The organism is Lentzea sp. NPDC003310 (assembly GCF_040610935.1).
Classification (GTDB): domain Bacteria; phylum Actinomycetota; class Actinomycetes; order Mycobacteriales; family Pseudonocardiaceae; genus Lentzea.
In genome coordinates, this window is record NZ_JBEXNC010000006.1 from 110293 (window position 1) to 166196 (window position 55904).

Genomic DNA, 55904 nt, shown 5'->3' on the forward strand with positions numbered 1-55904 from the left:
TGGAGCGCGCGCTACACGTGGCCGCGCGTCGTCTGTTCGTTGCCGCGTGACTACTACGTGCGTGGCTCTCTGCCCGTGCCGCGTGCACCGCTGGACGACTCTCCTGCCGCCGTGTTCGCTTCGCACGCCGCACGGTTGACCGGCGCGGCCTTTCCGGGCGCAGCTCTGTCCCGTGCCGCTCTCGCACATCCGCGGGAGGCGTTCGACCTGCGGTCGGACGTCGTGTCACGGTCGCTCGCGGCCTTGACGTCCACTGTGGATTCGTCGGTGGTGGTGTGGAACCCGACGGCCGCGGTGTGCACCGATGTCGTGTCCGTGCATCTGCCCGTGGCGCGCAATGTGCACGTGGAGTTCGACGGCGCCGTGCTGCCGACGTTGGTCGACGGCGTGACCGTGACGTTCTTGGCGCGCGACGTGCCCGCCCGCGGATGGCGCACCTACGAGTTGGTCGAGGACGACGTCGACCACGGCTGGAAGCGCGGCTACGGCAAGGAGATCGCGTCCACTCACTACGTCCTCTCGTATGACCCGATCGCTTCCCTCGTGGCCGTGGACGGTCCGGCGTTGGAGGCGCCTCGGATGGTCGGCCCGGTGAGCGTCTGGCACAGCGAGGTCGGCGAGAAGATGGTCGGCTCCACGACCGTCGCGCTGTGGAACGAGGTACCGCACCTGGGCCCGTCCACGTTGTTCGCCGTGGTGGGCGCGCGGTCTCCGGTCAGCGGCTCGTTGCCGTCCGTGGCGCCGCGTCTGGCCGTGGCCGGCCCACCGCTGGGACCTGTCACACCGGCCGTGACGCCCGTGTTCGCGCGGTACTGGCTGCACGAGCCCGCGCCGTTGGGAGGCCTGCCCGCGAGCGTCCACCTGGAGGTGCTCGGCCCGACGCGGCTGCGGGTGGTGGCGGTGTCCGACGGCGGCGAGTTCTCCGGCGTCGTGCGGCTGACGCTGCCGGACGGCTGGTCGGCGTCGTGGACGTCGATGCCGGTGTCGCTGCCGGCGGGCGGTCACGTCTCGGCCGAGGTGCGGTTGGAGGCTCCGCGCACGCCGGGTTGCCACCCGGTGCGCGCGACGCTCGAGGGCCTGCCGTTCTTCGACGTCTACGACGTGGCGCTGCTGACCGTGCCGGAGTGGGACGCCGACGACCCGGTCGAGGTGCTGTGGGTGGCGTCGTCGCCGCCGGTCGTGTCGGTGCGGCCGGGCTCTCAAGCGGTCATACGGGTCGTGGTGGCGTCGAGCGCACACGGCGACCTGCCGGTGCAGGCGCGGTTGTTGTCGCCCCGTCCGTCGTGGGAGTTCGCCGGCCCGTTCTGCGTGGGCGGCCTGCTGCCCGCACGAGGTCGGCTGCCGCTGGACTTCACGCTGGACGCGCCGCCCTGGGCCACTCCGGACACGTGGTCGGCCGTGGTGCGCGTGGCCGCGGGCGACCTGGTCCGCACCACTGCGCCCATCCGCCTCGAAGTGGCTGGTTAAGCTGGCCCACCGTGACTGATCTGGTGCTGGCACTGGACTTCGGCGGCACCAAGATCGCCGCCGCCCTGGTGGACAGGTTCGGCGGTGTGGTGCGCTCCCACCGCGTGCCGACGCCCACTTCGGACCCTTGGGACGCGGTCGCCTCGGTGATCTCGTCGGTCGTCGAGGACGCGCCTGTCATCGGCGTGGGCATCGCGTCGGCGGGCCCGGTCGACACCACGGCGGGCACCGTCTCGCCGATCAACGTCCCGTCGTGGGACGCCTTCCCGCTGCGCGCGTCGGTGGCGTCGCTGTTCCCGGACGTGCCGGTGGAACTGGCGGGCGACGGCGTGTGCATGGCGCTGGGCGAGCACTGGCGAGGCGCCGGCCGGGGCAGCAGGTTCATGGTCGGCCTGGTCGTGTCGACGGGCGTCGGCGGCGGCCTGGTGCTGGACGGCCGCCCGTTCGGCGGGCGCACGGGCAACGCCGGGCACATCGGTCACGTGGTCGTGGATCCCGACGGTGTCCCCTGCACGTGCGGCGGCCGCGGGTGCGTGGAGACCATCGCCGGCGGGCCGCGGATGGTGGACTGGGCGCGACGGGCCGGGTGGCAGGCGCCGGACCACGCGGACGCCGCCCTGCTGGCCGCCGCCGCGCTGGCCGGGGAGGAGATCCCGCTGGTGGCGTTCGAGCGGGCCGGTCAGGCGGTGGGGATGGCGATCGCCGGGGCCGCCGCGGTGTGCGACCTGGAGCTCGCGGTCATCGGGGGCGGGGTGGCGCAGGCCGGGGAGCTGCTGTTCGAGCCGGTGCGGCGGACGTTGAAGGCGCACGCCGGGTTGTCGTACCTCGAGGGGTTGGAGGTGCGGGCGGCGGAGCTCGGTGGGGAGGCCGGGCTGGTGGGGGCGGCGGCGTTGGTGCGGCAGGCGGGGTGAGGGTCGCGGCTGAGGGGCGCGGCGGAGGGGTGGCGCGGCGGGGGTGGCTCGGGGCTGGGGTGGCTCGGGGCTGGTGAGGCGCGGCGGGCTGAGCTAACGAGCAGGCTGGGTGGCGCGGCGGGCTGAGAGGTCGGCCTGGCGGGTGACGGCCCGGAGGGTCGGGCAGGGCGGACCGGCCCAGTGGGTGGCGAGACCGGGCTGAACTCGGCTGCGGTGAAGGCCTGGGCAGGCCAGGAACCCACCGCAAGAGTTGAGCCACCAGGGTGAGTGGCGTGGCGGCGTCGGGCGCCGGCGCGTCAGACCGCCTGGCGGGTGTGGCGCAGCGGCGACTCCACTCGGGCCACCACCACGCCTGCCGACTCCAGGGCCGTGCGGACCGCGCGGGCGATCTCGACGGCGTTCGGGGTGTCGCCGTGCACGCAGATCGAGTCCGCCTGGATGCGGACCGGGCGGCCCGAGACGCTGCGGATCCAGCCCTCGGTGGCCAGTTGGACGCAGCGGGCCGCTATCTCCGCCGGGTCGCGGAGGACGGCTCCCGGTTCCGAGCGCGGTACGAGGGTGCCGGCGGCGGTGTAGGCGCGGTCGGCGAAGGCCTCGTGCCAGATCCGCAGGCCCGCCACCGAGGCTCGTTTCAGCCACACCGCGCCTGGTGGGCCCAGCACGGCGAGGGTCGGGTCGAACAGGCGGACGGCGTCCACCACGGCGTCTGCCTGGGCCTCGTGGCGGACCAGGGTGTTGTAGAGGGCGCCGTGCGGTTTCACGTACGCGATTCGGGTGCCTGCTGTGCGGGCGAAGGCCGACAAGGCGCCCAGTTGGGCGAGGACCTCGTTGGTCAACGTGTCTGGCGCTACGTCGATGAAGCGGCGGCCGAAGCCCGGTAGGTCGCGGTAGCCGACGTGGGCACCCACGGCCACGCCTGCGGCGACGGCTTGGGCACAGGTCTCGCGCATGGTGTCGGCGTCGCCCGCGTGGTAGCCGCAGGCGATGTTCGCGCTGGTCACGACTGCCAGCAGCGCCTTGTCGTCGCCCAGGGTCCAGTGGCCGAAGCCCTCGCCCAGGTCCGCGTTGATGTCCATGGCCGTCCTCCCCTGACGCGCTCACCGACGATTGTGGGATTGTTGAACGATTCTACGATAGTGCAATCGAACGATCCTGCAAATAGACTTGGCAGGTGACCGAGACGTGGGTGTCGACGCTGGCCCAGAACAAGGCTGATCTGGAGCGCGCGAGCACCGCGCAGAAGGTCGCCGACATGCTGCGCGAGCGAGTCCTCGACGGCGAGCTCGCACCCGGTCTGAGGCTCAGCGAAGAGGCCATCGGCGGCGCCCTGGGGGTCAGCCGCAACACGCTGCGAGAAGCGTTCCGCCTGCTCACGCGCGACCGCCTGCTGGTCCACGAGCACAGCCGCGGCGTCTTCGTGCGCAGGCCGAGCGGCGCCGACGTGCGGGACCTCTACGCCGCCCGACGCGTGATCGAGTGCGGCTCGCTGCGCCTGTGGAACGACGTCACCGAAGCCCAGCGCGAGGCCGTGCGGGCACCCGTCCGCCAGGCCGTCGCCAGGGCCGAGAAGAACGACTGGACGAGGGCCGGGCAGGCGAACATCCAGTTCCACCGCGGCATCGTGGGCCTCGCGAGCAGCTCCCGGCTGAGCGACGAGTCCGACCGCCTGTTCGCCGAGCTCATGCTGGCCTTCCGGGTGGCCGCGGAGATCAACGACTTCTACCAGACCTATGTGCCGTGGAACCGCAGGATCGTCGAACTGCTGAACAACGGCGAGGTCGCGCAGGCGGTGGACCAGCTCTCGGAGTACTTCGACGCGGCCGAACAGGACCTCGTCGCCCGCCTTGAGGCCTATTAGTCCAAAGGGACTGTTAAGTCCTGGGCAACGATTCCGATCACGAGGCTGACGGCAACCTTCATCAGGCCTAACATCCGCGCAACACCGCGTAACGGAGGCCACCATGCCGTCGGATCACAAGACCGGCTTGCGCTGGAGCAACTGGAACCTGCTGCTGATACTTCCGCTGTTCATGCTCATCACGCCGTGGTTCAACATGGACGAGCCCAGGATCCTCGGGTTGCCGTTCTTCTACTGGTACCAGTTCCTGTTCGTCCCGCTCGGCGTCGCGTGCGTCGGGATCGTCTACGTCAAGACCAAGGACGAGCCCGTGGTCACCGGCAAGCCCGACAAGCTCGGCGTTGACGACCTGGACGAGGGAGCGAACTGATGCAGTGGACCGAGCTGATCGTCTTCAGCGCTCTCTTCCTGCTCGTCACGGTCATGGGCTTCGTGGCGGCGCGGTGGCAGAAGGGCGAGACCCTCGACCACCTCGACGAGTGGGGCCTCGGCGGCCGCAAGTTCGGCAGCTGGATCACGTGGTTCCTGGTCGGCGGTGACCTCTACACCGCGTACACGTTCGTCGCGGTGCCGGCGCTGATGTTCGGCGCGGGCGCGACCGGGTTCTTCGCGCTGCCGTACACGGTGATCCTCTACCCGCTGGTGTTCCTGCCTCTCGTGCGGATGTGGTCGGTCAGCCGCGTACACGGCTACGTGACGCCCGCGGACTTCGTGAAGGGCAGGTACGGCTCGCACTGGCTCGCGTTGCTGATCGCCATCACCGGCATCGTCGCGACCATGCCGTACATCGCGCTGCAGCTCGTGGGCCTCGAAGCCGTGCTGCGGTCGATGGGCCTCAACGGCTCCGGCATCCTCGGCCACCTGCCGCTGTTCATCGCGTTCCTGATCCTCGCGCTCTACACCTACCAGTCGGGTCTGCGGGCGCCGGCGCTGATCGCGTTCGTCAAGGACATCCTGATCTACCTGGTGATCCTGGTGGCGATCATCTACCTGCCCGCGAAGTTCGGCGGCTGGGGCGAGATCTTCAACGACGCGCAGGCCAAGTTCGACGCGACGCCCAGCAAGACCGACGGCATCCTGCTGACCGGCACGAACCAGCTGCAGTACGCCACGCTGGCTCTCGGATCGGCACTCGCGCTGTTCCTCTACCCGCACTCGCTGACCGGCATCCTCGCGAGCCGCGGCCGCAACGTCATCAAGCGCAACATGGTGGCGCTGCCCGCGTACTCGCTGCTGCTGGGTCTGCTGGCACTGCTGGGCTTCGTCGCGATCAGCGCGGGCACCAAGCCGATCGTCAACCAGGCGACCGGCCGTCCCGACACCAACACGATCGTGCCCGAGCTCTTCGGCGCGAACTTCCCGTCGTGGTTCGCGGGCATCGCGTTCGCGGCCATCGGCATCGGCGCGCTGGTGCCGGCGGCGATCATGTCCATCGCGGCGGCGAACCTGTGGACGCGCAACGTCTACAAGGAGTACATGAAGAAGAACGCGACTCCGGCGGAGGAGGCCAAGCAGGCCAAGCTCGCGTCGCTGGTCGTGAAGTTCGGCGCCGTCGCGTTCATCGTGTTCGTCGACCCGCAGTTCTCGATCGACCTGCAGCTCATCGGCGGCGTCATGATCCTGCAGACGCTCCCGGCGGTCGCGATCGCGCTCTACACGCGCTGGTTCCACGTGTACGGCCTGGTCGCCGGCTGGATCGCGGGCATGGGCTACGGCATGTGGCTGCTCTACAACATCGGCAACCCCGCCGTCGGCAAGGCGCACTTCGCCGGTTCGGCACTGCCGCTGGGCAACATCTCGCTCTTCGGGTGGCACCCGTTCGGCGGTTCGACGACGCAGATCTACGTCGGCATCGTCTCGCTGTTCGTCAACCTGCTGATCGCGGTGGTCGTCACGCTCATCGCCAAGAAGGCCAAGTGGTTCAACGGGACGGACCAGACCGACCCGTCGGACTACCACGTCGACGAGGACAGCCCGAGGGTCAAGCCCGTCGCTGCCCACTGAGACGCAGTCGTCAACACTAGGGGCCACCCGTCGGTTACGGCGGGTGGCCCTCTGCGTTGAGGATCGAGTACGTGAAAACCATCGCCGGACTGGTCGGACTGACCGCACTCGCCATGGCCCTGAGTCCTGCCGTCGCCCAAGCGCAGGACGCGAACTGCTACGACACCACCGTCCCGCTCACCGTCGAGGAGCAGCGGCTCGACGACACGCTCGTCGCGGGCGGCCCCGCCGTCGGCCCCGCGCTCGTGCAGCTCGCCGGGTTCGACGGCCGCGTCACGGACTTCACCACGAGACTGTGCCGGCAGGTCGTGCCGAAGCAGGCGCAGCAGTTCGTCGAACGCGAGGGCAACGCGCTGTGGAAGGCCGCCGTCGCCCGCGCGCAGAGCACAACACCTCAGGCACACGACGCCTACGACGACCGCCCGCTCTACTGGGCGCGGCTGCAGCTCAGCTCCGCGCTGCGCCAGTGGAAGCCGCGCTTCGCCTTCTCACCCGCCGATCGCGCCGCGCTCATCCAGAAGTTCGACTGGGCCTCGCGCGGACTGAGCGACGCCGCGTTCCCGTCCAAGCCCGGCGTGCGCAAGATCGCGGTCACCGGCTTCGACCCGTTCCAGCTCAGCGGCGCGAACGTGCGCCGCGCCAACCCGGCCGGCGCGGCGGCGTTGCAGCTCGACGGCCGCGAGATCGACACCCCGAACGGCAAGGTCGTGCTGCAGGCCGCGGTGCTGCCGGTGCTGTGGGGCGGCTTCGACGAGGGGATCGTCGAGCAGTTCTACGGCAAGGCGTTGCAGCAGAAGCCCGACGCGTTCGTGACGATCAGCCAGGGCAGGCCCGGCCGGTTCGACGTCGAGCGGTGGGCGGCGCGCTGGCGCGGCGGCTTCGCGGACAACAACAACGTCGGGTCGTACGGCAGCGTCCCGAACGCGCCCGGCTGGCCGCAGCCGACGAACGAGTTCATCGAGACCACGCTGCCGTTCCAGAAGATGATCGACGCGGGCACCGGCCCGTTCGCGGTGAACTACAACCTGAACTTCTGCGAGTGGGTCGTCGTGGGTTCGCAGCAGTCGTGCCGCGCCGACACCCCGACCCCGGGCCGGGTGGCGGCCTCCGGCGGTGGCGGTGACTACCTGTCCAACGAGAGCATGTACCGGGCCAACCGGCTGCGCATCGGTTGGGGCGCAACCAACGTCCTGGGCGGACACCTGCACACGCCGGTGCTCGGCCAGCCCGCCGATCCGGCCGCGCTGACGGATCCGGCGTTCGAAAAGCAGCGTCGGGACATCGCCGATCAGGTCAAGGCCCTAGTCTCTGTGGTGTGACTCGTGTGCGGCTGGCGGTGGCAATTGTCCTGAGCGCGTTGACGCTGTCCGCGTGCGCGATTCAGGTGGGCGGTCAGGCGGTCCCCGGACCGCTGCCGTCGACCGCCTCCGCCTCCGCGCCCACGCTGCCCAAGTCGGGGCAGTGCATGAACGCGTACGAGCTGAAGGTGCTGCAGTGCACCGAATCGCACGAGGCCGAGGTGATGAGCGTCGGTGAGCTCACCGGCCTCCCCTCGACCTACCCGGACACGCAGGCGCTGCGCAAGGCCGCGCTGCCGCCGTGCCGCCAGACGCTGACGGAGTACCTGGGCAGCGGCGACGCGGACTCGACGCGCCTGCGCGTGTGGGCGTTCTGGCCGAACGAGCAGGGCTGGAAGGACGGCCAGCGCTGGCGGCTGTGCACCGTCGTGGAGATCAGCCCCGACGAGAAGCCGCTGGCGCGCAAGGGTTCCGTGAAGGACGCGCTGAAGAACAACGGCTTCAGCACCTTCCAGACCTGCACCCAGGGTTCGCCGTCGAAGGACCAGGAGGTCAAGGTCGTCGCGTGCACCTCCACCGCGCACATGGCCGAGGCCGTGCCCGGTGGCGTCGTGTCGCTCGGCAAGTCGACCGACCCCGCTCCGTCCAAGGAGCAGATGAACTCGATCGCGAACGAGAAGTGCACGAAGGCCGTGCACGACTACCTGGGCTCGACCAAGCGCTCCGACGTGTTCCCCGCGTGGCGGAACCCCGGTTCCCAGGCGTGGTCAGAGGGTTGGACCAACGCCGTCTGCTACGCGGAGGCCACCAAGACCTTCAACGGGACGCTCCTCGGCATCCGGGACAACCCGCTCCCGAACTGAGCCCGCGACCACGACCATCAACACGGCGGCCAGGGACAGCACCAGCATCGCGATTCCTGCGATTCCCACGGCACACCTCCCTTTCCGCCTCAGGTGGTTGACGATCTTTGTGACCGCCATCACGTACCTAAGACGTTCCCGGAAGGTGCCGGGTTCATTCCTGGGGCAAGACCATTTCAGGCGGTTGCGGAGAAGTCCCCAGGCTTGTCCACAGCTATCCACAACATGTGCACAACGCCGTCCACACCTGTGGACAACTTCGTCTCATGTGGACGATGAGCTGCACTGACTCAGAGAAAATTGCTGCACAGGACCACTCCGGCAGCCCCGCCGATCACCAACCCGATCATGAACACGAGCACGTAACGCCACCACGGCGTGCGGACCGGCTCAGCGGACGGCGGCACCGGGTAGTAGCGCACGATGCCCGTCGTCGGGCCGACCTCCACATCGCGCTTCGAACCGTCGAAGTTCAGGCCGCCGGGGAGTTCGTTCGTCACGCCGTCAGTAGTACCTCAAAAAGATGACCCAGCGGTCGCCGTTGACCGCTGGGTCATCAAAACACCTCGGGCGAGTTAGCCCAGGCGCTGCTTCAGGGCCGCCAGCTCGTCGCGGAGCGTGGTCGGGACCTTCTCACCGATCTTCTCGAACCACTCCTCGACCAGCGGGATCTCGGCACGCCACTCGTCGGCGTCGAACGCGAGCGAGGCCTCGATGTCCTCACGCGACGCGTCCAGGCCCTCGAGGTCGAGGTCGTCGGCGGTCGGCACGTAGCCGATCGGCGTCTCCTGCGCGGCGGCCTTGCCCTCGAGGCGCTCGATGGCCCACTTCAGCACGCGCGAGTTCTCGCCGAATCCCGGCCACAGGAAGCGCTTGTCCTCGCCGCGGCGGAACCAGTTGACGTAGAAGATCTTCGGCAGCTTGTCGGCGTCGGCGCGCTTGCCGAGGTCGACCCAGTGCTGGAAGTAGTCGCCGGCGTTGTAGCCGATGAACGGCAGCATCGCCATCGGGTCGCGGCGGACGACGCCGGTCTTGCCGACCGCGGCGGCCGTGGTCTCCGACGACAGCGTGGCGCCCATGTAGGTGCCGTGCTGCCAGTCGCGCGACTCGGTGACCAGCGGGATCGTCGTGGCGCGGCGGCCACCGAAGAAGATCGCGCTGATCGGCACGCCCTTGGGGTCGTCCCACTCGGGCGCCTTGATGTCGCACTGCTCGATCGGCGTGCAGTACCGGGAGTTCGGGTGCGAGCTGAGCTCCTCGCTGTCCGGCGTCCAGTCCTGGTGCTTCCACGAGGTGAGGTGGGCCGGGGGCTCGCCCATGCCCTCCCACCAGATGTCGCCGTCGTCGGTCAGCGCGACGTTCGTGAAGAGCGAGTTGCCCTTGGCGATGGTGCGCATCGCGTTCGGGTTGGTGTGGTAGTCGGTGCCGGGCGCGACGCCGAAGAAGCCGTTCTCCGGGTTCACCGCGTACAGGCGGCCGTCCTCACCGAAGCGCATCCAGGCGATGTCGTCGCCGAGCGTCTCGACCTTCCAGCCGGGGATGGTCGGCTCCAGCATGGCGAGGTTCGTCTTGCCGCAGGCCGACGGGAACGCGGCGGCGATGTAGTACGCCTTGTTCTCCGGCGAGGTGAGCTTGAGGATCAGCATGTGCTCGGCGAGCCAGCCCTCGTCGCGCGCCATCGCGCTCGCGATGCGCAGCGAGAAGCACTTCTTGCCCAGCAGCGCGTTGCCGCCGTAGCCGGAGCCGAAGCTCCAGATCTCGCGGGTCTCCGGGAAGTGGGAGATGTACTTGGTCGTGTTGCACGGCCACTGCACGTCTTCCTGACCCGGCTCCAGCGGGGCGCCGAGCGAGTGCAGCGCGGGCACGTACGGCGCGTCCTCACCGAAGAGGTTCAGCGCCTTGGTGCCCATGCGGGTCATGATGTGCATGGAGACGACGACGTACTCCGAGTCGGTGATCTCGACACCGAGCATCGGCTTCTCCGCGTCCAGCGGGCCCATGCAGAACGGGATGACGTACATCGTGCGGCCACGCATGCAGCCCCGGTAGAGCTCGGTCATGATGGCCTTCATCTCGGAAGGGTCCATCCAGTTGTTCGTCGCGCCCGAGTCCTCCTCGCGCACGGAACAGATGTAGGTCCGCTCCTCGACGCGCGCGACGTCGCTGGGGTCCGAGGCGGCCCAGAAGGAGTTGGGCTTCTTCTTGAGCGGCACGAAGGTGCCGGCGTCGACGAGCTTCTTCGTGAGACGGTCCCATTCGCCCTGAGACCCGTCAGCCCAAACAACCTCGTCGGGGCAGGTCAGCTCAGCGACTTCCTGAACCCATGCGAGCAGCTGCGCGTGGTTGGTAGGTGCCTGTTCGAGACCGGGAATGGTCACTGCCGTCATCTCGTCTCGTCTCCTGACTGAACGCCTCGGCAACCCGAGCACGTGGTGGTCCGGTGCAGGACTTCGTCGTCCTCGGGAATAGCTCACGACGCCCGGTGGGGCCGGGCGTACGTGGAAGGGGATGGACCGAGGTTAGCCGGATGAATGGCAGGTAAAGCACCCCCAGCCTGTCGCTTGCCTCACAAAACCGATTCTGGAATCGATTCAGCACTCGGACGGCGTTAAGGCCGGCTTGAGGTGGGAAAAACACAAGAGGCCCCAGTGCGGTTCTCACCACACCGGGGCCTGTGACCTGCGCTTCAGTTGACGGGTCAGTTCGGACTGATCCACTGCCCCGTTGTGGAATCGATTCGGACGACGCCGTCGAACCGTTCTTCCTCGAGCCACTCGTCCGAGTCGTCCAGAATGCCGCTCTTCGAGTCCGTCACGTACCGGCCGTCGGCCTCGATGTGCCCGTGCTCGACCTCGACCCAGTCGTCACCGCGGTGTTCCGACATCGTGACCTCGCCAGACCGTGTGATCTCGGTCGCCACGTCGGCCTTGCCGTCGCCGTTCGAGTCGGTGAACAACCACGTGTCACCGTCGTCGTCCCGAACGATCGCGGTGTCCGCCTTGCCGTCCCCGTCGGTGTCCTCGGTCGCCTGCCCGACGTTTCGTTCACCGTCGTCGGTCTCCACGACAATCGCCTGCTTGGGCGAAGAATTCGTTTTTTCCTGCCGCGGGTCGTTCGGGTCGACGGCAACCCACTCACCGGAATTCTCCTCGAACCGGGCCTGACTCAGGAGATTGCCGTCCTTGTCGAACGTGCTCATCAAGTCCGCGTCGCCGTCACCGTTCGTGTCGGTGAACGCGAGATGGCCACCATCGTCGGTCTCGACGACCGCGGAGTCGTTCGTGCCGTCGTTGTCGAGGTCGAAGGTGACGTCGGCGGTGTACTCCTCGTCCTCGACGGTCACCTTCAGCTCGGCGTCGGCCGCACCGTTCTCGTCGATGTACACCGGGACACACCTCCTACTTGCTCATGTACCGGTATGACCCACGTTATGCCGGTTTGGTTCCCCGGCCAACCTCACGGGGCGCGCCGATCCTCGTCACTCTGGTCGATCGCCGCGGTGAGGGCGTCGCGGAACTCGCGGATCTCCCGATCGGTGAGGGTGAAGGCGGGACCTTCGGGGCCGGCGATCTCCACGGCTCCGGCGCTGACGCTGACCTCGCACACGGCGCGGGTCGCGTAGCTGTCGCTGCAGCTGAGGAGCCACTCACGCTTGACGCCCATGGTCAACCTCATCTTCGCCCCAGGCCGCCGGTATTAGGCTTAACTTTAGAGCTTATTGAGACTAAAGTCGCTCGCCTAAGCGAATGACGGGAGGCAACCAAGTGGGCCAAGCCCGCCAGACCGTGGAGCGCCTCCAACTCGGATTGACCTTGCAACGCCTGAGGACCGACGCGAACAAGACACAAGAAGAGGCAGCGGAGGTCATCGGTCGCAGCGCCGCCCGACTCAGCCAGATCGAGAACGGCAGAGGTGCACTCGGCAACCAGGAACTCTCCTGGCTGCTCGACTTCTACGGCGTGTCGGAAGCCGAGCGCGCAACCCTGCTCGCCCTCGGCAAGGCCAGCAGGCGCAGGCAGCCGCGTCACGGTTACATGGACACGCTGCCGGACGCCTACATCCGCTTCATGGACCTGCTGGCGGCCGCGAGCCGCATCTCCTGGTACGAGTGCGGTGTGATCCCCGGTTTGGCGCAATCGCCGAGCTACGTCAACGGGATCATCCAGGCCGGCAGTTCCATCCGGCCGGACGAGGAGACGGCAGACCGCATCGCCTTCCGCCAAAGCCTCCAGAAGCGGGTGCTCACGTCTGGCAAGGCAGACCAGATCGACATCATCTTCACCGAAGACGCGCTGCTGCACGTGGTCGGCGACGAGTCGGTGATGACCGAACAAGTCCTCCACCTGCTACAACTCGCAGAGCTGCCAGGGGTGAGGATCCGGGTCCTGGGCCTCGACACGCGCAACAATCCGGGTCTTGGTGGCGGCATGGTCTCGCTGACCTATGATTCCGCGAATCCGATCATGTTCACACCTGCGATCTACGGACCGGCAACCTACTACGACCATCCGGCCCACACAGAACGAATGCAGCAGCTCTTCGAGCGCATTGCGGGTCTTGCGTGGAGTCCTGAGGAGAGCAGGGCGGCGTTGATCGCTTTCCTTGCGAGGAGCGCCTAGGTTGGCCGCGTGGATCAAGAGCACTCACAGCTCGAGCGAAAGTGACGCGTGCGTCGAGGTGCTGCACACCGCGGCTCTGGTGTCGGTACGTGACTCGAAGAACCCCGATGGTCCTCGGTTCAGCTTCTCGCCAAGCGCCTGGACCGCGTTCCTAGGCTCGGTCCCGCACCGACCGGATTCGGCCCAGTAGCTCCTCGGCCTTCGCCTGCCCCTGCTCCACCTCGGCCACCTGCCGAGTCACCGCCTGCAGCTCACGCCCCCGCTCACCGGCCTCCATCCGCAACGCCCGGTCGACCTCGCGCAGCTCCGCCTCGATCGCCTCGATGCGCTTCGCGAGGGCCTCGTCCAACGCGAGCGACAGGGCCTGTTCGGCTTCGATGAGCTGCTCCGCGGCCAGTTGGTCCACTGTGGAGCGGGCGTCGGCGATGGCGTCGGACAGCCATTGCTTGACGTGCTGCTTCTCGGCGGTGTGGGTTCTGGTTCTGGCCATCCACCAGCCTGCGCCGAGGCCCAGGGCGATGGTGACCGGGAGGACGATCGGGTTCAGGGCCGCTATGCCCAGGCCGGCCAGGGGCATCACGGCCAGTTTGCCTGCGCCCAGGCCGCCGGAGACGCCCATGAAGACGAGGAGTTTGTCCTCGGCTGTCGGGGGGCGCTTTTCCTTCGGGCGCAGGACGACCGGTGGTTGCTCGCCTCGGGCGAACTGGCCTCGGATCAGGACCAGTTCTTCTGGGGAGAAGAGAGTGGCGAGCACTGCGTCGGTGACCTGCGACAGCCTCACCGACAGGGCTGTGGAGATCCGGGCGGAGACCACCTGCAGGGCTGTGTCCACCTGTTGAGGCAATGCAGCCAGGGCGGTGCGGTCTGCTGCGTCTATGGCCTGGCGGTACCAGGTTTGGAGGTCTCGCATCTGGCGGGAGATCTCGTGCGAGTTCTCGATGCGGGCCCGTTGGACCTCGCCTCGCAGGCGTACCTGCCAGCCACGGGTCGACGAGCGGCGTTCGGTTTGGAGCTCTTCTCTGCGGGCTCGGAGGACGGCTGCCTCGTCCTCGCCCACGGAGAGCGCTCGTTTTTCGTGGTCGAGGCGGACCACCAGTTCGGCTAGGACCGTGGAGAGGGCTCGGAGGGCGTTGGCCTCGGCGAGCATGCCTGCTCGACCCGTCACCAGTTCCTGGAGGGCGGTTTGCAGCGCGGAGATGCCCGAGCGTTCGCGGAGCATGGCGGCCGCGTCCGGGTTGGGGGCCTGGTCGGCCAGGGCGAACATGCGGGACGAGACCGGGTACCAGGTCGCGTCGGCGAATCTCGGGGCGTGCTGGGCCAGGAGGGCCTGGTTGGCTTCCTGGACCTGGCGCCAGCCTCGGTACTGGTCGGTTTTGGTCAGGGCGAAGACCACGGTTTCCACCCGGTCGCCCACTCGCTTGAGGAAGTCGAGCTCGCCGCGGGTGAAGGGGGAGGAGGCGTCCACCACGAAGACCAGGGCGGTGGCCGAGGTGACTGCTTCCAGGGCCAGTTCGCCGTGCACGGACTCAAGGCCGCCGACGCCCGGAGTGTCGACGACGGACATGCGTTCCAGCAGTGGGATCGGGGCGTCGACCTCGACGTAGCGCGGCGGTAGTTCGCCCTCGGGGAGGTCGTGGGCTGCGGAGACCCAGTTGATCAGGGCCGGCAGCGGGAAGCTCACCGGGGCCAGCAGGCCTGGGTAGCAGGCTCGGGCCGCCCAGGACGGGCCGTGCTGGAAGACCAGGTACGTCGAGGTGGCCACGTCGGCGTCCACCGGAGAGAGGCCCGGGGTGGCCAGCAGGGCGTTGACCAGGGACGACTTGCCTCGGTTCGTTTCGCCGACGATCACCACGGACGACACCTCTGGTGCGGCGCGGCGGGTCACCCAGTCGGCCATCGACGGGTCCAGCTCGCGTACGAGAGAGGTGAGGCGTTCGCGGGTTTGGCGGACCGTCTGCGAGAGGTTGCTCATCGGGCCGTGTAGACCGTCACGATCGGTGCGCGCAGCACGCGGCCACGGTCGCAGAAGCCCGGTACCTCGGTCTCGGCGACGAGGCCCTGCAACGACAGGTCGTCCGTCGGGACGGCGCCGCCTGCCTCGTGCACGGACGGGTCGAAGCGCTCGCCGTCGACGCGCAGCGCCGTGACGCCTATGGCCAGAAGGCCTTCCTCGATACGTTCGACCACGCCCGCACTGGCGCGGTCCAGCGCGTACAGGCACAGCTGGACCAGTGCGCGGCGTTCGGCCAGCGCCTGGTCGAGCAGCTCGTCGGCAATGGTCTCCACACCGTTTTCCGACGTCAGATCCGCGGGTTCGGTTCCGTTCACGCTCATCGGTGCCCCCCAGCACGTAGTTGCTGCCAGATGAGGAAATACGCCCGGTGCACGACGTGCGCCACCCGAGCCTGCGCCGGAGTCGCGCCGAAGGAGGCGAACGAACGCCACCAGCCGGCCCTCTCCAGCGCGAACGCCACCAGTTCCGAGCCCGGCCTGCCGACCATGCCCAGCTGCGCGGCGAGATCCGGGGTGCCGCCGACGCGCAGCACCTCCTCCGTCAGGTCCGGAGCCAGGGCGACCGCGCCGGACGAGACCAGCGTCAACGCCTCCAGCAGCCGCAGCTGGTGCGCTTCCGGCCGGGCCAGCAGGACCTCGATGGCGTCGTGCACGCGCTGCCGTTCGCCGGCGTCGCCCGCGGCGAGCGACGTGACCGAGGCCAGCGCGGCGGCCGCCTTGATGCCGTCGGCGCGCGAGCGGAAGACCGCGTCCAGCCGACCGCGCACCGCGGCGAACCCGGAGGCGTCGAACAGCACCCGCCGCAACGCACCGGCGGGCAGCGCGGGCTCGGCGTCCAGCGCCTCCAGCGCGCGGCCGATGCCGTACAGGTCGAGCTTCTCCAGCAACCGGGAGCGCACACCGGCCGCGACGTCGCACTCCCACGACGTGAAGAGGTCGCCGGACATCAGCATCATCGTGCGGGTGTCCGCGTCGAGAGCAGCCAACGCGCGCAAGGCCTCGGCATCGGCCGACGTGAACTCACCCGTCTCCGCGGACTCCGCGAGCAGGCTGATCACCGGCAGCACGTCCGCGACCCGCGGCTTGAGCAGGTCGGCCTGCTTCGCCGCGAGGATCTGCGCGGCCCGCCACACGTCGCCGTCCGCGCCCTCGACCGTCTCCGGCGCCACGGCGTCGACCTTGTTCAACGCGGCGATGGCGTTGACCGGCCCTGCTTCACGGGACGCGGTCGCGGCCGTGAACGCGGCCAGCGTCGAGTGGTCGTCCGCGCGCACTCCCTGCGTCACGACGTAGAGAACGGCCTCGGCGCCCGCGACCGCGTTGCGCGACACGGGATCAAGCAGTTCCTCGGTGCGTGCGACGGAATCCGCGTCCAACGAACCGAGCCCAGGTGTGTCGATGACGGTCATGTCGCGCAGCACCGCGTTGGTCAGATACGCCTCGATGTGTGAAACACCTTGCACGCCAAGAGAAGCGGGGATCATGCCGTTCGCGTCGAACGGCAGCACCTGCCGCCTGCCGTCGCGCAGCACGACTTCGATGCGATCGACCGTGCCGTACTGATAGCGCGTCACGAGCCGTGTGCACTCGCCGATGTCCGTAGGTGCAACACGACGGCCGATCAACGCGTTCACCAACGTCGACTTGCCGGACTTGATCCGACCGGCGACCGCGACCTGCAACGGCGCGTGCAGCCGGCGCAGGACCTCCTGGAAACCCTGGGCTGTCTGCTGGGACACCTGCGGTTGCAGCGCAACGCAGAGATTGGCCACTGCCGCGCACAGCGGACCGGCCAGCTGTTGTCCCTGCAACACCGTCACGAGCACTGATCGTGCCACGGTTTGTGCGCGTGCGTGCGCGGGTAGCCACAGCGCATGGGTGACAGCTACGTGACGTTCCTAGTGCTGGGGATCGTCCTGGTCGTCGTGGACGGCCAGCTGATCTACCACAGCGGCAAGGGATACCTGAGGCGCGCGGCGTACGACGACGAGCAGGCCAGCGGCATGATGAAGCTGACGGCCGTGCTGTTCCACCTCGTCGTGCTCGGCCTGCTCGCGTTGGTGTCGATCATCGAGGTCGACACCGGTGACGCGGTGAAGAACGTGGTCGTGAAGCTCGGCGTGGTGCTGTTGCTGCTGGCACTGGCTCACGGCGCGACCATGGCGATCCTCGCGAGGATCAGGGATCGCCAGATGCAGCAGCAGCTCGCGGACCAGATGGCAGAGGAACACCGGATCTACGAGGAGCGCCAGGAAGAACGCCAGGCGCACATCGGCGAACCGCGACCCGCGCCCAAGATCGAGTCGCCTTACTCACCCAAGTAGTGGGCTCGCACGGCGTTCAGTGCCTCCCCCTCACTGGCGCCGAGTGACCGAGCTACGGCGACGAACTCCGCCGCGGCGGCGGAGAGCGGGTCCGGTGCATGCGAAGGCAGGGCAGCCACCACGGTGCCCTGCCTTCGTCCTGTCGTGAGCACGCCCGTGGTCTCCAGCTCCCGGTACGCCCGCGCGACCGTGCCGGCGGCGAGGCCGAGGTCCGCGGCGAGCTGCCGGATCGTCGGCAATCGCGACCCGACCGGCAGCACGCCACCGGTGATCAGGCGGGCGAGCTGGTCGCGGACCTGGCGCCACGGCGCGACGCCGTTCTCGACGTCGACGACGATTCTCGGAGCTGTCACGGTGCGATCTTCGTCGGCACCGGTTTCGTGTTCGCCATCGCGATCCACGCCAGGATGCCGACGAAACCCCAGAGGCCCAGGACGAGCACACCGGCCATGCCGGCGCCCAGACCGGCGGAGACGTGCACGCTCCTGGTGCGCAACGCCAGGTCGACCGTCTCGTCGCCGGTCGCGGGACGCACCACCGCCGCCCACACGATCACCGCCACCACCAGCACGGACAACGCGAGCCAGCCGACCCGGACCCATTCGCCGTTGACCGCGAGGAACACGGCCATGGCGAGGACGACCACCGGGTAGGAGATCAGCACGCCCTTGGCGGCGATGTCGAACAGGCCGCGCGGGGCGAGGGACGCCACCCGCCGCGACTGCCGGGGAACCCGCAACGCCAGGAGTTCGGCGAGCAGGGTGCCCGCGAGCACGACGACCAGGAGCTGCTTGGTGGAGTCGTCGCCCAGCGGGACGAACCCGACCGCCACGTAGAGCCACGGGTACAGCAGCCGGCGCCGCTTGAGGTAGCGGACGGCGTCCTCGACCTGGGCGTCGGACGGGTCCGGCACCTGCCACTTGCGCAGCAGGCGTGTGCCCGTCGACGCCGTCGGCCACAGCATGATCAGCAGGAAGAGGCCCACACCGGCCAGCACGACCAGCTGGATCCAGAAGTCCCTGTCGAGCACGGCCACCCCCGAGTTTGTATCAACCCCTCGACACAATAACTCACACTGAAGTCGTACGCAGCGTCAACCCGTGGCGCGACGCGCGAAAGTTCGGTCCGCACCTAACCTTGTCCGGTGCGGCGGTTCAGCCTGTGGATGAAGTCACATCCGGCCTTCGGGGACTCCCTGATCGCCGGAATCCTGCTGATCTTCGACATGGGTTTCGCGATCACAGCGGTCGACAAGGGGGTCTCGTTCTCGGCCTACCTCGCGGTGACGGCGCTGATGCTCGGCCCGCTGCCGTTCCGCCGCTACCACCCGCTCGGCACCAGCTACCTGATCCTCGGCGGCGCGTTCCTCCAGCTCTTCACGCACGGCGGCATCAACGGCCTGCCGGTGCGCATGTCCGACTTCGCCCTGGCCATAGCGCTCTACACGCTCGTCGCGTACACGAACCGCAAGACGGCGTTGGTCTACTCGGGCTGGCTGCTCGCGGGCACGCTGCTGTGGGGGATCTTCCAGGTCGGCGAGATCCAGGCCGTGTTCCTCGTGTTCCTGGTCTTCGTGATCTTCGGGTTCAGCTGGGCGATGGGCGAGTTCATCGGCGCCCGCCGCGCCTACCAGCGGGAGATGGAACAACGCCTGGTACTGCTCGAGACCGAGCGCGACCAGCAGGCCAGGATCGCGGTGGGCGAGGAGCGGTCCCGCATCGCCCGCGAGCTGCACGACGTGGTCGCGCACGCGGTGAGCGTGATGATCGTGCACGCCGACGGCGCCGCCTACACGATCAGGACCCAGCCCGAGGTCGCCGAGAACGCGGTCCGCACGATCGCCGACACCGGCCGTCTCGCGCTGACCGAGATGCGCCGCCTGCTCGGTGTGCTGCGCAGCGAGGACGCGGAGACGCAGTGGGCACCGCAGCCGGACGCGCGCGGGGTGGTCGAGCTGGCCGAGAACGCCAGGGCCGCCGGCGTCCCGGTGCGGCTGGAGATCACCGGTGACGTGGACGACCTGCCCGTCGGCGTCGGCCTGAGCATCTACCGGATCGTGCAGGAGGCGCTGACGAACACCATCAAGCACGCCGGCTCGGGGACCACCGCCTTGGTCCGGCTGGCGCGCTCACCGGAGGAACTGCGGCTCGAGGTGACCGACAACGGCTTCGGCACGCCGCACGACGTCGTCAAGGTCTCCGGCGGCAACGGACTGATCGGCATGAGGGAAAGGGCTGCGGTGCTGGGCGGGGAGTTCGAGGCGGGCCCCAACCCCGGCGGGGGCTGGCGCGTGCGCGCGACATTCCCGCTCGCCGCATAGGGTGATCGAGTGATTCGGGTGCTGCTGGTCGACGACCAGGAACTCATGCGCATGGGCTTTCGCATGGTCCTGGGCGCGCAGGAAGACATCGACGTGATCGGCGAGGCGGCCGACGGCCTCGACGCCGTGCAGATGGCCGACAAGCTGCGGCCCGACGTGGTGTTGATGGACGTCCGCATGCCCGTGATGGACGGCGTGGAGGCCACCAAGCGCATCGCCGAGGCGGACTCGGCGAAGGTGCTGGTCATGACGACCTTCGACATGGACGAGTACGCGCTCTCGGCGCTGCGCAACGGCGCCAGCGGCTTCCTGCTGAAGGACACCCCGCCGTCCGACCTGGTGTCGGCACTGCGCGCGGTGGCGTCCGGCGACGCGGTGGTCTCGCCGTCGGTGACGAAGCGGCTGCTCGGCCGGTTCCTCGGCGACGGCGGCGGTGAGCTGCGGGACGCCTCGATGCTCGACGTGCTGACCGAACGCGAGCGCGAGGTGCTCGTGCTGATCGCGAAGGGCCTGTCGAACACCGAGATCGCCCGCAAGCTGTTCCTGTCCGAGGCGACGGTGAAGACGCACGTCGGCCGGATCCTCGCGAAGCTGGAGCTGCGAGACCGGGTGCAGGCCGTGGTGCTCGCCTACGAGACCGGTCTCGTCCGCCCCGGTGACGCCTAGCGGTACTTCTCGGGATCGGCGTCCACCGTCTGCCCGGCCATCCGCGGCTTCACGACGTCGTCCCACCAGTGGCCCCAGTCGGGCTGCGAGCCGTCGAGGTCGGTGAACCCGTACTCGCGCTTGAGCTTCCACGACGACAGGCACTGCCCGGAGAACCTCGCGCGGTCCTTGTCCGCGGCCAGGTGCGCGAGGCCGCGGCCGAGGTAGTGCGGTGTCTCGGACAACGCGTAGTCCGGCACCTTCTCGATCGCGTCACGCCAGTTCGCCTCGGTGACGCCGAAGCCCTCCAGCATCTGCTCGGACCGCAGGAACCCCGGCGTGGCCGCGACCGCCGTCACGTTCGGGTGGTCCTTCAGGTCCTTCGCGAGCACCTCGCCGAACCGCCGCACGGTGTTCTTCACCGCGTCGTACGGGAGGTTCACGAAGTACGCCTCGCCGTCCTCGCCGTCGGTCACCTCGACCACGAGGCCGTCGTCGGACTTCAGCAGGATCGGCATCAGCTTGTGGATGGCGATCAGGTGCGTCTCCACACCGTTGCGCCACATGTGCAACTGCTTGTCGAGGTCGTGCTCCCAGAACTTGCCCCACTCGACGAGGTTCTCGCCGCCCCAGGCGTTGTCGACGAAGATGTCGAGCTTCTCGATGCGCGCCGCGAGAGCGTCCACATCGGACGGATTCGTCAGGTCGCAGCGGACCGCGATCCCCTTGCCACCGGCGGCGTCCACGAGCTCGGCGGTCTCCTCGATCGTCTCCGACCGGCCGATCTCCGACCGCTGCTGCCGCGTGGTCCGGCCGGCGACGAACACCGTCGCTCCCGCCGCCCCCAGTTCGACCGCGATCGCCCGGCCCGCTCCGCGCGTGGCGCCGGTGACGACCGCGACCTTCCCGCTCAGATCCGGATCACTTCTTCTCGACACGTCGAGTTCCCCTTCCCTCGTGCCAGGACAGGACGATCATCCCGTCGCCCTCCACCGTGAGCTGCACGACCTCCGTGACGTCGAACCGGAACAGGTCGATCTCCTCCGGCGCCGGACCCCACCCCGTGCGGTCGAACAGGTCCTTCAGGTAGACGTCCTTGTCCGTCCACACCTCCGCAGTACCGCTGATCTTCGCGTCGCCCGCCTCGGTCATGGACGCCGTCGTCGTCATGCAGTGCAACGCGAACCTCGGATCGCGTTGCAGGTCCTTCGACTTCAGCGAGCCGGGCATCATGCCCGCCCACACGTCGCCGTGCGCGAAGTCCGGTTCCACACCGCTGATGCGCGGCGAGCCGTCCTTGCGCAACGTCGCGAGCAACGCGTGCCGGTCCGCCGCGAACCGGGCCTGCACGAACGCCGCCATGTCGGGCTGTTCCGCCGAGAACTCCGCCCAGCTAGCCATTTCAGCGCATCCCTTCCAGCACCAGATCGATGTCCTCGCTCATGCGCGCCAGCAGGTCACCGCGCGGCCGGACCGACCAGTCCATGGAGATCCCGTAGACCAGCGCGGCGAGGACGCGGGCCGCGTTCGGCGGCAGTTCCTCGGCCGCGCACAGGTTCTCCAGCTCGTCTTCCAGCGCCGCGTAGTGCTTCGCCAGCAACGCGCGCAGGTCCGGGTCGATCAGGTCGACCCCGAGCTGCGCCAGGTTGTTCGTCGCGACCACGGGATCCGCGAGCCGGTCGAACCACATCATCAGCGCGGCCCGGACGCTGCCCGCCTCGCGCATCCGTCGCACGACCTCGTCGGTGCCCGCTTTCGTGAGCGCCTGCAGCAGCCCGCTCTTCGACCCGAACCGCTTCGCCACCGCGCCCACCGAGACCCCAGCCTCCGCCGCCACGTCCGCGACGGTGAACTCCGGTCCGCGCCGGTCGATGACGGCCGCGACGGCGTTCAGGATCCGTTCGTCGGTGATGGTGCGAGGTCGTGCCACCCGGTTAGTGAACCACAATTCACTAACCTTCGCCTAGGGTGGTGTCACGTGACCTGGAGACCTCGGCTCGTAGCGCTGGACATCGACGGAACCCTGACCGGAGTCGGCTCGAACGACGTCCCACCTGCCGTGAAAGCGGCCATCACGCGTGCCGCCGAACACGGCGCCCACGTGGTGCTGTGCACCGGCCGCAGCCTGATCGGCATCACGGAGATCGCGCCGCAGCTGCCCGTGTCGCTGGCGCTCTGCTCCAACGGTGCCGTGTGGTGGGACCCGGCTCTCGGCGAGGTGACCAAGCGAGTGACGTTCGACCCCGGCCCGACGATCAAGGCGCTGCAGGCGTTGCTGCCGGGCGCGGTGTTCGCCACCGAGCGGACCGGCGTGGGCAACCTGTCGCTCGGTGAGTTCCTGCCCGGCGACCTGTGGGGCGAGACGAGGCAGGCGACGTTCGAGGAGATGGCGGTGCCGACCTCGCGGCTCGTCATGCGGTGGCTCGACCGCACTCCGGCGGAGCTGTCGTTCGCGGTGAAGGACCTGGAACTGCCGGGCGTCGAGTGGTCCGTCGACCACACCGAGGCGTGGCTGACCGCGGTGCCGCCGAACGTCTCGAAGGGTACGGCGCTGGACGAGCTCTGCGCGTCGCTCGGCATCAGGCCCGCGGACGCGCTCGCGATCGGCGACGGGTCGAACGACGTCGAGATGCTGACGTGGGCCGGGCGCGGGGTCGCGATGGGACAGGCGCCGGCGCACGTCCAGGCGGTCGCGGACGAGGTGGCGCCGACCGTGCTGGAGGACGGCGCCGCCCGGGTGTTGAACCGGTACTTCCCCGGCTAGTCGGAGACGTTCTGCACGGCGACGACCTTGTCGACCTTCACCCGCACGACCATCTCGCCGGGCACCCCGTTGCGCTCGGCGTACTCGTCGGCGCGGTCGTCGCCCATGTAGCGCGCGGCCGTGCGGCCCGCCCAGTACTTGAGCTGTTCCGGGTCCTCGTCCACCACGGCCTGGCCGGTGATGGTCACGAAGTCGAAGGGCGGCAGCTCGTTGTCGAAGCACAGGGCCACCCGGCCGTCGCGCAGGATCGACTTGCCCTTGACCGTCTCCCGGGCGGTCAGGAAGACGACGTCGGGACCGTCGAGGTCCACCCAGACCGGCGCGACGTGCGGTGATCCGTCCTTGCGGGTGACCGCGAGCTTGCCGGTGCGGGCGGGCTTGGCCAGGACGAACTCGCGCCACCAGCCGTCCGGGGCTTCCGTGTATCCCATGTGGCTCATTCAACTACGACGGAGGTAGCGCCACCTGACGACGGAAGTTGACGCACGCGCAGACCGCAGGCCGATGTGAGAGGACCCCTCGGGACGGGAAGGTAATCCCATCACCGAGAGGGGACAGAAATGATCGAGGCAATCGGCCTCACCAAGAGATACGGCAGGACGGTCGCGGTCGACGACCTGTCGTTCACCGTCCAACCTGGACGGGTGACCGGATTCCTCGGTCCGAACGGCGCGGGCAAGTCCACCACCATGCGGATGATCCTGGGGCTCGACCGTCCGACGGCAGGCCGCGTGCTGATCGACGGCAAGCCCTACACCGAGCTCAAGCGTCCACTCCAGACGGTCGGCGCGCTGCTCGACGCCAAGTGGGTGCACCCCAACCGGTCCGCCCGCGCCCACCTCAGGTGGCTCGCGGTGTCCAACGGCCTGCCGAAGACCCGCGTCGACGCGGTGCTCGAGGCCGTCGGCCTCACCCAGGTCGCGGGCAAGAACGCCGGCGGGTTCTCGCTCGGCATGTCGCAGCGGCTGGGGATCGCCGCGGCACTGCTGGGTGACCCGAAGGTGTTGCTCTTCGACGAGCCGGTGAACGGCCTGGACCCCGAGGGCATCCTCTGGATCCGCACGTTCATGCAGAACCTCGCCGCCGAGGGCCGCACGGTCCTGGTGTCGAGCCACCTGCTGTCGGAGATGGCGCTGACGGCCAGCGAGCTCGTGGTGATCGGCCGGGGGAGGCTGATCACGCAGAGCAGCACGCAGGAGTTCATCGACCGCTCGACGGGTAACACCGTCCTCGTGCGCAGTCCTCAGCTGTTCAAGCTCGGCCCGTTGCTCGTCGACAAGGGCTTCACGGTTCGTGACGGTGCGGACGGCGCGTTGTCCGTATCGGGTGCCACCAGTGACCAGATCGGGGACATCGCCGCTGCCAACGGTGTCGTCCTGCACGAGCTGAGCCCCCAGCGCGGTTCGCTCGAAGAGGCGTTCATGCAGCTGACCGGCGATGCTGTCGAGTACCACGCAGAGATCGGGAAGTGAGTCTGATGACCCTGTTGGCAGTTGAGAGAATCAAGCTCTTCTCGACCCGCTCGCCGTACTGGTGCAGCGCGCTCGCCCTGGTCCTCGGCGTCGGGCTCACCGCGATCATCGCGGGCACCACCGACAACGGCCAGGTGTCCCTCGGCGTCACGCAGTTCGGCAGCAGCCAGCTCGCGCTGTCCGTCGTGCTGGTGATGGCGGCCCTCGCGGTCACGACCGAGTACCGCTTCAGCACGATCCGCGCCACGTTCCTCGCGGTGCCGAACCGGACGTCCGCGCTGGTCGCGAAGACCGTCGTGGTGGCGTTCATCGCCGCACTGCTCGGCGAGATCATCGCGTTCGGCTCGGTGGGCATCGCGAAGGTGCTCTCGCCCGCCTCGGACCTCGCGATCAACACGAGCGGCGAGTGGCGGCACGTGGCGGGCGTCGGCCTGCTCTACGGCATCGGCGCGATCATCGCGATCGCGGTCGGCATCCTGGTCCGCCAGACCGCCGGCGCCGTCGCGATCCTGCTGGTCTGGAACATGCTGCTGGAAGGCCTGATCGGGATCATCCCGAAGGTCGGCGTCAAGATCCAGGCGTGGCTGCCCTTCATGAACGCCAACCACTTCCTGCAGCTCGGCGGCGACAACATGGCCGAGCAGGCGGGTGCGGGTGTCGACTTCAAGCTGAGCCAGTGGGGTTCGCTCGGCTACTTCGCCGGGATCGCGGTCGCGCTCCTGGTGGTCGCCCTGATCGTCGCGAAGCGGCGGGACGCGTGACCTGTTCCGAATAAGGGGGAGAGGGACCTGGGTCATCCGTCGGGGGGTGACCCAGGTCCCTGTCAGTTCTCGCGAGCGAACCGGGAGACGTCATGATCGAAGCAGTGCGGTTGCAGAAGCACTACGGCAAGACCAAGGCCGTCGACGACCTGTCGTTCACCGTCCGGCCGGGCCGCGTCACGGGCTTCCTCGGCCCGAACGGCGCCGGCAAGTCCACGACCATGCGGATGATCCTCGGCCTCGACACCCCCACCGGCGGTGACGTCAGGATCGACGGGCAGCACTACGCCCAGCTCAAGCAGCCGTTGCGCAAGATCGGCGCGCTGCTCGACGCGAAGTGGGTGCACCCCAACCGGTCCGCTCGCTCGCACCTCAAGTGGCTCGCGGTCTCGAACAAGATCCCGGTCAGCCGCGTCCAGGAGGTGCTGGAGGTCGTCGGCCTGACCGAGGTCGCGCACAAGAACGCCGGTGGCTTCTCGCTCGGCATGTCGCAGCGGCTCGGCATCGCGGGCGCGCTGCTCGGCGACCCCGAGGTGCTGCTGTTCGACGAGCCGGTCAACGGCCTCGACCCCGAGGGCATCCTGTGGATCCGGCAGTTCATGCACCGGCTGGCGGGCGAGGGCCGCACGGTGTTCGTGTCGAGCCACCTGCTGTCGGAGATGTCGCAGACCGCGCAGGACCTCATCGTCATCGGCCGCGGTCAGCTGATCGCGCAGACGACCACCGAGCAGTTCATCGCGGACGCCACCCAGGACACCGTCCGGGTGCGGTCACCGCACGCCGCGAAGCTGCGCGAGATCCTCGCCGCGCACGCGACGGTCACGGACGACTCGGCGAGCGGGTCGCTGGTGGTGCACGGGATCCCGGCCCAGCAGATCGGCGAGCTCGCGGCGGAGCACCAGATCGTGCTGCACGAGCTCAGCCCCCAGCGCGGTTCGCTGGAGGAGGCCTTCATGCAGCTCACCAAGGAGTCGGTGGAGTACCAGGCTCACTGACCACGGGCTTGGGGCGCCGCGACCTGATGGCGGGCAACGCGATCAGCAGCCCGGTCATCACCGCGGTGCCGCCCGTGACGCCGGCGACGAACGGCAGCCGGTCGGACAGGTCGACCGGCTGCTCCTGGCTCTTCGCGGCGACGGCCGCGGTCGGCTGCGTCGTGGTGGTGGGCTTCGGCGGAGGCAGCAGCGGGTTGCGCTCCACCGGCGGGAGCTGCGCGGTGAGCGCGCCCATCGGGTTGACCATGCCGAAGCCCGTGGTCTTGTCCCTGCCGGGCTCGGCGAGGTCGGTGGCGGTCTTGATCAACGCGTTGACGACGTCCTTGGCCGGCCAGTCCGGGTGCTTCGCGCGCACCAGCGCGGCGACGCCGGAGACGATCGCCGACGCGGCACTCGTGCCGTCCATCTCGGCGTACCCGCTCGCGTAGACGCTCTCCGGCGCGACCGTCACGATGCCGACCGCCGGTGCCGCGAGCACCGTGTCCGCGCCGACGTTCGACGACGCCCACGGCTTGCCGTCCTTGGTCGTGCCGGCCACCGCGACCACGCCGTTGATGTTCGCGGGCGCGGAGACCTCCTTGCCGTCGTTGCCCGTGGCGGCGACGAGCACGACGTCCTTCTCGATCGCGTAATTAACAGCTTTCACGAGCGTCGGCGTCATGGAACTGGAGAAGCCGAGGGACATGTTGATGACCTTGGCGCCGTGGTCCGCGGCCCACCGGATGCTGTCGGAGACGACGTCGAGCCCGAACTGCTCCTTCTCGTCGGCGCTCGCGATCGGCAGGATCTTGGCGCCGGGCGCGATGCCGAGCGCGCCGCCACCTCGTCCGGTCGCGGCGATGATCCCGGCCATCCCGGTGCCGTGCCCGTCGGCGTCCGTCGTGCCGTCGGTGCCCTTCGACCTGCCGAAACCCGTCCCCGGCAGGACCTGGCCGGCGAGGTCGGGGTGCTTCGCGTCGACGCCGGAGTCGATCACCGCGACCACCACGCCGTCCCCGCGCGCTTGGGCCTGCGCCGAGTAGATGTCGAGCGCGTCGAGGTGCCACTCCTGCTCCTCGATCGTCTGCGCGGCGAGCAGCAACGGCAGCGCGACGGCGAGCGCGGGGAGCAGGGGCACGTCAGCTACATCGTGTTTCCAACTCACAACGCAACGTGCGCGGCGTCACAGGTTGCGTAAGAGAGCTGTTAACAACCGATAAAAACCGTCATTTTGGACATCATCGACGTTTGGCTTCACGTTCAATGGGGTTATCCCCGCCGCGGAGGTGGCCAGTGGTCCGTGTGGAAGCAATGCTCGGCCTCGAGTGGTCCAGTGCTCTCGAAGCTCCCAACCCTTCCGAAATCGCCCTCACCCCAGCCGACGCCCGCCGTTCCTGGGTGAACCGCGCTCCCGAGGACGAGGTCCTGACGATGTACCGCTCCGTGCGGGACGTCGAGAACGCCCCCGCGCCGTGGTGGCTGCGGGCGCTCGAACGGGGCCGCCTGGGCTCCCGTGCCGAAGGTCACGCCGTCGAGGACGCGGTGAGCGAGCTGCTCGTCTCCCGTCCCGGCTGGGTGTTCGTGCCCTGGGTCGACCTCGGCGAGGTCGGGTACTGGGAGTACGTGCCGTCCGAAAGCGGTGTCTACGGTCCCGCCACCCCCACGACCGTGCAGTTCACGGACGCGCACCGCGGGTTCGTGCACCTCGTTCCCGCCCACCGCGGGGCCGGCAAGCCCGAGGTCATCGAGTTCACCGTCGCTGAGCTGCGTGCTCAGATCGAGGACATCGAACTCATTGCCTAGAATGACCGGTCGTGACCAGGCCTGAGTTCCACCGTTCCATCGTCAGCTTCGTCCAGCGCGGCGAGCGCATGACCGTGGGACAGGAGCGCGCCTGGGACACGTACTGGGAGAAGATGGGCAACGACGTGAAGTCGTTGCCCGAGGGGCCGGTCGACTTCGACTCGTGGTTCGGCCGCTCGGCGCCGGTGCTGCTGGAGATCGGGTCCGGCATGGGCGAGACCACCTCCCAACTCGTGGCCGCCGCGCCCGAGCTCAACTACGTCGCCGCCGAGGTCTACAAGCCGGGCCTCGCCCAGTTGCTGCTGCGCGCCGAGCACCTCGGCGGTCTCGACAACCTGCGCGTGCTGCGCGGTGACGCCGTCGACCTGCTGACCGACCACGTGGCGCCCGCGTCGTTGCACGGTGTGCGGATCTTCTTCCCGGACCCGTGGCCGAAGAAGAAGCACCACAAGCGTCGTCTCGTGCAGCCGGAGTTCGTGTCGCTCGTCGCGTCGCGGTTGGAGCCCGGCGGTGTGCTGCACCTCGCGACCGACTGGGAGAACTACGCCGAGCAGATGCTGGCGGTCTGCTCCGGCGAGCGGCTGCTGACCAACGTGTACGACGGCTGGGCTCCGCGACCGGACTGGCGACCCGTCACGAAGTTCGAGCAGCGCGCGGTCAACGAGGATCGGGTGTCGCACGACCTGATGTTCCGGCGGAACGACCTCACCTGATCGAGGTCTCAAGCCGATCGAGTGAACACCTTGGGTCTACGGTTCACTCGTCGGAGTGGCCGGTGTTGATCACCCGAAATGCCCCGAGTGGCAGTGACGCGTGAGGCTGTTCCGGGCTTAGCGTCTCGCTCCGTGACCCCCGACGTCCTCCCCGTCGCGGAGGAGTTCGTCCGCATGTTCCACGCGGCGCACTCCGACGCAGGCTCGCTGACCGCCCGCATCGCCCAGGTGCGCGCCGAGATCGCCGAGACCGGAACCTACCGCCACACCACCAACGAGCTCGCGTACGGCGCGCGGATCGCGTTGCGAGACTCAGGCTGGTGCACCTCGGGTGTGCCGTGGCGGCGGCTGAAGGTCCGCGATCTGCGCGGCTACCGCAACGCCGCCGCGGTGGCCGGCGAGTGCGTCGAGCACCTGCGGCTCGCGACCAACGGCGGCGAGATCCGGCCGCTGGTCACGGTTTTCGCGCCGGACACGCCCGGTTCGCCCGGCCCGGTGATCTGGAACGAGCAGCTGATCCGGTACGCCGGGTACGCCGACGGGATGGGGGACCGCCGGTACTCAGGCTTCACCGAAACCATGCAGGGCATGGGATGGCGTCCGCCCGTGCGCCGCTCACGCTTCGACCTGCTGCCGTTGGTGGTGGAGACGCAGCACGAAGGTCCGCGGCTGTTCACGCTGCCGTCCGAGATCGTGCACGAAGTTCCTTTGGAGCACCCGACTCTGCCGTGGTTCGGCGAGATGGGCCTGCGCTGGCACGCGGTTCCGGTCATCGCGAACATGAAGCTGTCGATCGGTGGCGTGAACTACCCGGCCGCGCCGTTCAACTCGTGGTTCGTCGGCGCCGAGATCGGCACGCGCTCACTGGCCGAGGAAGGTGCCTACGGCGTGGCGCGCGAGGTCGCCGACGCGCTGGGGCTCGACACCTCGTCCGAACGCACGCTGTGGCGGGACTTCGCGACCGTTCACCTGAACGCTGCAGTGCTGCACTCGTTCGACAAGGCGGCCGTCACCATCACCGACCACCACGCGGAAGCGTTGCACCGCCTCGCGTGGCTGCGGTCGCGGCAACGACCTTCCGCCGCACGGCCCGCTTTCCGGCTCGACACCGCAGCCGCGGCGCGCGCACGGACGGGTTCTCCGGCGCGCTTCACGGCCGCGTTGGACGAGACCCGTCCTCAACCGACGAGCCGGCTGGCGGAACTGCTCCGCCAGCAACATTCCCTGACCAGCGCCTGACTTCCCCATCACACGCTGGTGCCGGGACTAGTGCTTCGAGTCGATCATCACGCCCGAGAGAGCCATCAGGGCGAGGACCAACAGGCCGACCACAGCGGCGGCCCAAGTGAACACAACTGACAACATGGCGTCCTCCGTTCCCGTACTTCCGCTCCTCCAGAGTCCGTGACCGGGGCGTAATCCGGCATCCGCCGTGAGAGTGTTTCCGCAGGTCGCTCCCTCAGCCTTCCGGCTGATGCCGGAGTAAACCCCCGGTCGGACGCGGGATCACCCTTCCGGCCCTAGGGTTGCTCGGGTGGAGAGCACGGACGTGAGCTGGCGGGTGCTGGCCAAACGCCAGTGGCCCCTGGCGTTGTCGCTGGCCTTCCTCGCGGGGCTCGAACTCTTCACCGCGGGTTTCACGAACCCGTGGTGGCAGGCGCCCGGTGTCGCGGTGATCTGCGCGGTCGCTGTGCTGGCGCCCCGGCGCCCGTTCGACGCGACGCTCGCCTTGGCCGCCGCGATCGTGTTCACGGCCGTTTACCTGCGGATCATCGGTGTCGCGATGCAACCGCACTTCTGGGTCAGCGGTGCGTCGATCTCCGTCACGGGCGCCGCGATGGCGACGATCGCGATCGTGGTGCGGGAGGCCTCGCGCGGCCGTGCGATCGTCGGCACCGCGGTCGTCGTGGCGGCGATGGTGGCCGCCGAGTTCATCGGCTTCCCGGTCGTGGCGGCCGAGGACTACCGCGAGTACACACCCGACCTGGGCAGCTACCTGTTCGGCGCGGTGCTCATGTTCGTGATCTCGGTGGGCACCGGGCTGTACTTCCGGGCGAGGGACAACGAACGCGCGTCCCAGCTGGCTGCTTCCGTCGCGGCGGCCCAGAACTCCGAACGGCTGGCGCTCGCGCGGGAGCTGCACGACGTCGTGGCGCACTACGTGACGGCGATCGTCGTGCACGCGCAGGCGGGACAGCTCAACCGTGCCGCGGCGGAACAGGTGCTGCCGACCATCGAGGCGTCCGGGTACGAGGCGCTGACCGCGATGCGACGACTGGTCGGGACGTTGCGCGACGGGGAGTCCCCCGGACCGGCCGCGTCGTCGTCGCTCGTGGACGACGTGCGCGCGCTGGCGACGGAGTCCGAACTGCCCGTGCGGCTCTCGTTCGACCTGCGGGACTCGGTGCCGCAGGAGCTGGCGCGCTCGGTGCTGCGCCTGGTGCAGGAATCGTTGACCAACACCCAGAAACACGCGGCAGCGGTGTCCTCAGTGGACGTTTCGCTGTCCTCCGGGAACGGTGTGCTGCACCTGACGGTGCTGGACGACGGGGTCGCGTCCGGCGTGCCCGTCGGCGGGTCGGGAGGCTACGGGCTCGTCGGGATGCGCGAGCGCGTGGAACTGCTGGGTGGGTCGTTCTCCGCAGGCCGGCGCGAACCAGCCGGGTGGTCGGTCCGCGCCGAACTGCCGATCTCCTAGCTCAGTCGTTGTCGCGGATGACTTCGAACTCCTGAGTCATCTCGACATCGCTGAACTGGTCGTCGTTCTGAGGGTCGATGTCGGCCACTGATGCCTCCGCATGATCACGCCCGTACCGTGGAGTGTGATCATGCCAACTCAGCGCCGGGTCGGCGGCTTGGGGGTGGCGGGCTTCTGCGCGCGGCGGAACTGTCCACTGGACGTGCACGGCTTCTTCGACATGATCTTGAGACGCCCCTGTCCTGCCCGTGGTTGCTCTTGGATGCACAAAGGGCCCGTCGGCTCATGCTCTGACGGGCCCCTTGGATGGGGAAAAGTTTTAGGCCGGGGCGGACCCTGGGGGTCGGCCCGCGCCCGACACAGCGAGGATGCCCATCCCGTCCGGATGTATGCATGCTTGTGACCGGCGTCACAGTGGCAGGATTCTCCGCATGTCACTGCGTCTGCACGCCCCGGTGGTCCTGCCCTGCGACCTGTCCTGCGCCGTTCTGCGCGACGCGGTCGTGGACGTCGTCGACGGCCGGATCACCCACGTGGGTGCCGCCTCGGACGCCCCCGCGTTCGACGGCGAGGTCCGCCGGCTGACCGGCATCCTGATGCCCGGCCTGATCAACACGCACGCGCACAGCCCGATGACGGTGCTGCGCGGCCTGGGCTCCGACCTGCCGCTGCTGCGGTGGCTGCAGGAGCAGATGTGGCCGAACGAGGCGCAGATGACGGCCGCCGACGTCGGCACCGGCATGCTGCTGGGCGCCGTCGAGATGCTGCGGCACGGCGTCACCACGTCCGCCGAGATGTACTTCCACGGCCCCGAGCTGGTGTCGGCCGTGCTGGAGGCCGGTTCGAGGGTGGTGTTCGGCGGCGCGATCCTCGACGTGCCCGGCATGGACTGGAAGGCGCTAACCGGCGAGATCTCCGCGTGGATCGACGCCGACGGCCTGCGCTTCGGCCCCGGCGAACGCGTCGAGCTGGCCTACGGACCGCACTCCGCCTACACGCTCTCGGCACCGCAGCTCACGTCGATCGCCGTGGAAGCGCGCGAGCGCGGGGCGCTGTTCATGGTCCACGTCGCCGAGTCGCCGTTCGAGGACGAGGCCGCCCGCGCCGAGTTCGGTTCCGTGCCCGCGCTGCTGAAGGCCTCCGACGTGCTGGGTGGCCGCGTGCTGTCCGCGCACTCCGTGCACCTGTCCGACGACGACATCGCGCTGTACGCGTCGTTCGGCGTCGGCGTCGCGCACTGCCCGGGCTCGAACATGAAGCTGGCCTCGGGCATCGCACGGGTGCCGGAGCTGCTGGCCGCCGGTGTCTCCGTCGGCCTCGGCACGGACGGACCAGCGTCGAACGACGACCTGGACCTGTTCGAGGAGGCACGGCTGGCAGGTCTGCTGGCCCGAGTCTCGAAGATGGACGCGACCGTGCTCGGCGCCGCGCAGGCGCTGCTGATGGCGACCCGCAGCGGGGCCGCGGCACTCGGCCGCGACGACATCGGCGCGCTCGAGGCCGGGCGCTGGGCCGACGTCGTGCACGTCGCGGCGGACGACCCGGCGTTCGCGACCGGGCTGGACGCGCCGGACTCGCAGCTGCTCGCGAACCTCGTGTGGGGGTCCGGGTCGCGCCGGGTCACCGACGTGTGGGTCGCCGGTGACCAGGTCGTCGCCGGTGGGGAGTCGACGCGGGTGGACCGGCACGAGGCTCAGGCCGGCGTGACGGCCGTGGCAGCGCGACTGCGGAGCGTCAACCCGTAACCACAGGCTGTTGACAAGCCTATGGACAACTAGTGCGGGCGGGACCGCACGTTGATCTCGGTGATGTGGGCGTCGGGCGTCGCCAGCACGGCCGACGCCACCGCCCGCCCCACCGAGGCAGGGTCGATGTACTTCGACGGGTCGTACTCGCCGCCCTCCTGGCGCCGCACGTCCTGCTGCATCGGCGTGGCGGTGCGGCCCGGGTAGACCGTGGTCACCCGCAACGACGGCTCGTCGCCGCGCAACGCGTCGGCGTACGCGCGCAGGGCGAACTTCGAGGCCGCGTAGACGCCCCAGCCCGGGTTCGCGGCGAGGCCCGCGCCCGAGTTGATCAGCACGACGTGCCCGGAGGCGGCACGGAGTTGGGGCAGGACCAGGTTGGTCAGTTCGGCGACCGCGAAGACGTTCACGTCGAAGGTCTTCCGCCAGTCGTCCTGCGTGGCCTCGCCCAGCGGGCCGAGCAGGGCGATGCCGGCGCTGTGGACGATCACGTCCAACCGCGAGACCGCGCTCAGGTCCGCGGAGGCGACGTTCGTCAGGTCGAACGGCCAGGCCTGCGCGCCGGGGAGCTCCGCTGCCAGCACGGACAGGGAGTCCTCGTCGCGCCCGCCCAGCAGCAGGTCGTGCGTCGGGGCCAGGCTGCGGGCGATGGCGGAGCCGATTCCACTGGATGCCCCGGTGACGAGGGCGACCGGACGATCAGTCATGGGTGAACTGTAGTGCTGGGAAAGGCGGCCTCGCCGCCCTCGTCACCGGGGGGTCAGGCGGCGGGCACGGAGAAGGTGTAGAGGGCCTCGTACTTGACGGACGTCTGGGCGCCCTCGGTGCAGCCGCCGGTGGGCGCGACGCCGCCCTTGGTCGCGAGGCGCTGGACGTAGCTGACGTTCGCGAACACGCCGGAACCCCTGGTGGACTTGGCTTTCAGCAACAGTTCCGGCACGGCGCCGGGGACCTCGTTGCGGGCGCCGTCGACCGGGGCGGCCTCGACCGCGCTGCCGTCGACCGTGGAGACCCAGATCGGCCCGCGGGAGTGCAGCCCCACCGCCCGGCCGAGCCGGTCCGCCAGGGTGGCGGCGGGTTCCAAGCCCTTCCACGCCCCGGCGGTGCATGTGTAGGTCTGCACGCCCTTGGCGTAGAACTTCTCGACGATCTTGTTGCCGGGCGGCACCTGCACCGCGGGTGCGACCCTCGCGGCGATGTCGCCCGCGGCATCCATCTCCGGGGTCGGTGCGGCGGTGGAGCCCGCACCTCCCGCGAGGATGCCCAGAAGAGTTGATGAGACCAGGACTAATCCAGCTCGTTTCATCACTTCCGGTCGTACGGACCGAAATCCGGACCGGTTCAGTACCGTCTCACTTGGCGGGCGCGAAGAACGTGTAGAGAGCCTTGTACGGCACGGAGGTCTGCGCGCCGGCCTTGCAGCCACCGGCCGGGGCGACACCGCCCTCGGTCGCGAGGCGCTGGACGTAGGTGACCTTGCCGAACAGGCCGTCGCCGCGCACGGCCTTGGCCTTCAGCAGGAGTTCGGGCACGGCGCCCTTGACGTCGTTCTTGGCTCCGTCGACCGGGGCCGCCTCGACCGCGCTGCCGTCCACCGCGGAGATCCAGACGGGGCCGCGGGAGTGGATGATGATCGGCCTGTCGTCCTTGTCGACGAGGGTCGCGGTGGGCTCCAGGCCCTTCCACGCGTTGCCCTGGCACGAGTAGGTCTGCACGCCCGTGGCCTGGTACTCGCCGACCAGTTCCTGCCCCGCCGGGACCTGGACCGCCGCCGCGACGGGCACGTCCTGGGCCGCGGCGACAGGAGTGGGCGTGGCGCTGCCGGCGACGGGCGTGCCGCACGCGGCGAGACCAAGAAGAGCAGTGGCACCAACGAGAAGACGAACGTTCACAGCGCACTCCAAAGTGGACAGACAAAGTGGACTATCAGGGGATTTGGCTGTCCGCGGTGCAGCCACCCATCACACGGACGGGCGGCTGCACCGGTTCACAAGATCAGAGTGAGCCGGACCACTCGATCAGTCGCAGATCTTCCTGCGGTCCTTGCGCCACACCACCGCGACGGACGGACGCGGCTGCGAGGTGCCACCGTCCGGCCAGTGCGACAGCGGGTTGTTGGCCGACGCACCGTCGATCTCGCCGGGGTGCTGCACGGACACCAGCACGAAGTCCTCGGTGATGACCGGGCCGCAGGTCTCCGCGCCCTTCGGCACCGTGAGGAACTGCTTGACCTGGCCCCGGCGCTTGCCGGAGACCGGTACCGCGAACAGGCCGTCGTTCGAGCCCAGCGCGTTGCCGTCGGTGGAGATCCACAGGTTGCCGTGCGTGTCGAACGCGACGTTGTCCGGGCACGAGATCGGGCTGACCTGCGACTTGTCGAAGCCGCCGAAGTACGTGCCGGGGTCCTTGGGGTCACCGCAGACCAGCAGCAGCTTCCACGAGAACGTGGTCGCCGTGTTGTCGCTGCGGCGCTCCTCGATCTCCAGGACGTGGCCGTGCTTGTTGCCGTTGCGCGGGTTCGGCTCGGTCGGGCCTTCCTTGCCCGCCTTGCCGCGGTCGGTGTTGTTGGTCAGCGCGGCGTAGATGCGGCGGTTGTGCGTCGAGGGCTCGACGTCCTCCGGGCGGTCCATCTTCGTGGCGCCCACCTTGTCGGCGGCGAGGCGCGTGAAGACGTAGACCTCCTCGGCGGTGAAGCCGGGCACGAACGACCTGTCGTTGTGCGCCAGCGGGATCCACTCGCCCGAGCCGTCGAACTCGCCGTCGGCCGGGAGCTTGCCGGTGCCGTCGATCTCGGCGGCCGGGCTGTCGCCGGTGAACTTGGCGACGTAGAGCGTGCCCTTGTCCAGCAGCTGCTTGTTGTGCTCGCGGGCGCGCTTCGACTGGCCCTTCTGCATCTTCTCGTCGGTGACGAACTTGTACATGTAGTCGAAGCGCTCGTCGTCGCCCATGTACGCGACCACGCGGCCGTCCTTGGCGACGATGACGTTCGCGCCCTCGTGCTTGAAGCGGCCGAGCGCGGTGTGCTTGACCGGCGTCGAGTTCTTGTCGAGCGGGTCGATCTCGACGATCCAGCCGAACCTGTTGGCCTCGTTGGGCTCCTGGGCCAGGTCGAAGCGCTTGTCGAAGCGCTCCCACTGGCGCGTCGTCGCGCCGCCGCTGATGCCGTAGCGGGCGAACTTCGCCTTGGTGTCCGGGTCGGTGACGTTGCCACCGTTGGCGAAGTACTGGTTGAAGTTCTCCTCGCCGGACAGGATCGTGCCCCACGGCGTGACGCCACCGGCGCAGTTGTTCTGCGTGCCGAGCACGCGACGGCCCGTCGGGTCGGCCGACGTCTTGAGGTACTTGGAACCGGCGGCCGGGCCCTTCACCTCGAACGGCGTGGTGAGGGTGATGCGGCGGTTGTACTTCTTCTTGTCGTCCGGGCAGACGAAGAGCTTGCCGGTGCGCGGGTCGCGGTCGACCATCACGACCGACAGGCCGTGCGCGGCCCACGCGATCTTGGCGTGCTTCTCGGTGACCGTGGTGGGCGTCCAGTCCTTGAACATGAAGGTCTCGGACGTGTACTCGTGGTTGCTCACCATGAGCCAGCTGTCGTGGTAGCCGGGCACCGGCACCAGACCGCAGAAGTCGTTGTTGAAGCCGAACTGCTTGGCCTGCGCCTCGGGCGTCTGGTTGTCGAAGTCGAACTTCGGCGCGTCGTCCAGCACCGCGTCGCCCCAGCGGATGACGACGTCCTGCTGGAAGCCCTGGGGCACGCTGAGCTGGTCGAGGGTGTTGGGCGCCACCGGCTCGAAGTTGAGGCCGCCGGGGTCGTTGCCACCGCGACCGAGGGCCTCGGCGTGCTCGGGAGCGGCAGCGGCGGCGGCGGAACCGGAGAACGCGAGCGCGCCGGCACCGGCGGCCGCGACGACCGCACCGGCCTTGAGCATGCCGCGGCGGCTCACGACCTCCTTGACGACGTCGCCGAAGTACGCGTTGGCCGACGAGTTGGGCGCCTCGTGGGCACAGGCGTTGCCGCAGCGGAACTCGCAGGTGACGGCCTGGCGCCCGAGCGGGTGGTTGGTCGGGAGCAGGGGCAGCAGGCGACGGCCCCGATCGGTGGGTGAGGACACGCAGGCCTCCGAGATCGGTCAGTGTGGGAACTGGCCGAACCTAAGAGCCCAACGCGTTCACCAGCCGTCCACGAGGTGAACGGCCGGCGAACTCGTCCTACACCCGAACGATCACAGCACGCGCCGTGATCAGCCGATCTCACCCAGTTGACGACGACCCTTGCGCCACACCGCGACGACGGACGGGCGCGGCCTGCTGGTGCCGCGGTCCGGCCAGTTCGAGACGGGCTTGTCGGCGCTCGCGCCGTCCACCTCGCCGGGGTGCTGCACGCAGATCGTGATCACCCGTTCGCCGATCACCGGCCCGCACGTCTCGCCGCCGCGCGGGACCGTGAGGAACAGCTTGAGGTGACCGCGTTCCGGGCCTTCCAGCGGCACGCCGTAGAGGCCGTCGTTCAGCCCGTCGAGCTTGCCGTCGGCGTCCGTGGAGATCCACAGGTTGCCGTGCCGGTCGAACGCCACGTTGTCCGGACTGGAGATCGGACTGACCTGCGACTTGTCGTACCCGCCGAAGTACGTGTTCGGGTCGTCGGGGAAACCGCAGACCAGGAACAGGCCCCAGTTGAACGTGAGCGCCAGCGCGTCGCTGCGGCGTTCCTGCAGCTCCAGCACCTGGCCGTGGCGGTTGTTGATGCGCGGGTTCGGCTCGGTCGCGCCCTCCTTGCCCGCCGTGACACCGCGTTCGACGTTGTTGCTGAGCGCGCAGTAGACCGTGCCGGTGCGCGGGTGGCACTCGATGTCCTCGGGGCGGTCCATCTTCGTCGCGCCGACCTTGTCCGCCGCGATGCGCGTGAAGACGTACACCTCCTCGGCGGTCATGCCGGGCACGAACGACTTCTTGCCCGCCGCCAACGGGATCCACTCGCCGGTGCCGTCGAACTTGCCGTCGCTGGGCAGCTTTCCGGTGCCGTCGATCTCGCTCGCGGGGCTGTCGCCCTTGAACCGCGCGACGTACAGCGTGCCGTCGTCGAGCAGCGTCATGTTGTGGCGGCGCGCGGCCTTGCTGTTGCCGCGCATCATCTTCCCGGTGGAGATGAACTTGTAGATGTACTCGAACCGCTCGTCGTCACCGGAGTACGCGACGACGCGGCCGTCGTCGGCGACCCGGATGTTCGCGGTCTCGTGCTTGAAGCGGCCGAGGTGCGTGTGCTTGACCGGCGTCGAGTCCGGGTCGTGCGGGTCGAGCTCGATGACCCAGCCGAACCTGTTGACCTCGTTGGGTTCCTGGGCGAGGTCCCAGCGCTTGTCGAAGCGCTCCCACTTGCGGGTGGTCGCGGTGCCCGTGACGCCGTAGCGGGTGAGGCGCGGGTCGTTGCGGCCGGCGGCGTTCGCGAAGTACTGGTTGAAGTTCTCCTCGCCGGACAGGATCGTGCCCCACGGCGTGACGCCGCCGGAGCAGTTGTTGATGGTGCCGAAGACCTTCTTGCCGGTGGGGTCGACGGACGTCTTCAGCAGGTCGCTGCCGGCGGCCGGGCCGCGCACCTCGAACACCGTGTTGAGCGTGATGCGGCGGTTGTACTTGCTGAAGCGCGGCTTGTAGTGCCCGGAGAACAGCGAGCGCTTGATCATGAACACCGAGAGGCCGTGCGCGGCCCAGCCGATCTTGGCCTGCTCCTCGGTGGGGTTGTTCGGGTCGTAGCCCCGGAACATGAAGGTCTCGCTGGTGTACTCGTGGTTCGTGACCATGATCCCGCTGAGCTCCAACGGGTCCAGCGGCAGGATGGCGGCGAAGTCGCAGTTGAAGCCGAACTGCTTCTCCTGCTTCGCGGCGGTCTGGTCGTCGAAGTCGAACTCGGGGACGCCGGGGAAGAGCGGGTCGCCCCAGCGGATCACGATCCCCTGCTCGTAGCCCTCGGGGACGACGACCTCGTCCTTGGTGTTGACCTGGACGGGCTTGAAGTCGAGTCCCCTGGGTGGGCGGCCCTGGGAGGACTCCGGTGCGGCCGCGGCGGTCGCGGGCGTGGCGATGGTGGCCGCGGCGGCGACGACGGCACCGGCCTTGAGCGCGGTGCGGCGGCTGACCAGATCGCCGAAGTACGGGTTGTCCGAGGTGTTCGGGACGTCGTGGAAGCACGCGTCCCCGCAGCGGTACTCGCATGTCACCGCCGCTCTGCCGACGCGGTGGTTGACGAGTGGCAGAGGGATCATGGTGGTGGCCTCCTACGGTCGGTGCGGGAACCGCCACCGACCGTAGGCTTCCGTTCATGCTTTGTTAACCCACAAGTTGTTCACCCGCGAGAACAGCTTCGGACGGAACGTCCCTTGTGTCCGTCCGGTTGAGCGTCAGCAGCCCGGCGGCGACGACGCAGAGGACCGCGGCGACGACGAACGGCTGGGCCAGGTGGCTCACGAACGTCGCGGCCAGCGCGCCGCCGAGCCACCGCAGGAAGTTGTACCCGGCGCTCGCCACCGGCCGCGGCGCGTCGCTGACGCTCATCGCCGTACCGGTGAACAGGGTGTTGAGCAGCCCGCTCACCAGCCCGCTCACGATCACGGCCACCACCAGCAGCGGCTTGCTCGGCACCGCCATCAGCAGCATCAGCACGGCGAAGGCCAGCACGGACCCGATGATCGCGGCCTTCTCGCCGACGCGGTCCGCGAGCCGCGGCGCGAGGAAGACGCTCGACACGGCGACGCACACGCCCCAGCCGAAGAAGATCAGTCCGATCTCCACGGCACCCCACCGCAGCACGAACGGCGACCAGGCGAGAACTGTGAAGAACGCGGCCGTGTAGAGCGCCGCTCCGACGCTGGTGCGGAAGAGGGTCGGGTTCCGGAGGGCCTTGAGCGGGTCGAGCAGACCGATCCGCGGACGTTCCTGGTGCGAGTCCTTGGCCAGGAACGTTGCACAAAGGATCAAGGCGGCGGCCATCAGGACCGCGGTGCCGAGGAACGGCCCGCGCCACGAGATGCTGCCGAGCAACGCGCCGAGCAGCGGCCCCACGCTCAGACCGAGACCGAGCGCGGCCTCGTAGAGCAGGATCGCGGCCTTCTGCCCGCCGCTCGCCGCACCGACGATGACGCTGAGCGCGGTCGCGATGAAGAACGCGTTGCCGAGCCCCCACACGGCCCGCAGTCCGACGAGTTGGCCGATGCTCCCCGCCGCCGAGCACAGCAGCGTCGCGACGACGATCAGCGCGAGCCCGCCGACGAGCGTGCGCTTGGCGCCGAACCGCGCCGTGGCCGCGCCCGTGAAGAGCATCGCCACGACCTGGACGCCGAGGTAGGAGGAGAAGAGGAGGGTGACCTGCGCGGGTGTTGCGTGCAGACCCTCCGCGATGGACAACAGGATCGGGTCCACGAGCCCGATCCCCATGAAGGCGATGACCGCGGCGAACGCCATGATCCACACCTGCTTGGGCTGAGCCTTGAAATTCACTTCGCTATCCTAACCGATTTTGCTTAGCATAGCGAAGTATCATGCGCCACAGGGTACGGTGGCCTGCGTGGATGCGGTGATCTTCGACCTCGACGGCGTGCTGATCGACTCCGAGCAGGTGTGGGACGAGGTGCGGCGGGCCTTCACCGCCGCGCACGGCGGCACCTGGTTCCCGGAGGCGACCCGGGCCGTGCAGGGCATGTCGACCCCCGAGTGGGCCGCCTACCTGGTCGACGAGGTGGGCGTGCGGCTGACGGCGGAGGAGGCCTCGGCGGGCGTCATCGCCGAGATGCAGAAGGCCTACGCCGACCACCTGCCGGTGATCCCGGGCGCTGTCGAGGCCGTGCGCGCCGTGGCGGCCCGCTACCCGATCGCGATCGCCTCGTCCGCACCGCTCGTGCTGATCGAGGTCTTCCTGGAGGTGACCGGCCTGCCCGTGCCGGTCGCGATCTCGTCCGAGTCCTGCGCGGCGGGCAAGCCGTCGCCGGACGTCTACCTGGAGGCCGCTGCACGCCTCGGCGTCTCGGCATCTTCCTGCTACGCCGTCGAGGACTCGACGAACGGGCTGAAGGCGGCCCTGGCGGCGGGCATGACCGTGCTCGCCGTGCCGAACCCGCACTTCCCGCCGGACCCCGAAGTACTGGCTCAGGTGCGGGTGCTGTCCTCGATCGCCGACCTGCCGGACGCGCTGGCGTAGCTGGTCGCGGCCATGCCGATCGCGATGCACGCGCAGGCGAGCACGCCCTTCGGCCAGTAGATGTGGCTGCTGAGGAACAGGTAGCTGCCGAGCACCAGGAAGACAGCGCCGGGGATCGCTTTGAGGCGGTGCTCGAGCAGTGCGCAGACGACGATCGCGAGGCTGGCGGCGAAAAAGCACCACGCGCCGACCCTGCCGAGCTGGTTGCCGATCTCGAAGATCGGGGCGTCGGCGGGCGAGCGGCCACCGTTGGCGAGGGTCATGGCGCCGCCGCCGATGCCGGCCAGTGCGTCCAGGGCGCCGTAGAAGACGACGTAGCCGAACGTGGCGGCGCGGGCCGGGTAGCGGACGTAGCGCGGGGTGTCGGCCAGCAGGACCCATTGCGCCGCACCGAGGAGCGGGAAGACCGCGGCCAGGATGACGCGCATGTCCTGCCACCACTGCGCGGTCGAGGCGTCCAGGTGGTGCGGGTGGGTCAGGCCGATGGCGGCGAGGACCAGGCCGGGGAGGGCGACGAGCAACGTGCGCACCGCGCCGAAGGTAGCGGAAGCCGGGCTTGCGCTGAGACTCCGAACACGCGAACGAGGCTGTGCCGAACCGCCCACGGCTGCTTAGCGTGGCCCGTATGACGCAACGAGTTGCCGTGGTCACCGGTACCGCGCAGGGCATGGGCCGGCGGATCGCCGAGGTGCTGCGCGAGGACGGGTTCGCCGTCGTCGGCTTCGACCTGCAGGAGAGCCAGGACGGGATCGTCGGCAACGTGGCCAGCGCCGCCGACGTCCAGCGCCTGACCGATCACGTCGTGAGCACCCACGGCAGGGTGGACGTGCTGGTCAACAACGCGGGGATCGCCGGCATCGTGCCGTTCGAGGACACCGGCCTCGAGCAGTGGGAACGGATCATGGCGGTCAACCTGACCGGCCCGTTCCTGCTCACCCAGGCGCTGGGCAGGATCATGCTCCAGCAGCGGAGCGGCAGCGTCGTCAACATCGCGAGCGTCGCCGGGCTGCAGGGCGTGGCCGACCGGGCCGCGTACAACACGACCAAGCACGGGCTGATCGGGTTGACGCGCACGCTCGCCGTCGAGTGGGGCGGGCGGGGGATCCGGGTCAACGCCGTGTGTCCCGGCTGGGTCAAGACCGAGATGGACGTCGAGTCGCAGGCCGGCGGGTACTACGTGGACGACGACATCACCGAGCACGTGCCGGTGGGTCGGTTCGCTGCGCCCGATGACATCGCACAGGCCGTGCGGTTCCTCGCGAGCGACAACGCCAAGTACATCAACGGGGTCGCGTTGCCGGTCGACGGCGGGTGGACCGCCGACGGCAGTTGGCAGAAGCTCCGGCTCTCGAAGCGGTGAAGCCGTAGGGCCGCTCTCCACGGAGGAGAGCGGCCCTACGCGCAGAGAACTCAGGCCTCGCCGCGGATGAACTTCTCCACGGCCTCGTGCGCCTCGGAGTCCGAGTACTGCACGGGCGGGGACTTCATGAAGTACGACGACGCCGACAGGATCGGGCCGCCGATGCCCCGGTCGAGGGCGATCTTCGCGGCACGGACCGCGTCGATGATGATGCCCGCGGAGTTGGGGGAGTCCCAGACCTCGAGCTTGTACTCGAGGTTCAGCGGCACGTCGCCGAACGCGCGACCCTCGAGGCGGACGTAGGCCCACTTGCGGTCGTCGAGCCACGCCACGTAGTCCGACGGACCGATGTGGACGTTGCGCTTGCCCATCTCGCGGTCCACCTGGGACGTGACGGCCTGGGTCTTGGAGACCTTCTTGGACTCCAGGCGCTCCAGTTCCTTCATGTTCAGGAAGTCCATGTTGCCGCCGACGTTCAGCTGCATGGTGCGGTCGAGCTGGACACCGCGGTCCTCGAACAGCTTCGCCAGCACGCGGTGCGTGATGGTGGCGCCGACCTGGGACTTGATGTCGTCACCGACGATCGGGACGCCGGCCGCGCGGAACTTCTCCGCCCACTCCGGGTCCGACGCGATGAAGACGGGCAGGGCGTTGACGAACGCCACACCGGCGTCGATGGCGCACTGGGCGTAGAAGCGGTCCGCGTCCTCGGAACCCACGGGCAGGTACGAGACCAGCACGTCGACCTCGGCCTCGCGCAGCGCGGCGACGACGTCGACCGGCGACGCGTCGGACTCCTCGATCGTCTCGAGGTAGAACTTCCCGAGGCCGTCGAGGGTGTGACCGCGCTGGACGGTGACGCCGAGCGGCGGCACGTCCGCGATCTTGATGGTGTTGTTCTCGCTGGCCCCGATGGCCTCCGAGAGGTCGACACCGACCTTCTTCGCGTCCACGTCGAACGCGGCGACGAACTCGACATCGCGCACGTGGTAGTCACCGAACTGCACGTGCATCAGACCGGGCACGCGGGTGCTCGGGTCGGCGTCCCGGTAGTAGTGGACACCCTGCACCAGCGACGCCGCGCAGTTGCCAACCCCGACGATGGCCACTCGAACGGTGCGGCGGTTTTCGCCCATTGCCGAGTCCTCCTTGGTTCAACAGATGAGTGCTACTCGTCCTGCTCGGACTTCTCGTGCGCGATGAGCTCGTTGAGCCACCGCACCTCGCGCTCCGTGCTCTCCAGGCCTTGGCTGTGCAGCTCACGGGTGTAGCGGTCGATCTGCTCACCCGTGCGCGTGAGCCGCTCGCGAAGCCCTTCCCTGCGTTCTTCGACACACCGCCGCCGACCTTCCAGGATGCGCATCCTGACGTCGGCCGGCGTCCGCGAGAAGAACGCCAGGTGGACCCCGAACGAGTCGTCGTCCCAGGTCTGCGGGCCCGCGTCGGCCAGGAGTTCGGCGAACCGCTCCTTGCCGTCCGGGGTCAGCTTGTAGACCTTGCGCGCCCGACGTCCCCAAGAAAGAGCCGAGTCCTCCGGCCCCTCCTCCACGATCAGGCCCGCACGCTGGAGTCGCCGCAGTGTTGGGTACAGCGATCCGTACGAGAACGCTCGAAACGCTCCGAGCAGGTCATGCAAGCGCTTGCGCAGCTCGTAGCCGTGCATGGGCGCCTCGTGCAGCAGGCCGAGCAGCGCGAACTCGAACACGAGTCACCTCCTCGCACCTGCACCGATAGGTGAGGTGATTATATCGGCGCGATACATCGTGTGCCTCTCAGAACTGTGGGATGTGGCACACCGTCATACCGCGCCGGGTACTGCTGCCCTGAACGGCCCATCATCGAAAAGCGCCCGGCACGTACTCTGGTCACGTGTTGACCCAACGACAGGTGGTGGACTACTCGCTGCAGCGCCGAGCGCTGCTGGCGGAGGTCTATGCCGGTCGCACGGGCACCATGGAGGTCTGCGACGCGTCCCCGTACCTGCTGCGAGCTGCGAAGTTCCACGGGACGGCGACCGAGGTGCCATGTCCGGTGTGCCGGAAGGAGCCGCTGACCCACGTCTCGTGGGTCTACGGAGACGAGCTCAAGCACGCGGCCGGCTCGGCGCGCGCACCTGAAGAACTGGTGAAGATGGCGAACCTCTTCGACGAGTTCTCCGTGTACGTGGTCGAGGTTTGCCGCACATGCAGTTGGAACCACCTGGTGCAGTCATACGTCCTGGGGAAGCGTGGGCTGGAAAAGCCACGCAGGAGGACTGCGGCGGAATGACGCTCAGGTGACACTGCTCCGAACGAAGTACGACCACCGAACCGTGTGCTGATGCACGCCGGTCTGGGAGGCCTTTTCACGTGAACGACCAGCATGATGACCGGCAGCGCGGAGGCGAGCCGCAGTGGCCGACCGGGGACGACCCGGACGGTGGCGGCACGAGACGCGATGTCCCGAATCAGCCGCGACCGGGCACCCCGCCCGGCGGTTTCGCGCGCCCTCCCCAGGGTGGCACGCCGCCCGGTGGTTTCCCACAGCAGCAGCCCCCGCGCCGCCCGAACGGACCAGGCGGTCCCCAGGGTGGCCCCGGCGGGCCCCAGGGCGGTCCCGGCCGGCCGATGAACGGTCCCGGCGCCCCCCAGGGCGGTCCGGGCGGCCCCGGTCGTCCGCCGACGCCCCCCGGCGGCATGCCCATCGCCCCGCCTCCCGGTGGCCGTCGCCCCGGTGGTCCGGGTGGCCCCGGCGGTCCGCAGGGTGGCCCTGGCGGCCCCGGCCGTCCCGGCATGCCCCCGCGCCCCGGCGAGGAGCGCACCACGCAGATGCCGCCGGTCAACCGGCCGACGCAGCGCGAGCCCGAGCTCATCACCCACCGCGAGCCCGACGACGAGTTCCTGATGGCCGGCGTGGACGACGATGACGACGAGTACTACGACGACGAGCCCGAACTCACCGAGGAGGAGGCGCGTCGCCTGCGCAAGAAGAAGATCTGGAAGCGCGTCCGGATCGCGGCGTTCGTCTCGATCGGCCTGATGATCCTGGGCCCGGTGATCGCCGTCGCGGTCGCCTACCCGCTCGTCGACTGGCCGCGCCCGAACGAGATCGCGGACGCCCAGGACAAGACGATCACGCTGCTCTACTCCGACGGCAGTGAGATGGGCAAGATCACCTCGCCCGGTCAGAACCGGACGCTGCTCACGTACGAGGAGCTGCCGGACACGGTCAAGCAGGCCGTCATGGCCGCCGAGGACGCGAACTTCTACGACAACCCCGGCTTCGACGCCAAGGCCATCGTGCGCGCCGTCTGGATCCAGGCGACGGGCGGCAGCTCGGGTGGTTCCGGTCTGACGCAGCAGTACATCAAGAAGGCCACGGGTCAAGAGGAAGCGACGCTGACCCGTAAGTTCACCGAGCTCGTCAAGGCCTACAAGATGAGCAACGAGTCGGACCACAACACGATCCTCACGGCGTACATGAACACCGTGTACTTCGGTCGTGGTGCGAACGGCATGAAGGCCGCCGCGCAGGTCTACTACAACAAGCAGATGAAGGACCTCACGCCGTCCGAGGCCGCTTTCATCGCGGGCATGATCCAGATCCCCTCCTGGTCGGAGGACGAGGAGCACGCGAAGAAGCGCTGGGAGTTCGTGATGGACCAGATGCGGCAGAAGGGGTGGATCAGCCAGGCCGACTTCGACGCCCGGCAGTACCCGACCCCGCTGCCGTTCGAGCAGACGCAGCCCGCGAGCCTCGACGGCCCGCTCGCCCGCGTGAGCCAGCAGGTCCAGAACGAGATCGACAGCGAGCTCGTCGGCATCACGATGGAGCGCGCGCAGAAGGTCGGCGTCACGATCACCACGACGATCGACCCGAAGATGCAGAAGGCCGCGCTCGACGCGGTGAACGCCGTGATGGCGGGCCAGGACCCCGACCTGCGGACCTCGCTCAGCGCGATCGAACCGCAGTCCGGCGCCGTCCGGGCCTACTACCCCGGCAAGGACGGCCTGAAGGGCATCGACTACGCCAAGGGCACGATCCAGGAGGCCGGCTCGTCGTTCAAGCCGTTCGACCTGGTCGCCGCCCTGAAGATGGGCAAGGGCATCGGTGACACCTACGACGCCACCCCGCGCAAGATCGCCGGCGTCGAGATCCGCAACGCGGGCAACACCACGTGCGGCAAGGAGTGCTCGATCAAGCAGGCCATGAAGGAGTCCCTCAACACCGTGTTCTACGACATGGTGGCGGGCCCCGAGGGCACGGGCACCAAGGCCGTGGCCGACGCGGCGCACGCGGCGGGCATCCCGAAGGTCGTCCGGGTCGGTGGCCAGGAGAAGCAGACCCTGGTCGGCGAGGGCGGCAACCCGCCCACCGCCGGTATCTCCATCGGCGCCGACAGCGCGCAGGTCCGGCCGTTCGACATGGCCTCGGCGTACGCGACGTTCGCGGCCCGCGGCGTGTACCGCGCGCCGTTCTTCGTCACGAAGGTCACCGGCCCGACCGGTGACGTCCTCTACCAGCACGTCGACCAGCCGACGCCGGCGTTCGACCCGGTGGAGACGAAGAGCCGCGACATCGCCGACAACGTCACCGAGACGCTGAAGCAGATCCCGACCGGCGCGATCGCGTGCGCCGGTGGCCGCCCGTGCGCCGGCAAGACCGGTACGCACGAGCTCCCCGGCAGCCTCAACCAGAACTCGAAGGCCTGGATGGTCGGCTACACGCCGCAGCTCGCCGCCTCGGTGTGGGTCGGCAAGGACCAGGGCAACGTGGCCATCAGGGACAAGAGCGGCAACCCCGTCTTCGGTTCCGGCCTGCCCGGCCTGATGTGGAAGCGGTTCATGGACGCGGCGCTCGAGGGCGTGCAGAAGGAGCAGTTCGCGAAGCCCGTCCCGCTCGGCAACTTCAACCCGCCGAAGAAGTCCGACCCCCCGTCGGCGCCGCCGAGCAGCAACAACAACCCGTCGACGAACAACAACACCCCGTCGCAGACGACGGAGCCGGGCAAGCCGACGACGTCGCGGCAGAACCCCGGCTGCCTGCCGGGCATCAACTGCCCCGACCCGTCCGACGACCCGGAGACGTCCACCAGCGGTCGACCTCGACCAGGCGGCTGATCCGCGAAGGGGCCCGGTGCACACCGCACCGGGCCCCTTCGCTTTTGCCCGTAGCTGGGATGTTGACCACGCCGAAACGGTCTTGGCCGTAACATCCGCCCCGTGCCCAGCAGCCCTGCCGAGCTTCCCGCCGAGGTCTCCGAGTCCGACCGCGCCGGGGAGACCGACTCGCTCACCCGAGAAGAGCGCGTCGCACCGACGTGGACCGAGTCGCTCGCCCGCGGCCTGAGCAGACCGTTCGGCGGTCCGCTCGGCAGGCACGCCCAGGTCGGCCGGAACTACTTCTGGACGGCGCTGCGGGTGGTCCTGATGCTCGCCGTGGTGACGTTGCTGCTGGGCTGGGTGCAGAAGTCGCCGTGTATCCAGCAGTACGTGGACGACAAGGGCGTCGTGCAGCTCGACTGGCGGGGCAGCAAGCAGTTCACCGCTCTCTGCTACTCCGACACCGTGCCGCTCTACACCGCGGAACGGCTCGACCAGCGCGGCTCGTTCCCGTACATCACGTCCTGGAAGGACGACGAGGGCAAGCCGACCGAGCACGTCCGGTACATGGAGTACCCGGTGGTCACGGGCTTGTTCATGTGGCTCAACGCGAGGGTGGCGCAGGGTCTCGTGGCGCTCGTGCCGGGCCTGCCGATGACGGTGATCGTGTTCTTCAACGTCACCGCGTTCTGGCTCGCCGTGGCGTGGCTCGTCACGGTGTACTCGGTCGCCCGGATCGCGCGGCGCCGGATGTGGGACGCGGCGATCGTGGCGGTGTCACCGCTGGTCGTCGTGCATGCGTTCACCAACTTCGACACGATCGCGACGGCGTTCGCGACGGCCGGTCTGCTGGCGTGGGCGCGGAAGAAACCCCTACTCGCCGGTGTCCTGCTCGGGCTCGGTGGTGCGGCGAAGCTCTACCCGTTGTTCCTCCTCGGGCCGCTGCTGTTGTTGTGCTGGCGGTCGAACCGGCTGAAGGTCGGCCTCAGCACCACTGCGGCGGCCATAGGCGCGTGGGCACTCGTCAACGCACCGATCGCTCTCAACCCCGCGTCGCAGACGGGGTGGCGCGAGTTCTTCCGCCTCAACACCGAACGCAACGCGGACCCGGACACGCTCTACAACGTGGTCCAGCAGTGGACGGGGTGGCCCGGCTTCGACCCCGGGCTGACGCAGGGCCAGCCGCCGACGGTCCTCAACACGGTCAGCATGGTGCTGTTCCTCGTCTGTTGCGCCGGCATCGCGTACGTGGCGCTCTCGGCACCGACGAGGCCGCGGCTCGCGCAGCTCGGGTTCCTGGTCGTGGCGGCGTTCCTGCTGACGAACAAGGTGTGGAGCCCGCAGTACTCGCTGTGGCTCGTGCCGCTGGCCGTGCTCGCGTTGCCGCGCTGGAAGCTGTTGCTGGCGTGGATGGCCGTCGACGCGCTGGTGTGGGTGCCGCGCATGTACTTCTACCTCGGCACGGACAACAAGGGCCTGCCGATCGACTGGTTCCTCGGCGCCGTGTTGCTGCGTGACGCCGCGGTCGTCTTGCTGTGCGTGTTGATCCTCAAGGAGATCTACCACCCGGAGCGCGACCTGGTGCGGCAGGCGGGCGACGACCCGTTGGCGGGCGTGCTGGCCGATGCGCCGGACCGGCAGCTGGTCACACCCGCACGAGGCGAGCCATTGCACCGAATGCGGACCCGTTCGGGTGCAGGTGGTCACCGGAGTCGAACTCCGGACGCAGTCTGAGCGGATCGGCGGGGTCGCGGACGGCCTCGTCGAAGTCGATGGCGTCGGGGAAGGTGGCGCGGATCCACGCGTTCACCTTCTGCCGCTGCTGCTCCTTGAGCTCGGTCCACGTGTACCAGCCGCGCCACGGCGTGATGGTGCCGACGTGGAACTCGACGCCCTCGTTGCGGCACCGCAGTTGCAAGGTGCGGATGCCGGCGATGACGTTCTCGGCGCTGACGTCGTTCTGGATGTCGTTGATGCCGCCCAGCAGCACGACCTTGCGGACTTCGTTGCTGTAGAGGACGTCTCGGTGCACACGGGTGACCATCGGCGCGTTGCCCAGCACCACGCCGTTGCCGTTGATGCCGGCGTTCAGCACCGCGTAGTCGCTTTGCACCAACGACGGCCACGTGTTCTCGTACCAGCCCTCGGTGATCGAGTCGCCGAACATCACCACGGCGCCGGGGGCGGTGAAGCCCGCGACCTCGACAGCAGAGACCAGGCAGATCTGTTCGCGCGTCGAGGTGATCGTGCGGTGCGCACGGGCCTGGCACGGTGTTCCGGCCGGTGCGTACGTGCTGATGTCGAGCGTCTTGGTGACCTTCAGCTGCACGGCGTCGCTGTAGACCTCGCCGCGCGCCCGGATGGTGACGCTCTTCGACCTGCCGAACGTGAGCTGCCGCGTCTCGCCGTCCGCCGTGACGCGGGCCTGCTCGACGCGGACCGGCTTGGTGCCCATGAGGTTCGACAGGCGCACCCGGACCGACGTGCCGCCCGCGGCTAGGTCGACCGTCGTGCGCACGGTCTGGTCGGGGACGGCGGCCGCGAGCGTCGGCACCGCCTGCCACACGGGCAGCCAGCGGATCACCTCCGACCGCACGGGCACGCCGGAGGCACCGCAGGCCAGCAGCAGCGCCAGCACGATGATCACCCTCACGGGTGAAGTCTGCGGCTGGTCAGGCCCTGTTCGCCACAGCTCCGCGGAGGAACTTCAGATCTTCGTGGTCGTCCTCGGTGACGTCCCGGGCCTTCAGGAACACCACGAACAGCGCCACGAGCAGCGCCGCCCGGCCCCACACGCCGATCATCACGGCCTGCGCGGAGAAGCTGTCGTAGATCCCGGCGGGCTGCCCGAACTCGATCGCCCAGAACCAGCGGAAGATACCGATGCCCATGGCGAGGTCGACCACGAAGTAGGCGAACGCCCACACCAGCCGCACGCGCAGCAGCACGAGGAACGGCACCAGCCACAGCGTGTACTGCGGCGAGTGGACCTTGTGCAGCAGCATGAAGCCGCACAGCATCGCGCCGGACACGGCGATCCACGGGTAGCTGCCCTCGCGGCGGAACCGCAGCCAGCCGTAACCCGCGGCGATCGCGAACGAGACCAGGATCGTGATCGGCGAGACGACGCCGACCAGCGACTGCATCGCGTCGTCGCCGATGAACGGCCGCAGGCCCCAGTACCAGATCGAGTTCGTGGTGATGTCGACCCGGCGCAGCGACTGGAACTCGAACGACGCCGCCCAGCCGTCGTAGCCCGCGATCGCGAACGGCAGGTTGACCAGCACGACCGTGACGATCGAGGCGAGGCCGACCTTGACCGCGCCCGCGACGTCGACCTTCTTGCCCTCCGGCATCTCCTGGCCGCGCCAGCCACCGGTGGCGACGAAGAGCATCAGCGGCAGCACGAACGCCGCCGGGTAGACCTTGAACGCGAACCCGAGGCCGAGCAGGACCGACGCGACCACCGCTCTCTCGACCAGCGGCCGGTTCCAGCGGTGCACCACGAAGACCGCGGCGACCGAGCACAGCACGACCGGCAGGTCCCAGTTGTGGAACGCGTAGAGGACCAGCGGTGGACCGATCGCCCACAGCAGCGCGCGCCAGCGGGCGAGCTTGCCCAGCAGCCAGCCCGTGAGCAGGCCGAACGGGGCCATCAGCAGCGACGAGTAGAGCAGGTACTCCGCGTCGTTGTGCGCGAAGATCGCGCCGGCCCAGATCAGCAGGCCGGAGAGCACCGGGTACTCGACCGTGCCCCCGATGAGGATGCCCTTGTCGTTGATGTTGCCGTCGACGTAGGGGAAGACGTGGCGGTCGATGTCGCGCCCGATCCAGAGGTGCTGGATGTCGGAGTAGCAGACGTCTTCCTTGTTGCGCTCGTCGTAGTCGGGCTGCGTGCGGCCCCACTGGTCGAACGCGGGACCGGTGCAGCGGTCCTTGTTGATGAAGCCGAGCAGCAGCGTGAGCCCGCACAGCAGCACGAGCACGGCGAGGGCGGCGCTGCCGAAGCGGTGCGCGACGCCGCCGGCGTCGCCTCGCTCGGGCGTCACGCTCACCACCTCGTGCACGGTCTTCACCGGCCGGCGCGGTCGCGCAGGAAGGCGATGTCTTCGGCCTGGCCCTCGTCCGGGGTCTCCACCACGACGGGGCACCCTGCCGCGGCGACCACGGCCGCCAGCTGGTCGGCGTCGATGGTGCCAGTCCTGATGTTGTCGTGCCGGTCGCGCGAGGAGCCGAACTCGTCGCGCGAGCTGTTGAGGTGCACGAGGTCGATCCGGCCGGTGATGGCTTTCACCCGATCGACGATGCCGACCAGGTCCTCGCCGGCGGCGAACGCGTGGCAGGTGTCGAGGCAGAAGCCCGCGCCGAACTCGCCGACCGCGTCCCAGAGCAGCTTGAGGGAGTCGAAGGTGCGGGCCATGGCGTTCTCGCCGCCCGCGGTGTTCTCGATCAGGACCGGGACCGCGAAGCCGCCCTCGGCGACCTGGCGCTCGAAGAACTTGCGCCAGTTCGCGAAGCCGTCGGCCGGGTCCTCGCCCTTGGTGACGTGGCCGCCGTGCACGATCAGGCCCTTGGCGCCGACGGTCGCGGCGGCCTCCGCGTGCTGGATCACGTTCTTCCTGCTCGGAATCCGGATCTTGTTGTTCAGCGACGCGATGTTGATCAGGTACGGGGCGTGGACGAACACCTCGAGGTCGGAGGCGAGCAGGGCCTCCGTCTGCGGATGAGGTTTCGGCTTCTTCCAGCCCTGGGGATCCGACAGGAAGAACTGGACGACCTCGGCCCCGCGTTCGGCCGCGGCGCCGACCGGGTCGTCGTCGCGTACATGGGCCCCGATGCGCATACGCAGGAGGGTAGTCGGCGTCCATAACGCCATCGCAGCCGCCGCCGATAGGAGTAACTGGAAAAACTGGGGATGGTTTACGTCACCACCAGGACCTACGGTCGTTACTTGAGAGTAGGAAAGGGGTTCGCATGAGGCTGTTGAGCGTCGCCGCCACGGCGTTGCTGGCCCTGGCGTCCGCTTCGGTGGGCGGGGTCGCGCACGCGGCTGATCCCATCGTGGTCGGCAGCTGTGCCACCACCGTGCAGGGCGCGCCCGGCACTCCCGTCTCTCTCAGCGCTGCCGCCGTGACGCAGCCGATCACGGACCTGGTCCGTGCCGTGCCACTGCTCGGACCGCCGCTCGCGGAGCCGTTCAAGACGGCGTTCGCGCAGGTCAAGCCGATGCCCATCGGTGCGGTGCAGGTCGGCACCACGACCATCTCCGGCGGCACGATCGCCAACGCGGTGATGGCGGAGGTCAACAAGATCCCGCTGCTCGGGCCGATCCTCGGCCAGCTCGACAAGACCGTGCGCGCGACGCTGACGCAGGGCTGCGCGGTGACCGTGGTCGGCGTGAACCAGGTCGTCGCCCCCGTCCAGGACGGTGCCAAGGCCGTCGCCGACGCGTCCCAGCAGGCCGTCGGGGCGATCCCCGGCGCACCGAAACCCCCTGCTCAGCAGCCCCAGCCCGGCACCCCGCCCGGTCAGCCCGGCACGCAGCCGGGCACCCCCGGCGTGCCCGGTGTCGGCGCGGGCGCGCCGAGCAACCGCGACTTCTCGCTCTACCCGATCGGCTCGAACTTCGGCCGCGTGCCGCTGTTCAGCTACGGCTCGCTGCCGTTCGCGATGCCCGGCCTGTACTCGCCGTCGCCCGGCGTGCGGTACGGCTCGCAGGTGCCGCGCGCGTCCAACGGGACCGGCGTCGAGGGCGACTCGGTGCAGGCGGCCGGCCGCGCGACGGCGTTGCCCCGGCTGTCCGGACCCGGCGGCGTCGGCGCTCCGGTGCTGGTCGCGGTGCTGATGCTCGCGCTTGTCACGGGCGCACTGGTGCGCACCTGGGCGTTGCGCCGCACCCCTGCGTAGTCGCCGGACGCGCTCTGTTAACCTTTGTCAGTTGCTGACGCGACAGACCCTCCTGCCACGGAGAGCCCGTGGCCGCGAGTCCACAGGAGGTGAGTGGTCCTCATGCGTCATTACGAAGTGATGGTCATCCTCGACCCCAGCCTTGACGAGCGCACGATCGCGCCGTCTCTCGACACGTTCCTCAACGTCATCCGCACCACGGGCGGAAACGTTGAGAAGGTCGAGGTGTGGGGCAAGCGCCGGTTGAGCTTCGAGATCAACAAGAACAGCGAGGGCATCTACGCGGTGCTCGACCTGACCTCGACGCCGGACGCGGTGAAGGAACTGGACCGCCAGCTCGGTCTGCAGGAGACGGTGCTCCGGACGAAGGTCCTGCGCCGCGAGCCCGCCAAGTCGGCCGTCAAGGCCTGACGAACCTCGATTAGGGGAGCTCCCAAGACATGGCTGGTGAGACGACGATCACGGTGGTCGGGAACCTGACCGCCGATCCCGAACTGCGCTTCACCCAGAGCGGTGCGGCGGTGGCGTCCTTCACAGTCGCCTCCACGCCCCGCACCTTCGACCGCCAGTCCGGCGAGTGGAAGGACGGCGAAGCGCTGTTCCTGCGGTGCAACGTGTGGCGTCAGGTCGCCGAGAACGTGGCCGAGTCGCTCACCCGCGGTTCGCGAGTGCTCGTCTCCGGACGGTTGCGCCAGCGTTCCTTCGAGACGAAGGAAGGCGAGAAGCGCACTGTCGTGGAGCTGGAGGTCGACGAGATCGGCCCCTCGCTGCGCTACGCGACCGCGAAGGTCAACAAGGTCAGCCGTGGAGACGGCGGCGGTGGCGGCGGCTTCGGCGGCGGCGGCGGTCAGCAGTCTCGTGGCGGTGGCGGTGGCGCTCCGGCAGACGACCCGTGGGGTTCCGCCCCGCCGGCCGGCTCCGGTGGCTTCGCCGACGAGCCCCCCTTCTAGACCGAACCGCACCGGTCATCCAGTACTTCATTCACTGCGTATCCAGGAGTTAGAGACACATGGCCAAGCCGCCTGTGCGCAAGCCCAAGAAGAAGGTCTGCGCCTTCTGCAAGGACAAGAGCGCGTCCCTGATCGACTACAAGGACACGACGCTGCTCCGCAAGTTCATCTCGGACCGCGGCAAGATCCGTGCCCGCCGCGTCACCGGCAACTGCTCGCAGCACCAGCGCGACGTCGCCGTGGCCGTGAAGAACGCCCGTGAGATGGCGCTGCTGCCCTACACCTCGACCGCCCGCTAAGAGAAGGAGACACCGCGATGAAGCTCATCCTCACCGCTGACGTTTCCGGCCTTGGCGCTCCCGGCGACATCGTCGAGGTCAAGGACGGCTACGGCCGCAACTACCTGCTCCCGCGCGGCCTCGCGATCGTCGCGACCCGCGGCGCGCAGAAGCAGATCCAGGTCATCACCCGCGCGCAGGACACCCGCCGCGTGCGCGACCTGGACCACGCCAAGGAGATCAAGACCGCGCTCGAGGGTCTCTCCGTGGAGCTCAAGGCCAAGGCCGCGGCCGGCAGCACCAAGCTGTTCGGCTCGGTCACCGCGTCGGACGTGGCGGCTGCCGTCAAGTCCGCCGGTGGTCCGGTCCTGGACAAGCGCGCCATCGAGCTGCCGGGTCACATCAAGACCACCGGCAAGCACCAGGTCACGGTTCGCCTCCACCCCGAGGTCACCGTCGCCCTGCCGCTCGTGGTCACCGCGGGCGAGTAGTCAGCCCCCGCTCGCCGCTCACGCGACGAGGCGGCGAACGCTGCTGACGCAGCTCGCCGTGGTCAGCAGTGTCCGGTGTGCAGGGAAGCCCCCGCACACCCCACCTGCCCGGTAGTCACTGGCTCGTGGGCCTGACCCGCCACCCGTTGGTGGGGACGGCCCACGGTTCGGTTTGCTGAAGCGCCGCTCACCCGGAATGCTCCGGGCGGGTGGCGCTTTCACTCGTTCGGACCAGCGCCGCCCTGTCCACCTCCTGTGGATAAACCGCCCGTACAGCGGGGGCGCGACACGCCGAAGACGGCGTTTTTCGCGACACGCCGACGGTGTGGCGCACAACTTTTTCCACAACTTGTACACAGCCCCTGAGCTGCAGTTACTTCTGTCACTCCACTGGTTG

59 protein-coding genes (1 of these 59 running past the window's edge) are annotated in these 55904 nt (G+C 68.9%); 31 read left to right on the forward strand and 28 right to left on the reverse strand.

The genetic code is table 11. The annotated features are described in order from the left end of the window. A protein-coding gene (locus ABZX02_RS13150) for an NEW3 domain-containing protein (protein WP_355297803.1) crosses the window boundary here: on the forward strand, positions 1-1467 show its 3' portion. Its footprint begins 705 nt before the window's first position; only the last 1467 of its 2172 coding nucleotides appear in the window; the start codon falls outside the window, past its left edge; the stop codon is at positions 1465-1467. Positions 1468-1478: 11 nt separating this feature from the next. Beyond that, the gene (locus tag ABZX02_RS13155; protein WP_355297805.1) at positions 1479-2378 is read left to right on the forward strand and encodes an ROK family protein; all 900 of its coding nucleotides are present in this window, start codon (positions 1479-1481) and stop codon (positions 2376-2378) included. Positions 2379-2674: 296 nt separating this feature from the next. Here the strand turns inward: ABZX02_RS13155 and ABZX02_RS13160 are convergent, their stop codons facing one another. Continuing rightward, the gene (locus tag ABZX02_RS13160; RefSeq protein ID WP_355297807.1) at positions 2675-3454 is read right to left on the reverse strand and encodes a 5-oxoprolinase subunit PxpA; all 780 of its coding nucleotides are present in this window, start codon (positions 3452-3454) and stop codon (positions 2675-2677) included. A gap of 95 nt (positions 3455-3549) precedes the next feature. Between ABZX02_RS13160 and ABZX02_RS13165 the strand changes: the two genes are divergently transcribed. From ABZX02_RS13165 to ABZX02_RS13185, 5 genes are all read left to right on the forward strand, one after another. Beyond that, the gene (locus ABZX02_RS13165) at positions 3550-4236 is read left to right on the forward strand and encodes a GntR family transcriptional regulator (RefSeq protein ID WP_355297809.1); all 687 of its coding nucleotides are present in this window, start codon (positions 3550-3552) and stop codon (positions 4234-4236) included. Positions 4237-4339: 103 nt separating this feature from the next. Then, positions 4340-4606: a DUF3311 domain-containing protein gene (locus ABZX02_RS13170; RefSeq protein WP_355297811.1), complete on the forward strand. Its 267-nt coding sequence runs from the start codon at positions 4340-4342 to the stop codon at positions 4604-4606. Next, positions 4606-6240 (forward strand): monocarboxylate uptake permease MctP, encoded by a 1635-nt coding sequence (gene mctP / locus ABZX02_RS13175; protein ID WP_355297813.1) that lies wholly within the window; start codon positions 4606-4608, stop codon positions 6238-6240. Before ABZX02_RS13170 ends, mctP begins: the two co-directional genes overlap by 1 nt. Before the next feature lie 71 nt (positions 6241-6311). After that, a complete protein-coding gene (locus tag ABZX02_RS13180; RefSeq protein WP_355297814.1) occupies positions 6312-7559 on the forward strand; it encodes a hypothetical protein in 1248 nt (415 codons plus the stop codon). Further along, positions 7556-8401 (forward strand): septum formation family protein, encoded by an 846-nt coding sequence (locus tag ABZX02_RS13185; RefSeq protein WP_355297816.1) that lies wholly within the window; start codon positions 7556-7558, stop codon positions 8399-8401. The genes ABZX02_RS13180 and ABZX02_RS13185 overlap by 4 nt, the downstream gene beginning before the upstream one ends. Positions 8402-8691: 290 nt before the next feature. On the opposite strand, the gene ABZX02_RS13190 is transcribed toward ABZX02_RS13185, so the two are convergent. The 4 genes from ABZX02_RS13190 to ABZX02_RS13205 all read right to left on the reverse strand — a co-directional run bounded on the left by ABZX02_RS13190 (position 8692) and on the right by ABZX02_RS13205 (position 12064). Next, on the reverse strand, positions 8692-8901 hold the full coding sequence (locus ABZX02_RS13190) for a hypothetical protein (RefSeq protein ID WP_355297817.1): 210 nt from the start codon (positions 8899-8901) through the stop codon (positions 8692-8694). A 75-nt stretch (positions 8902-8976) separates the two neighbouring features. After that, positions 8977-10788 (reverse strand): phosphoenolpyruvate carboxykinase (GTP), encoded by a 1812-nt coding sequence (locus ABZX02_RS13195; protein ID WP_355297819.1) that lies wholly within the window; start codon positions 10786-10788, stop codon positions 8977-8979. A 311-nt stretch (positions 10789-11099) separates the two neighbouring features. Beyond that, positions 11100-11786 (reverse strand): hypothetical protein, encoded by a 687-nt coding sequence (locus ABZX02_RS13200; RefSeq protein WP_355297821.1) that lies wholly within the window; start codon positions 11784-11786, stop codon positions 11100-11102. Positions 11787-11857: 71 nt separating this feature from the next. Further along, positions 11858-12064: a hypothetical protein gene (locus ABZX02_RS13205; protein WP_355297822.1), complete on the reverse strand. Its 207-nt coding sequence runs from the start codon at positions 12062-12064 to the stop codon at positions 11858-11860. Positions 12065-12147: 83 nt separating this feature from the next. Here ABZX02_RS13205 and ABZX02_RS13210 point away from each other — a divergent pair, with 83 nt between their 5' ends. Then, positions 12148-13020, forward strand: coding sequence for a helix-turn-helix transcriptional regulator (locus ABZX02_RS13210; RefSeq protein ID WP_355297824.1), 873 nt, complete (start codon positions 12148-12150; stop codon positions 13018-13020). 58 nt (positions 13021-13078) lie between these two features. Then, complete coding sequence (locus ABZX02_RS13215) at positions 13079-13210, forward strand: DUF397 domain-containing protein (protein WP_355298395.1); 132 nt, start codon at positions 13079-13081, stop codon at positions 13208-13210. Here the strand turns inward: ABZX02_RS13215 and ABZX02_RS13220 are convergent. Genes ABZX02_RS13220 through ABZX02_RS13230 form a run of 3 tightly spaced genes read right to left on the reverse strand, consistent with a single transcriptional unit; the run spans position 13172 to position 16853 of the window. After that, positions 13172-14992: a dynamin family protein gene (locus tag ABZX02_RS13220; RefSeq protein ID WP_355297826.1), complete on the reverse strand. Its 1821-nt coding sequence runs from the start codon at positions 14990-14992 to the stop codon at positions 13172-13174. The genes ABZX02_RS13215 and ABZX02_RS13220 overlap by 39 nt on opposite strands. Beyond that, positions 14989-15354, reverse strand: coding sequence for a nucleotide exchange factor GrpE (gene grpE / locus ABZX02_RS13225; RefSeq protein ID WP_355297828.1), 366 nt, complete (start codon positions 15352-15354; stop codon positions 14989-14991). Before grpE ends, ABZX02_RS13220 begins: the two co-directional genes overlap by 4 nt. Further along, entirely contained in the window at positions 15351-16853 is a 1503-nt protein-coding gene (locus ABZX02_RS13230; RefSeq protein WP_355297830.1) for a dynamin family protein, read from the reverse strand. The genes grpE and ABZX02_RS13230 overlap by 4 nt, the downstream gene beginning before the upstream one ends. A gap of 54 nt (positions 16854-16907) precedes the next feature. Here ABZX02_RS13230 and ABZX02_RS13235 point away from each other — a divergent pair, with 54 nt between their 5' ends. Beyond that, positions 16908-17357: a hypothetical protein gene (locus tag ABZX02_RS13235; protein WP_355297831.1), complete on the forward strand. Its 450-nt coding sequence runs from the start codon at positions 16908-16910 to the stop codon at positions 17355-17357. Here the strand turns inward: ABZX02_RS13235 and ABZX02_RS13240 are convergent. Then, positions 17342-17710 (reverse strand): GntR family transcriptional regulator, encoded by a 369-nt coding sequence (locus ABZX02_RS13240; protein ID WP_355297833.1) that lies wholly within the window; start codon positions 17708-17710, stop codon positions 17342-17344. The two genes, ABZX02_RS13235 and ABZX02_RS13240, sit on opposite strands and share 16 nt — an antisense overlap. Beyond that, the gene (locus ABZX02_RS13245; RefSeq protein ID WP_355297835.1) at positions 17707-18393 is read right to left on the reverse strand and encodes a hypothetical protein; all 687 of its coding nucleotides are present in this window, start codon (positions 18391-18393) and stop codon (positions 17707-17709) included. Before ABZX02_RS13245 ends, ABZX02_RS13240 begins: the two co-directional genes overlap by 4 nt. A gap of 108 nt (positions 18394-18501) precedes the next feature. Between ABZX02_RS13245 and ABZX02_RS13250 the strand changes: the two genes are divergently transcribed. Then, entirely contained in the window at positions 18502-19677 is a 1176-nt protein-coding gene (locus ABZX02_RS13250; RefSeq protein WP_355297837.1) for a sensor histidine kinase, read from the forward strand. Positions 19678-19686: 9 nt separating this feature from the next. Next, entirely contained in the window at positions 19687-20343 is a 657-nt protein-coding gene (locus ABZX02_RS13255; protein ID WP_355297838.1) for a response regulator transcription factor, read from the forward strand. On the opposite strand, the gene ABZX02_RS13260 is transcribed toward ABZX02_RS13255, so the two are convergent. Genes ABZX02_RS13260 through ABZX02_RS13270 form a run of 3 tightly spaced genes read right to left on the reverse strand, consistent with a single transcriptional unit; the run spans position 20340 to position 22252 of the window. Next, positions 20340-21260: an SDR family oxidoreductase gene (locus tag ABZX02_RS13260; protein ID WP_355297840.1), complete on the reverse strand. Its 921-nt coding sequence runs from the start codon at positions 21258-21260 to the stop codon at positions 20340-20342. The two genes, ABZX02_RS13255 and ABZX02_RS13260, sit on opposite strands and share 4 nt — an antisense overlap. Further along, positions 21244-21723 carry a pyridoxamine 5'-phosphate oxidase family protein gene (locus ABZX02_RS13265; RefSeq protein WP_355297842.1) on the reverse strand — a complete coding sequence of 160 codons (480 nt, stop codon included), beginning with the start codon at positions 21721-21723 and terminating at the stop codon, positions 21244-21246. The genes ABZX02_RS13260 and ABZX02_RS13265 overlap by 17 nt, the downstream gene beginning before the upstream one ends. A gap of 1 nt (position 21724) precedes the next feature. Next, positions 21725-22252: a TetR/AcrR family transcriptional regulator gene (locus ABZX02_RS13270; protein WP_355297844.1), complete on the reverse strand. Its 528-nt coding sequence runs from the start codon at positions 22250-22252 to the stop codon at positions 21725-21727. A gap of 48 nt (positions 22253-22300) precedes the next feature. Here ABZX02_RS13270 and ABZX02_RS13275 point away from each other — a divergent pair, with 48 nt between their 5' ends. Beyond that, complete coding sequence (locus ABZX02_RS13275; protein ID WP_355297845.1) at positions 22301-23086, forward strand: HAD family hydrolase; 786 nt, start codon at positions 22301-22303, stop codon at positions 23084-23086. Here the strand turns inward: ABZX02_RS13275 and ABZX02_RS13280 are convergent. Beyond that, on the reverse strand, positions 23083-23517 hold the full coding sequence (locus ABZX02_RS13280; protein ID WP_355297846.1) for a PPOX class F420-dependent oxidoreductase: 435 nt from the start codon (positions 23515-23517) through the stop codon (positions 23083-23085). The genes ABZX02_RS13275 and ABZX02_RS13280 overlap by 4 nt on opposite strands. 129 nt (positions 23518-23646) lie before the next feature. On the opposite strand from ABZX02_RS13280, the gene ABZX02_RS13285 reads away from it, so the two are divergent. From ABZX02_RS13285 to ABZX02_RS13295, 3 genes are all read left to right on the forward strand, one after another. Further along, on the forward strand, positions 23647-24558 hold the full coding sequence (locus ABZX02_RS13285; protein ID WP_355297848.1) for an ATP-binding cassette domain-containing protein: 912 nt from the start codon (positions 23647-23649) through the stop codon (positions 24556-24558). A 5-nt stretch (positions 24559-24563) separates the two neighbouring features. Then, positions 24564-25319, forward strand: coding sequence for a hypothetical protein (locus tag ABZX02_RS13290; RefSeq protein ID WP_355297850.1), 756 nt, complete (start codon positions 24564-24566; stop codon positions 25317-25319). A 92-nt stretch (positions 25320-25411) separates the two neighbouring features. Next, positions 25412-26314: an ABC transporter ATP-binding protein gene (locus ABZX02_RS13295; RefSeq protein ID WP_355297852.1), complete on the forward strand. Its 903-nt coding sequence runs from the start codon at positions 25412-25414 to the stop codon at positions 26312-26314. On the opposite strand, the gene mycP is transcribed toward ABZX02_RS13295, so the two are convergent. Beyond that, complete coding sequence (mycP, locus tag ABZX02_RS13300; protein ID WP_355297854.1) at positions 26280-27431, reverse strand: type VII secretion-associated serine protease mycosin; 1152 nt, start codon at positions 27429-27431, stop codon at positions 26280-26282. The genes ABZX02_RS13295 and mycP overlap by 35 nt on opposite strands. A 260-nt stretch (positions 27432-27691) precedes the next feature. Here mycP and ABZX02_RS13305 point away from each other — a divergent pair, with 260 nt between their 5' ends. The 4 genes from ABZX02_RS13305 (at position 27692) to ABZX02_RS13320 (ending at position 31507) form a co-directional block, all read left to right on the forward strand. Then, positions 27692-28096, forward strand: coding sequence for a hypothetical protein (locus ABZX02_RS13305; RefSeq protein ID WP_355297856.1), 405 nt, complete (start codon positions 27692-27694; stop codon positions 28094-28096). A gap of 68 nt (positions 28097-28164) precedes the next feature. Next, positions 28165-28809 (forward strand): tRNA (guanosine(46)-N7)-methyltransferase TrmB, encoded by a 645-nt coding sequence (gene trmB, locus ABZX02_RS13310; RefSeq protein WP_355298397.1) that lies wholly within the window; start codon positions 28165-28167, stop codon positions 28807-28809. Positions 28810-28941: 132 nt separating this feature from the next. Continuing rightward, entirely contained in the window at positions 28942-30048 is a 1107-nt protein-coding gene (locus tag ABZX02_RS13315; protein WP_355297858.1) for a nitric oxide synthase oxygenase, read from the forward strand. 295 nt (positions 30049-30343) lie between these two features. Then, positions 30344-31507 carry a histidine kinase gene (locus ABZX02_RS13320; RefSeq protein ID WP_355297860.1) on the forward strand — a complete coding sequence of 388 codons (1164 nt, stop codon included), beginning with the start codon at positions 30344-30346 and terminating at the stop codon, positions 31505-31507. Between the two features lies 1 nt (position 31508). On the opposite strand, the gene ABZX02_RS13325 is transcribed toward ABZX02_RS13320, so the two are convergent. Continuing rightward, positions 31509-31715: a hypothetical protein gene (locus tag ABZX02_RS13325; RefSeq protein WP_355297862.1), complete on the reverse strand. Its 207-nt coding sequence runs from the start codon at positions 31713-31715 to the stop codon at positions 31509-31511. A 223-nt stretch (positions 31716-31938) separates the two neighbouring features. On the opposite strand from ABZX02_RS13325, the gene ABZX02_RS13330 reads away from it, so the two are divergent. Continuing rightward, positions 31939-33252, forward strand: a complete 1314-nt coding sequence (locus tag ABZX02_RS13330) for an amidohydrolase (protein ID WP_355297864.1) — start codon at positions 31939-31941, stop codon at positions 33250-33252. 29 nt (positions 33253-33281) lie between these two features. Here the strand turns inward: ABZX02_RS13330 and ABZX02_RS13335 are convergent, their stop codons facing one another. The 6 genes from ABZX02_RS13335 to ABZX02_RS13360 form a co-directional block, all read right to left on the reverse strand. Further along, complete coding sequence (locus tag ABZX02_RS13335; protein WP_355297866.1) at positions 33282-33959, reverse strand: SDR family oxidoreductase; 678 nt, start codon at positions 33957-33959, stop codon at positions 33282-33284. 53 nt (positions 33960-34012) lie between these two features. Beyond that, complete coding sequence (locus ABZX02_RS13340) at positions 34013-34558, reverse strand: DUF3455 domain-containing protein (RefSeq protein ID WP_355297868.1); 546 nt, start codon at positions 34556-34558, stop codon at positions 34013-34015. 46 nt (positions 34559-34604) lie between these two features. Continuing rightward, positions 34605-35144, reverse strand: coding sequence for a DUF3455 domain-containing protein (locus ABZX02_RS13345; RefSeq protein WP_355297870.1), 540 nt, complete (start codon positions 35142-35144; stop codon positions 34605-34607). Between the two features lie 126 nt (positions 35145-35270). Continuing rightward, on the reverse strand, positions 35271-37364 hold the full coding sequence (locus ABZX02_RS13350) for a PhoX family phosphatase (protein WP_355297872.1): 2094 nt from the start codon (positions 37362-37364) through the stop codon (positions 35271-35273). A 129-nt stretch (positions 37365-37493) separates the two neighbouring features. Next, positions 37494-39512 (reverse strand): PhoX family phosphatase, encoded by a 2019-nt coding sequence (locus ABZX02_RS13355; protein ID WP_355297874.1) that lies wholly within the window; start codon positions 39510-39512, stop codon positions 37494-37496. Between the two features lie 64 nt (positions 39513-39576). Continuing rightward, the gene (locus tag ABZX02_RS13360) at positions 39577-40707 is read right to left on the reverse strand and encodes an MFS transporter (RefSeq protein WP_355298399.1); all 1131 of its coding nucleotides are present in this window, start codon (positions 40705-40707) and stop codon (positions 39577-39579) included. A 103-nt stretch (positions 40708-40810) separates the two neighbouring features. On the opposite strand from ABZX02_RS13360, the gene ABZX02_RS13365 reads away from it, so the two are divergent. Then, complete coding sequence (locus ABZX02_RS13365; protein WP_355297875.1) at positions 40811-41440, forward strand: HAD family phosphatase; 630 nt, start codon at positions 40811-40813, stop codon at positions 41438-41440. On the opposite strand, the gene ABZX02_RS13370 is transcribed toward ABZX02_RS13365, so the two are convergent. Then, on the reverse strand, positions 41389-41970 hold the full coding sequence (locus ABZX02_RS13370; RefSeq protein WP_355297877.1) for a hypothetical protein: 582 nt from the start codon (positions 41968-41970) through the stop codon (positions 41389-41391). The two genes, ABZX02_RS13365 and ABZX02_RS13370, sit on opposite strands and share 52 nt — an antisense overlap. A 95-nt stretch (positions 41971-42065) precedes the next feature. Between ABZX02_RS13370 and ABZX02_RS13375 the strand changes: the two genes are divergently transcribed. Further along, positions 42066-42800 (forward strand): SDR family oxidoreductase, encoded by a 735-nt coding sequence (locus ABZX02_RS13375; protein ID WP_355297879.1) that lies wholly within the window; start codon positions 42066-42068, stop codon positions 42798-42800. Between the two features lie 50 nt (positions 42801-42850). On the opposite strand, the gene ABZX02_RS13380 is transcribed toward ABZX02_RS13375, so the two are convergent. Together ABZX02_RS13380 and ABZX02_RS13385 are read right to left on the reverse strand one after the other, a co-directional pair. Continuing rightward, positions 42851-43936, reverse strand: a complete 1086-nt coding sequence (locus tag ABZX02_RS13380; RefSeq protein ID WP_355297881.1) for an inositol-3-phosphate synthase — start codon at positions 43934-43936, stop codon at positions 42851-42853. A gap of 32 nt (positions 43937-43968) precedes the next feature. Next, complete coding sequence (locus tag ABZX02_RS13385; RefSeq protein ID WP_355297883.1) at positions 43969-44505, reverse strand: PadR family transcriptional regulator; 537 nt, start codon at positions 44503-44505, stop codon at positions 43969-43971. A 164-nt stretch (positions 44506-44669) separates the two neighbouring features. On the opposite strand from ABZX02_RS13385, the gene ABZX02_RS13390 reads away from it, so the two are divergent. From ABZX02_RS13390 to ABZX02_RS13400, 3 genes are all read left to right on the forward strand, one after another. Beyond that, positions 44670-45068: a DUF5318 domain-containing protein gene (locus tag ABZX02_RS13390; RefSeq protein WP_253322243.1), complete on the forward strand. Its 399-nt coding sequence runs from the start codon at positions 44670-44672 to the stop codon at positions 45066-45068. A gap of 503 nt (positions 45069-45571) precedes the next feature. After that, positions 45572-47899 carry a transglycosylase domain-containing protein gene (locus ABZX02_RS13395; RefSeq protein ID WP_355297885.1) on the forward strand — a complete coding sequence of 776 codons (2328 nt, stop codon included), beginning with the start codon at positions 45572-45574 and terminating at the stop codon, positions 47897-47899. Between the two features lie 102 nt (positions 47900-48001). After that, a complete protein-coding gene (locus ABZX02_RS13400) occupies positions 48002-49615 on the forward strand; it encodes a glycosyltransferase 87 family protein (RefSeq protein ID WP_355297887.1) in 1614 nt (537 codons plus the stop codon). Here the strand turns inward: ABZX02_RS13400 and ABZX02_RS13405 are convergent. From ABZX02_RS13405 to ABZX02_RS13415, 3 genes are read right to left on the reverse strand one after another with little or no spacing between them, the layout of a single operon-like run. Further along, positions 49527-50534, reverse strand: a complete 1008-nt coding sequence (locus ABZX02_RS13405; RefSeq protein WP_355297889.1) for a GDSL-type esterase/lipase family protein — start codon at positions 50532-50534, stop codon at positions 49527-49529. The genes ABZX02_RS13400 and ABZX02_RS13405 overlap by 89 nt on opposite strands. Before the next feature lie 19 nt (positions 50535-50553). Continuing rightward, the gene (locus ABZX02_RS13410; RefSeq protein ID WP_355297891.1) at positions 50554-51930 is read right to left on the reverse strand and encodes a hypothetical protein; all 1377 of its coding nucleotides are present in this window, start codon (positions 51928-51930) and stop codon (positions 50554-50556) included. Positions 51931-51953: 23 nt separating this feature from the next. Beyond that, positions 51954-52724 (reverse strand): deoxyribonuclease IV, encoded by a 771-nt coding sequence (locus ABZX02_RS13415; protein ID WP_355297893.1) that lies wholly within the window; start codon positions 52722-52724, stop codon positions 51954-51956. 131 nt (positions 52725-52855) lie between these two features. On the opposite strand from ABZX02_RS13415, the gene ABZX02_RS13420 reads away from it, so the two are divergent. The 5 genes from ABZX02_RS13420 to rplI all read left to right on the forward strand — a co-directional run bounded on the left by ABZX02_RS13420 (position 52856) and on the right by rplI (position 55507). Continuing rightward, on the forward strand, positions 52856-53788 hold the full coding sequence (locus tag ABZX02_RS13420) for a hypothetical protein (protein WP_355297895.1): 933 nt from the start codon (positions 52856-52858) through the stop codon (positions 53786-53788). 102 nt (positions 53789-53890) lie between these two features. Beyond that, positions 53891-54199, forward strand: coding sequence for a 30S ribosomal protein S6 (rpsF, locus tag ABZX02_RS13425; protein WP_112276372.1), 309 nt, complete (start codon positions 53891-53893; stop codon positions 54197-54199). Positions 54200-54228: 29 nt separating this feature from the next. Next, positions 54229-54738, forward strand: coding sequence for a single-stranded DNA-binding protein (locus tag ABZX02_RS13430; protein WP_089918350.1), 510 nt, complete (start codon positions 54229-54231; stop codon positions 54736-54738). Positions 54739-54797: 59 nt separating this feature from the next. Beyond that, positions 54798-55037: a 30S ribosomal protein S18 gene (gene rpsR / locus ABZX02_RS13435; protein WP_030480165.1), complete on the forward strand. Its 240-nt coding sequence runs from the start codon at positions 54798-54800 to the stop codon at positions 55035-55037. Between the two features lie 17 nt (positions 55038-55054). Then, positions 55055-55507: a 50S ribosomal protein L9 gene (gene rplI, locus ABZX02_RS13440; protein ID WP_355297898.1), complete on the forward strand. Its 453-nt coding sequence runs from the start codon at positions 55055-55057 to the stop codon at positions 55505-55507. Positions 55508-55904: the final 397 nt, after the last annotated feature.

Bases quoted from the DNA above. Each gene is read 5' to 3' on its own strand.
- rplI (WP_355297898.1), top strand. From the start codon at position 55,055: ATGAAGCTCATCCTCACCGCTGACGTTTCCGGCCTTGGCGCTCCCGGC.
- ABZX02_RS13295 (WP_355297852.1), top strand. From the start codon at position 25,412: ATGATCGAAGCAGTGCGGTTGCAGAAGCACTACGGCAAGACCAAGGCC.
- trmB (WP_355298397.1), top strand. From the start codon at position 28,165: ATGACCGTGGGACAGGAGCGCGCCTGGGACACGTACTGGGAGAAGATG.
- rpsF (WP_112276372.1), top strand. From the start codon at position 53,891: ATGCGTCATTACGAAGTGATGGTCATCCTCGACCCCAGCCTTGACGAG.
- ABZX02_RS13170 (WP_355297811.1), top strand. From the start codon at position 4,340: ATGCCGTCGGATCACAAGACCGGCTTGCGCTGGAGCAACTGGAACCTG.
- ABZX02_RS13395 (WP_355297885.1), top strand. From the start codon at position 45,572: ATGCCCCCGCGCCCCGGCGAGGAGCGCACCACGCAGATGCCGCCGGTC.
- ABZX02_RS13375 (WP_355297879.1), top strand. From the start codon at position 42,066: ATGACGCAACGAGTTGCCGTGGTCACCGGTACCGCGCAGGGCATGGGC.
- ABZX02_RS13290 (WP_355297850.1), top strand. From the start codon at position 24,564: ATGACCCTGTTGGCAGTTGAGAGAATCAAGCTCTTCTCGACCCGCTCG.
- ABZX02_RS13380 (WP_355297881.1), bottom strand. From the start codon at position 43,936: ATGGGCGAAAACCGCCGCACCGTTCGAGTGGCCATCGTCGGGGTTGGC.
- rpsR (WP_030480165.1), top strand. From the start codon at position 54,798: ATGGCCAAGCCGCCTGTGCGCAAGCCCAAGAAGAAGGTCTGCGCCTTC.
- ABZX02_RS13265 (WP_355297842.1), bottom strand. From the start codon at position 21,723: ATGGCTAGCTGGGCGGAGTTCTCGGCGGAACAGCCCGACATGGCGGCG.
- ABZX02_RS13195 (WP_355297819.1), bottom strand. From the start codon at position 10,788: ATGACGGCAGTGACCATTCCCGGTCTCGAACAGGCACCTACCAACCAC.
- ABZX02_RS13335 (WP_355297866.1), bottom strand. From the start codon at position 33,959: ATGACTGATCGTCCGGTCGCCCTCGTCACCGGGGCATCCAGTGGAATC.
- ABZX02_RS13280 (WP_355297846.1), bottom strand. From the start codon at position 23,517: ATGGGATACACGGAAGCCCCGGACGGCTGGTGGCGCGAGTTCGTCCTG.
- mctP (WP_355297813.1), top strand. From the start codon at position 4,606: ATGCAGTGGACCGAGCTGATCGTCTTCAGCGCTCTCTTCCTGCTCGTC.
- ABZX02_RS13415 (WP_355297893.1), bottom strand. From the start codon at position 52,724: ATGCGCATCGGGGCCCATGTACGCGACGACGACCCGGTCGGCGCCGCG.
- grpE (WP_355297828.1), bottom strand. From the start codon at position 15,354: ATGAGCGTGAACGGAACCGAACCCGCGGATCTGACGTCGGAAAACGGT.
- ABZX02_RS13210 (WP_355297824.1), top strand. From the start codon at position 12,148: ATGACGGGAGGCAACCAAGTGGGCCAAGCCCGCCAGACCGTGGAGCGC.
- ABZX02_RS13360 (WP_355298399.1), bottom strand. From the start codon at position 40,707: ATGGCGTTCGCCGCGGTCATCGCCTTCATGGGGATCGGGCTCGTGGAC.
- ABZX02_RS13220 (WP_355297826.1), bottom strand. From the start codon at position 14,992: ATGAGCAACCTCTCGCAGACGGTCCGCCAAACCCGCGAACGCCTCACC.
- ABZX02_RS13205 (WP_355297822.1), bottom strand. From the start codon at position 12,064: ATGGGCGTCAAGCGTGAGTGGCTCCTCAGCTGCAGCGACAGCTACGCG.
- ABZX02_RS13355 (WP_355297874.1), bottom strand. From the start codon at position 39,512: ATGATCCCTCTGCCACTCGTCAACCACCGCGTCGGCAGAGCGGCGGTG.
- ABZX02_RS13420 (WP_355297895.1), top strand. From the start codon at position 52,856: ATGAGGCTGTTGAGCGTCGCCGCCACGGCGTTGCTGGCCCTGGCGTCC.
- ABZX02_RS13340 (WP_355297868.1), bottom strand. From the start codon at position 34,558: ATGAAACGAGCTGGATTAGTCCTGGTCTCATCAACTCTTCTGGGCATC.
- ABZX02_RS13160 (WP_355297807.1), bottom strand. From the start codon at position 3,454: ATGGACATCAACGCGGACCTGGGCGAGGGCTTCGGCCACTGGACCCTG.
- ABZX02_RS13285 (WP_355297848.1), top strand. From the start codon at position 23,647: ATGATCGAGGCAATCGGCCTCACCAAGAGATACGGCAGGACGGTCGCG.
- ABZX02_RS13235 (WP_355297831.1), top strand. From the start codon at position 16,908: ATGGGTGACAGCTACGTGACGTTCCTAGTGCTGGGGATCGTCCTGGTC.
- ABZX02_RS13330 (WP_355297864.1), top strand. From the start codon at position 31,939: ATGTCACTGCGTCTGCACGCCCCGGTGGTCCTGCCCTGCGACCTGTCC.
- ABZX02_RS13430 (WP_089918350.1), top strand. From the start codon at position 54,229: ATGGCTGGTGAGACGACGATCACGGTGGTCGGGAACCTGACCGCCGAT.